Genomic DNA, 56,832 nt, shown 5'->3' on the forward strand with positions numbered 1-56,832 from the left:
GATTTTCTCGACCAATATCCGATGCTCATCTTCGCGCTCGAAGCCTTCGTAGCGCTCGCCTTGCTGATCTTCATCGTCGTGTGGACGTCGTCGGGCAGAAAGAAGCACACCCGCAAGCCGCGCTAATACCCTGACGCACTCCGCACGCTCAATGCAGCGTGCGCGGCATGTGCAGTGCGAACTCGTCGACCGGCGCCTCGAAACGCTCGCCGTCCTCCGCCACGCAGAAGTACGCGCCACGCATCGTGCCGACCGGTGTCGCGATCACGGCCCAGCTCGTGTACTCGAAGTGCTCGCCCGGCTGCAGCAGCGGCTGGTGCCCGACGACGCCGAGCCCCTTCACTTCCTGCACGTGGTTCTCGCTGTCCGTGATGATCCAGTGACGCGCGATCAGCTGCGCCGCGACCTGTCCCGTGTTGCGGATCGTCAGCGTGTACGCGAATGCGTATTGACGGCGATCGGGGTCGGATTGTTCCGGCAAGTAGCTGGTTTTCACCGAAACGGTGAATTGATACTGACTCATGGTGTTTCCGCTGGAAGATGACCGCCCGTGCCGGCATGGGCAACGGGGCCGCGGGCGCGCCGCATTGGTTCGGCATTCTATGCGCAATCCGGCCTCGACCGCACGGCCTGCCGCCGCGCACCGGGTCGGCGGACGGTAGAATGGCGGTTTTGCGCCGCAACGTCCCCGCTCCCCTGCCATGACCCAATTCCGCATCGCTCCCAGCATCCTGTCGGCCGATTTCGCACGGCTCGGCGAAGAAGTCCGCAACGTGGTCGCCGCCGGCGCCGACTGGATCCACTTCGACGTGATGGACAACCATTACGTGCCGAACCTGACCATCGGCCCGCTCGTATGCGAAGCGATCCGCCCGCACGTACAGGTGCCGATCGACGTGCACCTGATGGTGCGCCCGGTCGACCGGATCGTGCCCGATTTTGCGAAGGCCGGTGCCAACCTGATCAGCTTCCACCCGGAAGGCTCCGATCACATCGACCGCACGCTGTCGCTGATCCGCGACCACGGCTGCAAGGCCGGCCTCGTGTTCAACCCGGCCACGCCGCTGAACTACCTCGACCACGTGATGGACCGCCTCGACTTCGTGCTGCTGATGTCGGTCAACCCGGGCTTCGGCGGCCAGTCGTTCATTCCGGAAACGCTGAACAAGCTGCGCGAAGCACGCGCACGCATCGACGCGTACACCGAGCGCACCGGCCGCGAGATCCTGCTCGAGGTCGACGGTGGCGTGAAGACCGACAACATCGCGGAAATCGCGGCGGCCGGCGCCGACACCTTCGTTGCGGGTTCGGCGATCTTCGGCAAGCCCGACTACCGCAAGGTGATCGACGAGATGCGCGCCGCGCTCGCTACCGTCGAGCGGAGCTGACGCCGTGGCCGACTCGTCGCTCGCCGGCCATGCGCCGGCCGGAGCCGCGCCGCAAGCCGCCCCGATCCGCTTCGCCACGTCGCGCATCGACGCGGCGCTGATCGATCTCGATGGCACCATGGTCGATACGGCCGACGATTTCACGGCCGGCCTGAACGGGATGCTCGCGCAGCTCGGCGCGCCGGCCACGTCGCGCGACGAGGTGATCGGCTACGTCGGCAAGGGCTCCGAACACCTGATCCAGAGCGTGCTGAAGCCGCGCTTCGCGGCCGACGAGGCGCACGCCCGCTTCGACGACGCGCTGGCGATCTACCAGACCGAGTACGCGAAGATCAACGGCCGCCACACACGCCTCTACCCGGACGTGGCCGCGGGCCTCGACGCGCTGCGCGCAGCCGGCATCCGGCTCGCATGCGTGACGAACAAGCCGCATCGCTTCGCGGTCGAGCTGCTCGAGCAATACGGGCTGGCCGATTGCTTCGGCATCGTGCTCGGCGGCGACAGCGTCGCGCGCAAGAAGCCCGATCCGCTGCCGATGCTGACGGCCTGCAACGCGCTCGGCGTCGCACCGGATGCGGCAGTCGCGATCGGCGACTCGGAAAACGACGCGCTGGCAGGCCGCGCGGCCGGGATGGCGACGCTGACGGTGCCGTACGGCTACAACCATGGCAAAGCTATACAAACGATAAATTCGGATGGTATAGTCGATTCGTTGCTGGTCGCGGCTCGCGCAATCTCCGCGCACAACGCCGGCCGGCCAACCCTCTGATTATTTCTTCCATCTGCATGTTTCTGAATAAAAAACGGAGTCTGAGCAGCATCGACCGGGGAGCCTGGCCCTGGCGTCGCTGGTCGCGCTAACCTCTTCGATGAGGTACGCTGAAGCACGTCTTCAGCGCCGTTTTTTATCTCGCTGCGCATCCGCGCGCCGATCGTCGCACCACCTCGAGTTCTACCGCGTCCGAACGCTTGCGTTCCGGCTCGGCCGCAGGCTCGCGACGTTCACGCCCGGAGTGCCGGCCGGCAACAGGCACTTCTCGATCGACCGCCCTTTCGCCGACGGCAACCTGCACAGCGTCAAGTGATCCCTGGCGCACGCGCCGCTCGTCCCGAACAGGACCGGAACATGACCGAACTCGAATTTCAATCGCTCGCGAACGAAGGCTACAACCGCATCCCGCTGATCGCGGAAGCCCTCGCCGATCTCGAAACGCCGCTGTCCCTCTACCTGAAGCTGGCCCAGCCCGAACGCTCGGGCGCCAACTCGTTCCTGCTCGAATCGGTGGTCGGCGGCGAACGCTTCGGCCGCTATTCGTTCATCGGCCTGCCGGCCCGTACGCTCGTGCGGACCCGCAACGGCGTATCGGAAGTCGTGCGCGACGGCCAGGTCGTCGAGACGCATGACGGCGACCCGTTCCAGTTCATCGAATCGTTCCAGGCGCGCTTCAAGGTGGCGCAGCGCCCGGGCCTGCCACGCTTTTGCGGCGGTCTCGCCGGCTACTTCGGCTACGACGCGGTACGCTACATCGAGAAGAAGCTCGCAAACACCGCACCGCGCGACGATCTCGGCCTGCCCGACATCCAGTTGCTGCTGACCGAGGAAGTCGCGGTCATCGACAACCTCGCCGGCAAGCTGTACCTGATCATCTACGCGGACCCGAGCCAGGCCGAAGCCTATACGAAGGCGAAACAGCGCCTGCGCGAACTCAAGCAGCGCCTGCGCACGACCGTGCAGCCGCCCGTTACGTCGGCGAGCGTGCGCACCGAGACGTTCCGCGAATTCAAGAAGGACGACTACCTGGCCGCCGTGCGCCAGGCGAAGGAATACATCGCGGCCGGCGAGCTGATGCAGATCCAGGTCGGCCAGCGCCTGACGAAACCGTACCGCGACAATCCGCTGTCGCTGTATCGCGCGCTGCGTTCGCTGAATCCGTCGCCGTACATGTACTACTACAACTTCGGCGATTTCCACGTGGTCGGCGCATCGCCGGAAATCCTCGTACGCCAGGAAAAGCGCGGCGAAGACCAGATCGTCACGATCCGCCCGCTCGCTGGCACGCGACCGCGCGGCAACACGCCCGAACGCGACGCGGAACTCGCGACCGAGTTGCTCAACGATCCGAAGGAGATCGCCGAGCACGTGATGCTGATCGACCTCGCACGCAACGACGTCGGCCGCATCGCGGAAATCGGCTCGGTGCACGTGACCGACCAGATGGTCATCGAGAAATACTCGCACGTGCAGCACATCGTCAGCTCGGTCGAAGGCAAGCTGAAGCCCGGCATGACGAACTACGACGTGCTGCGCGCGACGTTCCCGGCCGGCACGCTGTCCGGCGCGCCGAAGGTCCGTGCGATGGAACTGATCGACGAGCTCGAGCCGGTCAAGCGCGGGCTGTACGGCGGCGCCGTCGGCTACCTGTCGTTCTCGGGCGAGATGGATCTCGCGATCGCGATCCGCACGGGCCTGATCCACAACGGCAACCTGTACGTGCAAGCGGCGGCCGGCGTCGTCGCGGATTCGGTGCCCGAATCCGAATGGCAAGAGACCGAGAACAAGGCGCGCGCGGTGCTGCGTGCGGCCGAACAGGTCCAGGACGGCCTCGATAGCGACTTCTGACCGGAGACTGACCATGCTGCTCATGATCGACAACTACGACTCGTTTACCTACAACCTGGTCCAGTACTTCGGCGAACTCGGCGAGGACGTGCGCACCTACCGCAACGACGAAATCACGCTCGACGAAATCGCGAGTCTGAATCCCGATGCGATCTGCCTGTCGCCCGGCCCGAGCAACCCGCAACACGCGGGCATCACGCTCGCCGTGCTGAAGGAATTCGCGGGCAAGAAGCCGATCCTCGGCGTGTGCCTCGGCCATCAGGCGATCGGCGAGGCCTTCGGCGGCCGCGTCGTGCGCGCGAAGACCATCATGCACGGCAAGGTGAGCAAGATCGAAACCGACTGCCGCGGCGTGTTCGCCGACCTGCCGAAGCACTTCGACGTCACGCGCTATCACTCGCTTGCGATCGAGCGCGAATCGCTGCCCGACTGCCTCGAGGTGTCCGCCTGGACCGACGACGGCGAAATCATGGGCGTGCGCCACAAGACGCTGCCGATCGAAGGCGTGCAGTTCCACCCGGAATCGATCCTGTCCGAGCATGGCCACGCGCTGCTCGAGAATTTCCTGAAACAGGCGCGCGCCGCGGCCGCGCAAGCCGCCTGACGGGAGCCTCACGATGACGATTACCCCGCAGGAAGCGCTGCAGCGCACGATCGAACACCGCGAAATCTTCCACGACGAGATGCTGCACCTGATGCGGCTCATCATGCGCGGCGACATGTCGCCCGTGATGGCGGCCGCGATCATCACCGGGCTGCGCGTGAAGAAGGAGACGATCGGCGAGATCGCTGCCGCCGCAACCGTGATGCGCGAATTCGCGAACCACGTCGAGGTGCAGGACAACTCGAACTTCGTCGACATCGTCGGCACCGGCGGCGACGGCTCGCACACGTTCAACATCTCGACCGCGTCGATGTTCGTCACGGCCGCGGCCGGCGCGAAAGTCGCGAAGCACGGCAACCGCGGCGTATCGAGCAAGTCCGGCAGCGCCGACGTGCTCGAGGCGCTCGGCGTGAACATCGACCTGCAGTCCGACCAGGTTGCCGCGTCGATCGCCGAAACGGGCATGGGCTTCATGTTCGCGCCGAACCATCACCCGGCGATGAAGAACATCGCGGCCGTGCGCCGCGAGCTCGGCGTGCGCACGATCTTCAACATCCTCGGCCCGCTGACCAACCCGGCCGGCGCGCCGAACCAGCTGATGGGCGTGTTCCACCCCGACCTCGTCGGCATCCAGGTGCGCGTGATGCAGCGCCTGGGCGCGCAGCACGTGCTGGTCGTGTACGGCAAGGACGGGATGGACGAGGTATCGCTCGGCGCGGCAACGCTCGTCGGCGAGCTGCGCGACGGCAAGGTGCACGAATACGAGATCCATCCGGAAGACTTCGGCCTGCAGATGGTGTCGAACCGCACGCTGAAGGTGGAAAATTCCGACGAATCGCGCACGATGCTGCTCGGCGCGCTGGACAACCAGCCGGGCGTCGCGCGTGAGATCGTCACGCTGAACGCCGGCACCGCGCTCTATGCGGCGAACGTCGCCGAGTCGATCGCGGACGGCATCCAGCTGGCCCGCGAAGCGATCGCGAGCGGCAAGGCCCGTGCGAAAGTCGACGAACTCGTGCGCTTCACGCAGCAGTTCAAGCGCTGACTCCCCTTACGAATCAAGCAGGAATCCACATGAGCGACATTCTCGACCGAATCATCGCCGTCAAGCGCGAAGAAGTCGCGGCGGCCATGCGCAGCGCACCGCTCGAGGCACTGAAACTGGAAGCGTCCGCGCGCGACCTGCGCGACTTCGTCGGCGCATTGCGCGCGAAGCATGCGGCCGGCCACGCGGCCGTGATTTCCGAAATCAAGAAGGCCAGCCCGTCGAAGGGCGTGCTGCGTGAGCATTTCGTGCCGGCCGACATCGCGCGTTCGTATGCAGCGCACGGCGCCGCGTGCCTGTCGGTGCTGACCGACGAGCAGTTCTTCCAGGGCAGCGCCCGCTATCTCGAACAAGCGCGCGCGGCCTGCGAACTGCCGGTGCTGCGCAAGGACTTCATCGTCGACGCGTACCAGATCATCGAAGCGCGCGCGATGGGTGCCGACGCGATCCTGCTGATCGCCGCCGCGCTCGACACGCCGCTGATGCAGGATCTCGAAGCGTATGCGCACTCGCTCGGCCTCGCGGTGCTGGTCGAAGTACACGACCGCAACGAGATGGAACAGGCGCTGACGCTCAAGACGCCGCTGCTCGGCATCAACAACCGCAACCTGCGCACGTTCGAGACGTCGATCCAGAACACACTCGACATGCTCGACATGATTCCGGCGGACCGCATCGTCGTGACCGAGTCGGGCATCCTGTCGCGCACCGACGTCGACACGATGCGTGCGGCGAACGTGAACACGTTCCTCGTCGGCGAGGCGTTCATGCGCGCCGAGCAGCCGGGCGAGGAACTCGCACGGATGTTCTTCTGATGGCAATCGAAAAGGAAATCAAGCTCGCGCTGCCGGCCGGCCAGGCCGACGCCGCGCGACGCTTCTTCGAGACGCTGACCGGCGAACCCGGTCGCGACATCACGCTCGCAAACGTCTATTACGATACGCCCGATCTCGCGCTGGCCCGCTCGAAGAGCGCGGTGCGCGTGCGCCGCACGCCGCAAGGCTGGCTGCAGACATTCAAGACGGTCGGTAGCGCGGAAGGCGGCCTGCATCGCCGCCACGAGTGGGAGCTGCCGGTCGCCGGCGATGCGCTCGAGATCGACGCGCTCGTCGCCGCCTGCGACGTGCCGGAAGCCGCCGCCGCGTTGAATGACGCGGCCGGCACGCTGTCGGCGCTGTTCCGCACGGATTTTTCGCGTACGCTGTGGCGCATCGCAATCGGCGGCGCAACGGTCGAGGCCGCGGTGGACCTCGGCGAGATCGTCGTCCAGGCGGAACACGAAACGCGCCGCGAACCGATCAGCGAAATCGAACTCGAACTGATCGACGGCCCGGAGGCAGCACTCGCAACGCTCGCCGCCGAATTGCAGCAAGCGCTGCCGGGCCTCGTTCCCGAAAACATCAGCAAGGCGCAGCGCGGCTACCGGCTGCGCGCGCAATAACCCGCATCACGCATGGCAACCCGCAAGACTTCCCGCGCGCCGCAACAGGCGTCGCTGTTCGATGATCCCGTGCCGGAAACGGCACCGGCCGATATTCCGCCGCCGGCGCCCGAAGCGCCCACGGCCGGGCGCAAGCCCGCAAAGAAAACCGCGGCTCCGGCTGCGGCCCCGACGGCGCCGCAGCCCGCTGCCGCCGACGTCCCGCACCTCGCCGCGCAATTCGACGCGCTGCCGCCAGTCTGGCGCGACGTGCTGAAACCCTTTACCGACAGCGACGCGTATGCGCCGCTGTGCCGCTTCGTCGATGACGAGCGTGCGGCCGGCAAGACGGTCTACCCGACCGACGTGTTCCGCGCGCTGCGCCTGACGAGCCCGGACGACGTAAAAGTCGTGATCCTCGGCCAGGATCCGTACCACGGTGACGATCGCGGCACGCCGCAAGCGCACGGGCTCGCGTTCTCGGTGCCGCCGGCCGTGCGCACCCCGCCGTCGCTGCGCAACATCTTCAAGGAAATCGCCGCGAACTTCGGCCACGACACGCCGCGCCATGGCTGCCTCGACACCTGGGCGCGCCAGGGCGTGCTGCTGCTCAACACGGTGCTGACGGTCGAGCGCGGGGCCGCCGCGAGCCATGCGAAGCGCGGCTGGGAGCAGTGCACGGACACGCTGATCCGCGAACTCGCCGGCCGCCATCAGGGGCTCGTCTTCATGCTGTGGGGCGCCCACGCGCAGGCGAAGCGCGCGCTGTTCGACGCCAGCGCGCACTGCGTGCTCGAGGCGCCGCATCCGTCGCCGCTGTCCGCGCACCGCGGCTTCCTCGGCTGCCGCCATTTCGCGCTCGCGAACGACTATCTGGTCGAGGCAGGTCGCGAACCGATCGACTGGCGCCTGCCTGAAGTGGCGGAAACGCTCGCGTAACCGCCGCGCCGCCGTTCGTTCGCCACGCCAGCCGGCGTGCAAAAACGCCGCGCCCCTTTCGGGTCGCGGCGTTTTTTTATCGGGCGATGCGGCGGGTGCGGCGCACCCGCATCGACCTTACGCGGCGGCGATCGCTTCGCGTGCGCCAGCCAGCGCCGCGCTTTGCGCCTCCGCGCCGAGGTTCAGGCCTTCCGCGAAGATGAAGTTCACGTCGGTCATGCCGACGAAGCCGAGGAACGTACGCAGGTACGGGGTCTGGCTGTCGTTCGGCGTACCGGCGTACTTGCCGCCACGGGCCGTCACCACGTGAACCTTCTTGCCCTTGATCAGACCTTCCGGACCGTTCTCGGTGTAGCGGAACGTGACGCCTGCACGTGCGATCCAGTCGAAGTACGTCTTCAGTTGCGACGAGATGCCGAAGTTGTACATCGGTGCGCCGATCACGATGATGTCGGCAGCTTGCAGTTCGGCGATCAGTGCATCGCTCTTCGCGACGATCGCATTCTGTTCCGCGGTGCGCTTGTCGGCCGGCGTGAAGAACGCGCCGAGCACCGATTCGTCGAGATGCGGCAGCGCGTCGGCCAGCAGGTCGCGAACCACGACGTTCGCGCCGGGGTTCGATTGTTGCAGCTTTGCCGTCAGTTCGTTGGCCAGCAGCGTGGATTGCGCACCTTGCGAACGCGCGGCGGAATTGATTTGCAGAATGGTCGTCATGTCAGGCTCCAGTAGGGTTGCGCTTTGGTAGCGCGAGTGACGCCATTGTGCGTGGCCGCATGACCGCGAAAAAGCGGGTTCAGGGCGACGGATTGTTGCAGCAGCAGAACAATCGTTGATCGCGCCCCGATACCCGCTTCAGACCGCTCAACCCTTCAGCCAGGCCTCCCGGGCCTTCGAAACCGCAGCCGGCTTCGCGGCCGCCGTCAGCCGGTAGCGCGTGACTTCCGGGCCGTCGAGCTTCAGTTTCGCGGTGCGCAGCTCGTCGCGGCGGAAGGCGTGAACCTCGACCTTGTCACCGGGCCGGTAGCGCGCGAGCAGTGCGTCGAGGTTGGTGCCCGTGACGCGCAGCCCGTCGACCGCGATCAGCGTGTCGCCGGCCGACAGCCCCGCGCGATGTGCGGCGCCGCCTTCGTAGACGGCCGCGAACGTGCAGTCCGCGCCGCCGCGCAGGCGCGCGCCGATCGTCGGCTTCGCGATCGCGCCGTTCGCGACATCGGGCGCAAGCGTCACGCCGAACGGTGCGAGCAGTTCGGCGAGCGGCAGGTCGCGCGTGCCGTGCACGGCATCGGCGAACAGGCGGCCGAGCGCGACGCCCGTCGCCGCTTCGATCAGCGCCTCGACTTCGTTCTCCTCGACGCCCACTTGCTTGCCGCGGTAGAAATCGCGGCCGTGGCGCTGCCACAGCAGGCGCATCACGTCGTCGAGCGACTTCTTGTTGCGCGTCTGCGCGCGGATCGCGAGATCGAAGGCGAGCGCGACGAGCGAACCCTTCGTGTAGTAGCTGACGATTGCGTTGGTCGCGTTCTCGTCCTGGCGGTAGTACTTGATCCACGCGTCGAACGAGCTTTCGGCGACGCTCTGCTTCAGGCGCCCCGTGCCGCGCAGCACGCCGCCGACCGTACGGCCGAGCGCCGCGAAATATTCGTCCTGCGACATCAGCCCGCTGCGCACCAGCATCAGGTCGTCGTAATACGACGTGAAGCCTTCGAACAGCCACAGCAGCGACGTGTAGTTTTCCTTCGACAGGTCGTACGGCACGAACGCCGCCGGCTTGATGCGCTTCACGTTCCACGTATGGAAGTACTCGTGGCTGCAGAGCCCGAGATACGTGCGATAGCCTTCCGTCGTTTCGGGGCGCCCCTTCACCGGCAGGTCGGTGCGGTTGCAGATCAGCGCGGTCGACGCGCGATGCTCGAGGCCGCCGTAGCCGTCGCTGACCGCCAGCGTCATGAACACGTAGCGGTCCATCGGCGCTTTCTTCGATTTCGGCTCGAACAGCGCGATCTGCGCTTCGCACACACGCTTCAGGTCGGTGCGCAGACGCTCCAGGTCGAGCTGCGTCACGCGCCCCGCGATCACGATGTCGTGCGGCACGCCGTGCGCGTCGAACGTCGCGAGCGCGAATTCGCCGATCGTCACCGGATGGTCGGAGAGCTCGTCGTAGTTCGCTGCGCGATAGGCGCCGAACCCGTAACGCTTGGTGCCGCGCGCCTCGGGCAGCGACGTGCCGACGCGCCATGCGCGGAACGCCGCGCCGGCCGGCTTCGCGATGTCGACTTCACATGGCGCGTCCTCGTGGCCCGCAACGCTCAGGAACACGGCCGTCGCGTTGAAGAAGCCGCCCGATTCGTCGAGATACGCGGAGCGCACCGACAGGTCCCACGCATACACGTCGTAGCGCAGCGTCAGCGTGCCGCTCACGGGGGCGGCCTGCCACGTGTGCTTGTCGGTCTTCGCGATCCGCACCTTCCGGCCCGCGTCGTTGAATGCGCCGAGCGTCACGATGTTGCGCGCGAACTCGCGCACGAGATAGCTGCCCGGAATCCACACCGGTAACGAAAAGCGCTGGCCTTCGGGGTCGGGATCGGCGACCGTCACCGTCACTTCGAACAGGTGCGCGGCAAGATCTTTCGGAACAATCGAATAGCGGATCGGCTGGGTCATCGTGGCAATCGGTCGGTCGAATACGGCGGCGGAAACGAAGAGAGGCGCCGGCAGATGCGGGCGCCCCTCGCTGGCCGGGCCATGCGGCCCGGCGTGTGTCGGTTACTTGCTCGAGGCGAGCGCCTGGTTGAGCTGGTCGGCCGACACGGCGCCCGGCAGGCGGCGGCCGTCCGGCAGGAAGATCGTCGGCGTGCCCGTGACGTTCATCCCGCGGCCGAGCGCGAGGTTCTTGTCGAGCGCGGTCGTATCGCAGGTACCGGCACCGGACGGCGCGCGGTGGTCGAGCATCCAGCCCTCCCACGTTTTTGCGCGGTCGGTCGCACACCAGATCGCCTTCGACTTCGCGGTCGAATCCGGCGACAGCACCGGGTACAGGAACGTGTAGACGGTCACGTTGTCGACCGACTGCAGCGTCGTCTCGAGCTTCTTGCAATACGGGCAGTTCGGATCGGAGAACACGGCGATCTTGCGGGCGCCGTTGCCCTTGACGACCTTGATCGCATTCGCGAACGGCAGGCTCGCGAAGTCGATCTTGTTGATTTCGGACAGGCGCGCGTCGGTCAGGTTCTTGTGCGTCTTGGTGTCGACGAGATCGCCGAGCAGCACGTAATCGCCTGCCGCATCGCTATAAATGATCTGCGAGCCGAGGTTGACTTCGTAAAGGCCGGCGACCGGCGCTTTCGACACGCTCTTGATCGGCGCGTCGCTGCCGAGGCGGGCCTGCAGCGTTGCTTTCAGCTTGTCGGTGGTCTGGTCGGCCTGCGCGGTGCAGCCAAGCGTCGCCATCGTGACGGCCAGCGCCAGCGATGCGATGCGGATCGTTTTTTTCATTGAAATCTTCCTTCAGCTCAATCGGAGTGCACGGCACAGTGTACGCCGTAACAGAACCGTGTCCGACCGGCGAAGCGGCCGAAGGTTCGATCGATCAGCCGAGCGCGGCCGACACGAGCCAGCGCTTCACGAGCGGCTGCGCGCCGACGAAGGCCATGCCCGCGTTGCGCACGGCCTTCGCGAGCGAGCCCGGCACCGCGAACAGCCGCTGCAGCCCGTCGGTCGCGACCATCAGCGCGCGGATGTCTTCGCGGCGCGAACGCTCGTAGCGACGCAGCAGCACCGTATCGCCGAGGTTGCGGAAGCTTTCCTTGCCCGCGATCGCGTCGGCAAGCGCCGCGACGTCGCGCAGGCCGAGGTTCATCCCCTGCCCCGCGAGCGGGTGGATCAGGTGCGCGGCATCGCCGACGAGCGCGACGCGCGGCGCGATCAGCTTGTCGACCGTCTGCAGCGCCAGCGGGAAGCCGGCAGCCGGCGTCACGCAGTCGAGCGTGCCGACCTGGCCATGCGACACGCGCTCGACTTCGGCCGCGAGCTGCGCCGGATCGAGTGCGAGCAATTCGTCCGCATGCGCGGTGTGCGCAGACCAGACGAGCGATACATGGCCGTCCGGCAACGGTAGCAGCGCGACAATCTCGCCTTCGTGGAACCACTGGTAGGCGGTCTCGCGATGTGGCAGCGACGCCTTGAAGTTCGCGACGACGCCGGTTTGCCGGTAGTCACGCCGCTCGACTTTGGCCCCCATTTGCGAGCGCACCCACGAATGCGCGCCGTCCGCGCCGACGACGAGGTCCGCTTCCAGCACCTGCCCCGACGACAGCGTGAGCACGGCCGCGTCGTCGCGCACGTCGAAGCCCCGTGCGCGCGCATCGAACCACGTGAGGTTCGGCTGGAACCGCAGCGCGGCGTCGAGCGACGCCTCGACCAGCGACGATTCGGCGATCCACGCGAGTTGCGGCACGGACGCCTGGTACGCGGAGAAATGCAGTTCCGCGTGCGCGTCGCCGTACACGCGCATGTCGTAGACCGGCGCAAGCCGGCTGTGATCGAGCGCCTGCCAGACGCGCAGCCGCTCGAGCAGCGCCTGCGAACTGGAGGACAGCGCGTAGACGCGCGTGTCGAAGGCGAGATCGGCGGGGCGCAGCGTGGCCGGCTGGGCGAGCAAGGCTGTCTTGTAGCCGGACTGGGTCAGCGCGAGCGCGGCCGTCTTGCCGACGAGCCCGCCGCCGACCACGGCGACGTCGAAGGTGTGGTGGGCAGTCATGGCGGGCATTATAGCCGCGGGGCCAAACCCTTACGCGGCCGGACTTTGCGGGAAATCAGCAGAATTGCAGGCCGATGCGGCGGCGCGGCGGCCCGCCGCATCGGCCGTTCGGCGCCCGCCCGGAATCCGGGGCGTCGGCACGGTACAATAGCGTCTTTGACCGTCGGCCCGCCGCGCCCCAAGCGCCGGCCGCCCTTTTTTCCAGCGCCGCCGTGCCCTGTCCGGCCGCGCCGCCTTACCCGTCCGAAGGATTCCATGAGTCTCAAATGCGGCATCGTCGGCTTGCCCAACGTCGGCAAGTCCACTCTGTTCAATGCGCTGACCAAGGCCGGCATCGCCGCCGAGAACTACCCGTTCTGCACGATCGAGCCGAACGTCGGCATCGTCGAAGTACCCGATACGCGCCTGAAGGCGCTCTCCGAGATCGTCAAGCCGGAGCGTGTCGTGCCGGCCGTCGTCGAATTCGTCGACATCGCGGGCCTCGTCGCGGGCGCGAGCAAGGGTGAAGGCCTCGGCAACCAGTTCCTCGCGAACATCCGCGAAACCGACGCGATCACGCACGTCGTGCGCTGCTTCGAGGACGAGAACGTCATTCACGTCGCCGGCAAGGTCAGCCCGATCGACGACATCGAAGTGATCAACACCGAACTCGCGCTCGCCGACCTCGGCACCGTCGAGAAGGCGCTCACGCGCTATTCGAAGGCGGCGAAGTCGGGCAACGACAAGGAAGCGGCAAAGCTCGTCGCGGTGCTCGAAAAAGTGCGCGCTCAGCTCGACCAGGGCAAGGCCGTGCGCGGCCTCGAACTGTCGGACGACGAAGCGGCGCTGATCAAGCCGTTCTGCCTGATCACCGCGAAGCCGGCGATGTACGTGGCCAACGTGAAGGACGACGGTTTCGAGAACAACCCGCATCTCGACGCGGTCCGCAAGTACGCGGAAAGCGAAAATGCGCCGGTCGTGGCCGTGTGTGCGGCGATCGAGGCGGAAATCGCCGATCTCGACGATGCGGACAAGGAAGCGTTCCTCGCCGACATGGGCATGGAAGAGCCGGGCCTCGACCGCGTGATCCGCGCGGGCTTCAAGCTGCTCGGTCTGCAGACGTACTTCACCGCGGGCGTGAAGGAAGTGCGCGCATGGACGATCCATATCGGCGACACGGCGCCGCAGGCAGCCGGCGTGATCCACACCGACTTCGAGCGCGGCTTTATCCGTGCGCAGACGATCGCGTTCGACGATTTCGTCACGTACAAGGGTGAGCAAGGCGCGAAGGAAGCCGGCAAGATGCGGGCGGAAGGGAAGGAATATGTCGTGCACGACGGCGACGTGATGAACTTCCTGTTCAACGTCTGACAGCTGCATTGGCCGATGCCATGCGATATGCATGGCATCGCGCAACGCGTGCTCCTGCACGAAAAACAAATGGCCCGACCGGCAAACGCCGATCGGGCCATTTTTCATGACGCAGGCTTTCCGCCCGCCATCACTTCACCCACTCAAGTCGCCGACACGCGCCGCCCTTCACTCGCCTGCGCATCGCGGCCACGCTTGTTCAGCCACGACGCCAGCAGCACGATCAGCGCCAGCACGGCCGTCGCACCCACTTCCATCCGGTGATCCTCGCTCACGAGCATCACGGTCAGCGTGCCGCAGATGAACAGGATCACGGCCCACGTGAGCCACGGGAACAACCACATCCGCAGCGTCAGGTCCGCACCGGTCGATTCGAGCGTCTTGCGCATCCGCAGCTGCGAGATCGCGATCACGAGATACACGAGCAGCGCGATCGCGCCCGACGTTGCCAGCAGGAAGCCGAAAACCTGCTCCGGCATCAGGTAGTTCGCGATCACGGTCAGAAAACCGAACGCGGTCGACGCGAGCACGGCCGCGCGCGGCGTGCCGGTCGAATCGGTGCGGTGCAGGAACGCGGGCGCATCCTTGCGCTTGGACAGCGAGAACAGCATCCGCGACGCGGTATACAGCGCCGAATTCAGGCAGCTCGCGACCGACACGAGCACGATCACGTCGATGATCGCCTTCGCGTTCGGGACACCGATCAGCTCCATCGCGCGCTGATACGAGCCGTGCTTCGGCAGCAGCGGGTCGTTCCACGGCACGATGGCCGCGACGACGAGAATCGAGCCGAGATAGAACAGCGTGATACGCCAGATCACCGAGTTGGTCGCGCGCACGATCTGGCGTTGCGGGTTGTCCGATTCGGCGGCCGCGATCGTCACGATCTCGGTGCCGAGGAACGAGAACATCGTCGTCAGCATCGCCGCGAGCACGGCGCCGGCGCCGTGTGGCATGAAGCCGTCATGCGCGAACAGGTTCGACACGCCCGATACGGCCGGCGCCGGAATGATGCCGACGATCGCCGCACCGCCGATGCACAGGAACACGACGATCGCGACGACCTTGATCAGCGCAAACCAGAATTCGAATTCGCCGTAGTTCTTGACCGAGAAGAGGTTGGTCACCGTCAGCACCAGCGTGATGCCGAGCGCGAAGACCCAGGTTGCAACGCCAGGAAACCATGCATTGAGAATGGTCGCGGCGGCGGTCGCCTCGATCGGGATCACGAGCACCCAGAACCACCAGTACAGCCAGCCGATCGAGAAACCGGCCCAGTGGCCGATCGCGCGATCGGCATAGGTGGAGAACGAACCGCTGTCCGGATGGGCGACTGCCATTTCGCCGAGCATGCGCATCACCAGCACGACCAGCACCCCTGCGATTGCATACGCAAGGATCGACGCCGGGCCGGCTTCGGCGATGGCGTGGCCGGAGCCGACGAACAGGCCCGCGCCGATCACGCCGGCAATCGACATCATCGTCACGTGCCGCTGCTTCAGGCCCGTACCGAGGCCTGTGTTGCTTCCACTCATCTGTCTCTCTCCAAAAAACGGTTCCGGTATGGCCGGGTATCGCGTGAAGGCAGCACGGGGGATTGTGGTTCTTGAGCCGTACCGGATGCGGCGCCTGCACGGGATGCAGGCGCGCAGCCGGATCGGGGGCCGTTCCGGAACGGGTCGCGACGCAGTCTGCGAAGCTGCGGGTGCGATGCGGCACGCAGGGCGCCGGCGCATCGCGTGCGCCCTTTCCGTCGGCTTTCGTCAGCTGCCTTCGAAGCGAAGGAGTGTAAGCATCAAACGGTTCTTCACTAAGAACCAATTGAAGAATTTCGATGGAACCACTTGTTGCATCGATATCGATCGATGCAACGCTTGTACCGTCCGTGGCGGCTCGCGAGCGCGCCGAAAGCGCCCGGCGACATCGGGTCAGTCAGTCGCAACCGGCGGCGCGTCAGCGCGTGCCGTTCGCCATCTCGTCGCGCCATTTGGCGGGGACCACGGCTTGCCATTCTCGCAGAAGCAGGTTTTTCACGGCGTCCGGATGGGCCGCCGACAGCCGCACCAGCACGATCGGCCAGCCGACGTAGTGATCCGTCACGTAATACACGTCCGGTTCCGATTCGATCAGCCACGCGCGCTCGTCGGGGCCGACGCCTTTCACGACGAGCGTGTCGCCGTCCTCGCGCAGCCGCGCGAGCATCTTGCCCTTCACCTTGAGTGCGGGCGTGCCGTATGACGTGCCTTCCTCGACGCCGCACCACGCCAGCGCGATCTGCCGGACTTCGTCGAATGTCATGGAGCCTCCCGGCTGGGTGCCTTCGGTTCACGATCCGGCCACCCTACCGGAATTCGCGAAGCCGTGCCGTGGGCAGTGCGCTTATCCGCGCGCCGCACGCGCGGCCGTCGACGCGCGCCCCGTCGTCGCGACGATCGCAAACGCGATCGCGTTCGCGGCGGCGCTGGCCAGGATCGGTACGAGATAGCCGCCGCCCGCGTCGTAGATGAAGCCGGCCGCGGTCGGCCCGATCAGCGTGCCGAATGCGACGCTCGTATAAAGCACGCCGATGATCCCGCTCACGTTGCGGCCGCCGAAATAGTCCATCACCACCGCCGGCAGCACCGCGACCCAGCCCCCGTAGAACACGCCGAACCCGAGTGCGAACGCGGCAAGCGTGGGGACGGTGCCGGCGCCGGCCCACGCAACGAGCGCGACGGCCATGCCCGCGAACATCGCGAGCAGCGATGTGCGGCGGCCGAAGCGGTCGGCGAGGCCGCCGAGGAAGAAGCGGCCGGCCGTGCTGCCGACGCCGATCGCGCCGAGCAGCAGCACGGCCGTCGATGACGAGACGCCATGATCGAGCGCGTACGGCACGATATGAACGAACGGGACGAACACGCCGAACGAGCAGATGAGGCATGCCGCGTAGAGGGTTGCGAACGAGCGCGACGTGACCGCTTCACGCACCGTCGCGCCGGCAGCCGGCTTGCGACTCGCGGCCGCACCGGACACCGAAGGCCCCGCATTGCGCGCGGTGGCTTTCGCGCCGCCGCCCTCGACGGGCTCATGCGCCGCCTCCCCGTCCGGCAGCAGCCCCCGTCCGCGCGGATCGTTCTCAATCAGCAACGCCATCCCCGCACCGATCACGACCGCGATCACGGCCAGTGTGAAATACGCACCGCGCCAGCCGACGTGCGCGATCAGCGCGGACGCGAGCGGCGGCATCACCAGCGTGCCGACGCCGATCCCGGCGACCGCGAGCCCCGACGCGAAGCCGCGCCGGCGCACGAACCAGCGCTGCACGGCGCCGACAGCCGGTACGTATGCGCAGCCGACGCCGAGACCGACACCGAGCCCGTACGCGACGTAGACCTGCACCAGCGTATGCGCGGCGCCCGCAGCCGCGAGCCCGATGCCCGTCAGCAGCATCCCGGCGACGGCGAGCCGCCGCGAGCCGAAGCGGTCGGCCAGCGGCCCGCTGACGATGCCGAAACCGAAATACAGGAAGCCGGCGAGCGAAAACACGAGCGAGATCTGTCCGCGCGACGCGGCGAAATCCCGCTGCAGCGACTCGACGAAGGCGCTGAACGTGTATGCGCTGCCGAAACCGACGAACGTGACGGCAAACGCGGCCGCCACCACGTACCAGCCGTAGAAAACGCGCGATGCGCCCGGGCGGTTCATGACGATGCTCCTCTCAGGTTCCCCCGGCCGCCGGGCGGCGCCCGGATTGCCTCGCGGATATAGATGAACTATGTTGATCGCACCGGCCGCCGACAGGCAGTCGCGAAGCATGCGATCCGATGCGTCAACGGTACTCGCGCGTACGCATCGTCTCAAACGATATTTCGTCGGACTTTCGATTTAGAAAAACTGAATGAATCGTTCCCGCTTGCCGCCTCTCAACCCGCTGCGCGCATTCGAAGCAGCCGCCCGCCACCTGTCGGTGAAGGCGGCTGCAGAAGAGCTGTCGGTCACGCCCGGCGCGGTAAGCCAGATGATCCGCACGCTCGAGACGCACCTCGGCGTACAGCTGTTCGAGCGCGTCAACCGCGGCATCCTGCTCACGGCCGCCGGCCGCGACTACCTGCCGCCGGTACGCAACGCGTTCCGGCAGATCGCCGATGCGTCGCAGCGCGTGTCAGGCGCCGCCGACACCGGCGTACTGACGGTGAGCGTCACGCCGTTCTTCGCATCCGCGTGGCTCGTCCCGCGCCTCGCGCAGTTTCGGGACGCTTGCCCGGACGTCGACCTGCAGGTCGTCACGAGCCACGCACTGGCGGATTTCTCGCGCGACGGTGTAGACGTCGCGATCCGTCATGGCCTCGGGCGCTACATCGGGCTGTGCAGCGAGCGCCTGCTGACGGTAGAGATCGTCGCGCTCGCGTCGCCCGAACTCGTCGCGCGGCTCGGCATGCCGGCGACGCCGGCCGAGCTCGTCGGCTGGCCGCAGTTGCACGACGCCGAGCGCAAGGGCTGGCACATCTGGTTCGGCGCGCAGCGGATCGACGATTTCGGCCCGCCGCGCGGCCCCGCGTTCGACGACTCGGGCCTGTTGCTGCAGGCGATCGTCGCCGGCCAGGGCGCCGGGCTGCTGCCGGCCGCGATGGTGCGCGGCGAGCTGGCAAGCGGCCGGCTCGTCCAGCTCGCCGACGTCGCGTGGCTCGACGATTTCGCGTACTACCTCGTCTATCCGCCGCATCATGCGGAACGGCCAAAGGTTGCCGCCTTTCGCCGATGGATCCTCGACGCCGCACTGGCCGACGGCGCGGCATCGATGTCCGGCGCGGCGTAGCGCCCTTCCTCACGGCGCGCCTCTTCTGCCGATCGGCTAACATGCGGGCCGGCACCGATAACAACAGACCGAGAGAGACCATGCCCGCCCTGCTCCGCCGCGCGACACGCATTGCGACGCTGTCCGCCGCATTTTTCGTCGCGTGCGCCGTGCTGCCCGTTCCGGCCCACGCGTACCGCGCACCGACCGGCTACGGCAACGAAGCCGATCTCGATCGACACGACACGTATCGCAACCGCGACGGCGAAACCGTGCACGCCCCCGCGCATTCGAAATCGGGCCGCGTGCCCGACGGCGCGAGCGCGCGCTGTCGCGACGGCACGTACAGCTTCAGCCGCCACCGGCGCGGCACGTGCTCGGGGCACGGCGGCGTTGCCGCGTGGCTGTAGCCTCGGCCGAACGGCCAATCCGCACCGCTGCAGCCACCCGCCGCTGTCAGCGACACTCGGCGGCGAAGTACAATAGCCGCTCGCGCCGCCCACACGCGACGCCGCCGCCGCGCCTTGCGCGGCACGCTCCGTACCGAATCACCCGACGCCGCCACGCCCGCGCGCTGCGCGGCAGTCTCAACCACTTCTGAATTTCACACCGAAATGGCCCAATACGTTTTCACGATGAACCGGGTCGGCAAGATCGTGCCGCCCAAGCGCCAGATCCTGAAGGACATCTCGCTGTCGTTCTTTCCCGGCGCGAAGATCGGCGTGCTCGGCCTGAACGGCTCGGGCAAGTCGACGCTGATCCGCATCATGGCGGGCGTCGACAAGGACATCGAAGGCGAAGCCACGCCGATGCCGAACCTGAACATCGGCTACCTGCCCCAGGAACCGCAGCTCGACCCGACGAAGACGGTGCGCGAAGCCGTCGAGGAAGGCCTCGGCGACCTGTTCCAGGCCAACAAGAAGCTCGAGGAAATCTACGCGGCGTACGCTGAGCCGGACGCCGACTTCGACGCGCTCGCGGCCGAGCAGGCGAAGTACGAAGCGATCCTCGCGTCGAGCGACGGCGGCAGCCCCGAGCAGCAGCTCGAAGTGGCCGCCGACGCCCTGCGCCTGCCGCCGTGGGACGCCAGGATCGAACACCTGTCGGGCGGCGAAAAGCGCCGTGTCGCGCTGTGCAAGCTGCTGCTCGAAAAACCCGACATGCTGCTGCTCGACGAACCGACCAACCACCTCGACGCCGAATCGGTCGACTGGCTCGAGCAGTTCCTGGTGCGCTTCCCGGGCACCGTCGTCGCGGTCACCCACGATCGCTACTTCCTCGACAACGCAGCCGAGTGGATTCTCGAACTCGACCGCGGCCACGGCATTCCGTGGAAGGGCAACTACAGCAGCTGGCTCGACCAGAAGGAAGAGCGCCTGAAGCAGGAAGAAGCGTCGGAATCGGCGCGCCAGAAGGCGATCAAGAAGGAACTGGAGTGGGTGCGCCAGAACCCGAAGGGCCGCCAGGCAAAGTCGAAGGCGCGTATCGCGCGCTTCGAGGAGCTGAGCAGCCAGGAATACCAGAAGCGTAACGAAACGCAGGAAATCTTCATTCCGGCCGGCGAACGCCTCGGCAATGAAGTGATCGAGTTCAAGAACGTCAGCAAGTCGTTCGGCGATCGCCTGCTGATCGACAATCTGAGCTTCAAGATCCCGGCCGGTGCGATCGTCGGCATCATCGGCCCGAACGGCGCCGGCAAGTCGACGCTGTTCAAGATGCTGACCGGCAAGGAACAGCCGGATTCGGGCGAAGTCGTGATGGGCCCGACCGTGAAGCTCGCTTACGTCGACCAGAGCCGCGACGCGCTCGACGGGTCGAAGACGGTGTTCGAGGAAATCTCGGGCGGCGCCGACGTGCTGACGGTGGGCAAGTACGAAACGCCGTCGCGTGCGTACATCGGCCGCTTCAACTTCAAGGGCGGCGACCAGCAGAAGATCGTCGGCAACCTGTCCGGCGGTGAACGCGGCCGCCTGCACCTCGCGAAGACGCTGATCTCGGGCGGCAACGTGCTGCTGCTGGACGAACCGTCGAACGATCTCGACGTCGAAACGCTGCGCGCGCTGGAAGACGCGCTGCTCGAATTCGCGGGCTCGGTGATGGTGATCTCGCACGATCGCTGGTTCCTCGACCGGATCGCGACGCACATCCTCGCGTTCGAAGGCGATTCGCAGGTCACGTTCTTCGACGGCAACTACCAGGAATACGAAGCCGACAAGCGTGCCCGCCTCGGCGAGGAAGCCGCGAAGCCGAAGCGCCTGCGCTACAAGCCGATCAGCCGCTGACCGGCTCGGCCCGGATGCCCGGCGCCGCGGCAACGCGGGGCCGGTCGCCGAGGGTGGCCGCTTCAGGAAGCGTCACGACAAAAAAGCGGGCCGCTGGCCTAATGCCGTTCAGTTAAGACCTGAACGGCATTTTTGTTTTCGGGGTTTGGAGTTGTAAACGGGGCGGCAAGCTGTTAACTTTGGTCGCGATGCTAAGCGACCACCTGACCTTCCTGTTGGATGCAGCGCCCGCCGACCTAAGTCGGCTGGGCGAGCATCTGCCGCAGGAGTGGATCGAGCAAGCCATTGATGCCACGGGCACGGCCAGCATTCGTCGCCGACGCTTACCGGCCGAACAAGTCGTGTGGTTGGTCATCGCGCTGGCGATCTACCGCCACTGGTCCATCAGTGAGGTGGTCGATAGCCTGGATCTGGTGTTGCCCAACGAAGCGACGTTCGTCAGCAAGAGCGCCATCGCTCAGGCTCGGCAGCGATTGGGTGATGCGCCCATGGCGTGGTTGTTCGAGCGAACCGCGCAAGCCTGGTGCCAGCAAGACGCGGCACGCCACGCCTTCAAGGGGTTGAGCTTGTGGGCCATGGATGGCACCACGTTACGCACGCCAGACAGTCCGGCCAATCGCGAACACTTCGGCGCTCAGGGCTATGCCAGCGGCAAGGTGGCGAGCTATCCGCAGGTGCGAGCCGTGACCCTGACCTCGCTTCCGACTCACCTCGTTGCAAACATTGCGTTTGGTCGCTACGACACGAATGAGATGCTGTATGCCAAGCAATTGCTGGAACAGATTCCGGATCATTCGCTGACGGTCTTCGACAAGGGCTTTCTATCCGCCGAGATCCTGTGCGGCCTGAGCGCAGGCGAACGTAATCGCCACTTCCTGATTCCCGCCAAATCCAATACGCGCTGGGAAGTCGTGTCTGGCAAATCCGAGGATGCCTTGGTGCGAATGCGTGTTTCACCGCAGGCGCGGCAGAAGTGCCCGGAGTTGCCTGAATGGTGGATGGCTCGCGCGATTCGCGTGCTTGATGCGGCGGGCCGTGAGCGGGTGCTGCTGACTTCGCTGACCGATCGACGTCGATTCAAGGTGGCGGATTTGAATGCCTGCTACGAACGTCGCTGGCAGGTTGAAACCAGCTATCGCGAGCTCAAGCAATCCATGCTTGGCAGCGCACTGACGCTACGCAGCCGGACTGTCGAAGGCCTTTATCAGGAAATCTGGGGCGCTTTGATCGCCTACAACCTGATCCGTCGCGAAATGGCCTGCGCTGCCTTCGAGGCCAAGTGCGAGCCAACCGAACTCAGTTTCGTGCGCTCCTTCCACCTTATCCAGCACGAGATGATGTGGGCCGCGCGTACGCCAGCATTGGCAAAGCTCCCCGCCGTTCTGAAACGACTACGTGAGCACCTCAAACTGCTCATCAACGTAAAACGGCCCGATCGTAAATGCGATCGGGCCGTCAAATCCCTTCCGGCTCGTTATGCCGTTCGATATCTTCGGAAAGACCTTAACTGAACGGCATTAGGGCCGCTGGCCCGCTTTTTCTATTCGATGGCGGGCTGCTCGCCCGCCGCTTACGCGAGCGCGCCCAGTTCGCGCAGCCGCGCCTCGGTCGTCGCCGCACTCGTGTGATGAATGCCGTGCCAGCCGAGCGCCGTCGCGGCCGCGGCGTTCTTCGCGTTGTCGTCGATGAATACGAGTTCGTGCGGCGCGACGCCCGGCAGGTGCGGTTCGATCCGCGCATGCATCTCGCGGTAGATTGCCGGATCGGGCTTCACGAGCTTCACTCGGCCCGACACGACGATCTCCTTGAAACGCCGCAGCACCGGGAAGTTGTCCCACGCATACGGGAATGTCTGCGCGGACCAGTTCGTCAGCCCGAACAGCGGCATCCCCTGCGCTTCAAGTCGATCGACGAGCGCGGCGCCTTCGTCGAGCACACCGCCGATCATTTCGTGCCAGCGCGCGTAGAACGCGCGGATCAGCGCCTCGTGCTCCGGAAACTTCGCGACGAGCTCGGCCGTGCCTTCCTCGATCGTTTGCCCGCCGTCCTGACGGATCACCCAGTCCATCGCGCACACATGCGTGAGAAACCAGCGACGCTGCGCGTCGTCGGGAATCAGCTCCCGGTAAAGGTACTCCGGGCTCCAGTCGATCAGCACGCCGCCGAAATCGAACACCACGGCCTTGATCGTCATGCGAACTCCGTCGAAAGGACGTCCGCGAGCGGCCGCGGCGTCACCGGGTTGCCCGACAGCGAATTGTTTTGCCATACGAAGTGATGGTGCGCGACGATCTGCGCGGCCGACAGGTGCGTGCGCTCGTTCGTCGTGTGCAGATCGGACACGACCGTCGTCCTGTAGCCGAGCAGCGCCGCGCGGCGCGCGGCCGAATCGACGCAGAACTCGGTCGCATAACCGCAGATCAGCACCGAACGGATGCCGTGGCGGTCGAGTTGCGCCGCAAGCGGCGTGTCGTGAAACGAATCGCTCACCTGCTTGCGCACACGCCAGTCGTCGTTCCCGACGACCAGCCCCGCATGCAGCTCCCAGCCCGGCGTGCCGGGCACGATGTCGTCGTCCGCATCGCCGTCGTGCTGCACGAAGCACACGGGCGCGTTCGCCGCGCGCGCCGCCGCCGTCAGCCGGTTGATGCCCGATACCACGTCGTCGAGCCGGTAAGCGGGCTTCGCCCGCTCCACCAGCCCGCGCTGCATGTCGACCACGATCACTGCGGTGTCCGCCATTGCCTGCCCTCGGTTGTGTCGTTCGGCCGTTGTCCGGCCGTGATCGCGTGTTGTGTCAGATCGGCTGCGTGCGCGCGACGAGCCACGCCTTCGCATCGCCGCTCAGGTGCCGGCCGACACGCTCGCGCACCGTCGCGTGATACGTGTTCAGCCATGCGCGCTCGTCGTCGTGCAGCATCTCGATCAGCACGCAGCGCGTGTCGATCGGGCACAGCGTCAGCGTCTCGAATGCGAGGAAATCGCCGAATTCCGTTTGCCCGGCCGCGCGGTTCACGACCAGGTTCTCGATCCGGATACCCCACTGGCCGGGACGATAGACGCCCGGCTCGATCGACGTGATCATCCCCTCTTCCATCGCCGTGTGCGGCTCGGCCGGCGCGTAGTGCGAGATCACCTGCGGGCCTTCGTGAACGTTCAGGAAGTAGCCGACGCCATGCCCCGTGCCGTGGCCGTAGTCGAGCCCGGCCGCCCACATCGGTGCGCGCGCGATCGCGTCGAGCATCGGCGAGCGGATGCCGCGCGGGAAGCGGGCGCGCGACAGCGCCATCATCGACTTCAGCACGATCGTGAAATCGCGCCGCTGCAGGTCGCTGACGGTGCCGACCGGCACGACACGCGTGATGTCGGTCGTGCCCGTCACGTACTGGCCGCCCGAATCGATCAGCAGCAGGCCGTCGCCGGCGATCGTCGCGTGGGAGGCCGGCGTCGCATGGTAGTGCGGCATCGCGCCGTTCGCGTTGAAGCCCGCAATCGTCGCGAAGCTTGCCGACACGTAGCCGGGGCGCCGGGCGCGGGCGGCCGTGAGCTTTTCCTCGATCGTCAGCTCGGTGATCGTCTCGCGGTTCACCGCCTGCTCGAACCACGTGAAGAACTCCGCGAGCGCGGCGCCGTCGTGTTCCATCGTCACGCGCACGTGCTCGATCTCGGCGGACGTCTTGCGCGACTTCGCGAACGTCGACGGATTCACGGCCTCGACGAGCTTCACGCCGGCCGGCACGGCCTCGAGCGTGCCGAACGTCACGCGGCGCGGGTCGATCAGCAGCGTCGCGCCGTCCGGCAGCGACGCGAGCGCGGCGCGCGCGGCGTCGTAGGCGCGAACGTCGACACCATCCTTCGCGAGCGACGCGGCCAGCGCCGGCGACACCTTGCCGTCGGCGACGAACAACGTCGCGCGAGCAGTGCCGATCATTGCGTGCGCAACGAATACGGGATTGAAGTTGACGTCGGCGCCGCGCAGGTTGAACAGCCACGCGAGATCGTCGAGCGTCGAGACGAAATGCCATTGCGCACCCTGCGCGCACATCGCGCGGCGCACCTCGGCCAGCTTGCTCGCGCGCGTCGTGTCGGCCTGCGGCGCCGCGTGCTCGAACACCGCGTCGCCGGGCAGGCCCGGCCGCTCGGGCCAGATTGCATCGAGCAGGTCGAGATCGGTACGTAGCGCGATGCCGCGCGCATTCAGCGCGCCCGTCAGCCCGCGTGCGGCCGCGACGCCCAGCACGGCGCCGTCGACGCCGACCGTCGCACCGGCCGCCACGTTCTGCGCGAGCCAGTCGACGTGTGGCGCGCTCTGCTGCCCGCCCGTCATCTTCATCAGTTGCACGCCCGTGCCGGCCAGTTCGGCCTCGGCCTGCACCCAGTAGCGGCTGTCGACCCATAGCCCCGCGAAATCCGCGGTCACGACCAGCGTGCCGACCGAGCCCGTGAAGCCGGACAGCCAGCGGCGGGCCTGCCAGCGCTCCGGCAGATACTCGGACAGATGGGGATCGGCGGACGGCACGAGATAGGCGGCCAGGTCCTCGCGGGCCATGGCGCCACGCAGCAGCGCGAGGCGGGCCGGCACCGGCAAGACTTCGGGAAGACGGGCATTCATGATTTCACCTGAGAACATTCAGCGACGGGCCGACAGCGTAACCGTCACGGCTACGACGAGGAACGCGACACCGGTGCAGACCGGCCATTCGAGCGTCTCGCCATCGTAAAACAGTCCCGAGAGATTGCCGGCCATGCGGGCCGCGCCCGCGCCGACGATGCCGGCGAGCACCGCGATCCACCATGCCGGCCGGCCCGTGCGCCGCATCGGATGCAGCCATCGGCCGAACAGCCCGACGGCCGCTCCCAGGACAAGGATTCCAAACCAGTTCATTCGACGCCTTCTATAAATTCAGATTCGTCCCATAGGCGTGAACGTTGCCAGCGGCTAGCATCGATTCATCCATCGAACCCGAGACCAGCCGGGTGCCGCCAACATTCGAGTGTAGGGGCCGACTCGACGTTATGGCAAGCGCGCGCCGGCTGCCGTATTGAAGAAATTCTCATGCGAATCGCTCTGATCGATCCGGACGCGCGCCATGCCGCGCTCCTGAACCGCCTGCTCTTTGCGGGCGGTCATGTGTGCCATGCGTTTCCGTCCAGCGCGGCGTTGTTCGAGTGGCTCGCCACCGACAATACCTGCGACATGCTGATCACCGGCCACTGGGCCGGCGACCAGCCGGCCGAGGAAGTCATCCCGCGTGCGCAGACGGTCCTGCCGGGGCTGCCGGCCATCGCCGTGATGCTGCTGCCGCGCGAAAGCGAAATCGTATCGTGCCTGCACGCGGGCGCCGACGATTGCCTCGTACGCCCCGTGAGCGGGCCCGAGCTGCTTGCGCGCGTGAACGCGCTGAGCCGGCGCGCCGGCGTGCGCCGGCCACCCAACCGCTCGCGCGAAATGTATGGCGAATACGCGTTCGACGCCACGCACTGCCTCGTTCGCTTCGACGACGCAATCGTTTCACTCACGCCGAAGGAGTTCCGGTTCGCGCAGTTGCTGTTCACGAACCTGTCGCGGCCGGTGTCGCGCGCCCATATCCTCGAAACGGTGTGGGCGCGCCGCCGCGACATGAAGTCGCGCACGCTCGATACCCATGCGTCCCGGCTGCGCAGCAAACTACGGCTGCTTCCGGAGCGCGGCTACCGGCTACTGCCGCTCTACGGCTACGGCTATCAGCTCGACCGCGTGCCGATCGAGCCCCCAAATTCCCGGCCCCGCCACGCTGATGCTCGGTATGCAGCGAGTGAGGAAATCGCTGAAACGCTATAATATGGGGCTAAACGATAGCCCTCGATATGCAACTCCTCACGATCGGAATCAATCACCACACTGCGCCTGTCGCCTTGCGCGAACGCGTGGCGTTTCCGCTCGAGCAGATCAAGCCGGCTCTCGTCACGTTCAAGAACGTGTTTCTCGGCCCCCAGGCGCCCAATACGCCCGAAGCGGCGATCCTCTCCACCTGCAACCGCACCGAACTGTATTGCGCGACCGACGATCGCGCGGCACGCGAAGGCGCGATCCGCTGGCTGTCGGAGTATCACCGGATCCCGGTCGACGAACTCGCGCCGCACGTCTATGCGCTGCCGCAGTCGGAAGCGGTCCGGCACGCGTTTCGCGTCGCATCCGGCCTCGATTCGATGGTGCTCGGCGAAACGCAGATTCTGGGCCAGATGAAGGATGCCGTCCGCACCGCGACGGAAGCCGGCGCACTCGGCACCTATCTGAACCAGCTGTTCCAGCGCACCTTCGCGGTCGCGAAGGAAGTGCGCGGCACGACCGAAATCGGCACGCAGTCGGTGTCGATGGCCGCCGCCGCGGTGCGCCTCGCGCAACGGATCTTCGAAAAGGTGTCAGATCAGCGCGTGCTGTTCATCGGCGCCGGCGAAATGATCGAGCTGTGCGCGACGCACTTCGCCGCACAAGGCCCGCGCGAACTCGTCGTCGCGAACCGCACGGCCGAACGCGGCCAGCGGCTCGCCGAACGCTTCAACGGCCGTGCGATGCCGCTCGCGGATCTGCCGAGCCGCATGCACGAATTCGACATCATCGTGTCGTGCACGGCGTCGACGCTGCCGATCATCGGCCTCGGCGCAGTCGAGCGCGCGGTGAAGGCACGGCGCCACCGGCCGATCTTCATGGTCGACCTCGCGGTGCCGCGCGACATCGAGCCCGAAGTCGGCAAGCTGAAGGACGTGTTCCTCTACACCGTCGACGATCTCGGCGCGATCGTGCGCGAAGGCAATGCATCGCGCCAGGCCGCGGTCGCGCAGGCCGAAACGATCATCGAAACGCGCGTGCAGAATTTCATGCAATGGCTCGACACGCGCAGCGTCGTGCCGGTGATCCGTCACATGCACACGCAGGCCGACGCACTGCGCCGGGCCGAAGTCGACAAGGCGCAGAAGCTGCTCGCGCGCGGCGACGATCCGGCCGCCGTGCTCGAAGCGCTGTCGCAGGCGCTGACCAACAAGCTGATCCACGGCCCGACGAGCGCGCTCAACCGCGTGAACGGCGCCGATCGCGATTCGCTGATCGACCTGATGCGCGGCTTCTACCAGCACGCCCCGCGCTCGAACGACCAGTCCGGCCACTAGCGCCGGCCGATCGCCCTGCCGCCGGCCGCACGCCGGCCTATCCTTTCCGAATACCCCTTGCCCGGGAGCGCCGCTCCACACCATGAAGACGAGCATGCAACGCAAGCTCGACCAGCTGTCCACACGGCTGGCCGAACTGAACGACCTGCTGAGCCGCGAAAACGTCACGGCCGACCTCGACCAGTACCGCAAGCTCACGCGTGAACATGCGGAACTCGGCCCGGTGGTCGAACAGTACGCGCTGTGGCGCCAGTCGCGCAGCGACGAGACGGCTGCACAGGAACTGCTCGGCGATCTGTCGATGCGCGACTTCGCGGAAGACGAAATCCGCAGCGCGCGAGAAAGCATGGCCCGCCTCGAGACCGAGCTGCAGAAGATGCTGCTGCCAAAGGACCCGAACGACGACCGCAACATCTTCCTCGAAATCCGTGCGGGCACGGGCGGCGACGAATCGGCGCTGTTCGCGGGCGACCTGCTGCGCATGTACCTGCGCTTCGCGGAACGCCAGCGCTGGCAGGTCGAAATGATGTCGGAGAGCGCGTCAGATCTCGGCGGCTACAAGGAAGTGATCGTGCGGATCGCTGGCCAGGGTGCGTATTCGCGCCTGAAGTTCGAATCGGGCGGCCATCGCGTGCAGCGCGTGCCGGCCACCGAAACGCAGGGGCGCATCCACACGTCCGCGTGCACGGTCGCGGTGATGCCGGAAGCCGACGAAATCGGCGAGGTCGAGATCAATCCGGCCGACCTGCGGATCGACACGTTCCGCGCATCCGGCGCGGGCGGCCAGCACATCAACAAGACCGATTCGGCGGTGCGCGTCACGCACATCCCGACCGGGATCGTCGTCGAGTGCCAGGACGACCGCTCGCAGCACAAGAACAAGGATCGCGCGCTGAAGGTGCTCGCCGCGCGCATCAAGGACAAGCAGTATCACGAGCAGCACGCGAAGGAAGCCGCGACGCGCAAGAGTCTGATCGGCTCCGGTGACCGCTCGGAGCGGATCCGCACGTACAACTTCCCGCAGGGCCGGATGACCGACCACCGGATCAACCTGACGCTGTACCGGCTCGAGGCGCTCATGGACGGCGACCTCGACGAACTGATCAGCGCACTGGTCAGCGAACACCAGGCCGAACTGCTCGCGTCGCTCGGCGATGCCGACTGAGGCCGCGATGCCCGACACTTCCGCCGACGAACTGCTGCGCGCGTCGCCGCTCGACGCGGTCGATGCGCGCGTGTTGCTCGCGCACGCGCTCGGCTGGACCCGCACGCAATTGATCACGCGCGGCGACGCGCCGCTCGACGCGGCCGCGGTCGAACGCTACCGCGCGCTCGAGGCGCGCCGCCTGGCCGGCGAGCCGGTCGCGCAGCTCGTCGGGATGCGCGAATTCTTCGGCCGGCCGTTCGACGTGACGCCCGACGTGCTGATTCCACGCCCTGAAACCGAACTGCTCGTCGAAGCCGCACTCGATGCGATCGACGGGCTGCCGCATCCAGCCGTGCTCGATCTCGGTACGGGCAGCGGCGCGATCGCCGTCTCGATCGCCGCCGAGCGTCCCGATGCGCGCGTGTGGGCGCTCGATCGCTCGCCGGCCGCCCTTGAGGTCGCACAGCGCAACGCCGGCAAGCTGCTCGACGCGCGCCGCCCCGGCGGCCCGCTGCACTGGCTGCAGAGCGACTGGTACGCGGCGCTCGATCCGGCACTCGCATTCGACGCGATCGTCAGCAACCCGCCGTACATCGCGCAGCACGATCCGCACCTCGAGCAAGGCGACCTGCGTTTCGAGCCGCGCGGCGCGCTCACGGACGATGCCGACGGCCTCAGCGCGATCCGCACGATCGTCGCGGGCGCCGGCACCTACCTGAAACCGGGCGGCACGCTCTGGATCGAGCATGGCTACGACCAGGCCGAGGCCGTGCGCGCGGTGCTCGCCTCGCACGGCTTCGTCGCGGTCGAATCGCTTGCCGATCTGGCCGCCATCGAACGCACGACGGGCGGCCGCCTGCCGGGCTGATGCCCGGCCCGCCCGGTTGAAATCCGCTATCATTTCGATCTAACGCCCCGCAAACGCAAGGTCAGTCATGGACACCCAACAACGCATCAAGCAAATCGTCGACGAAAACCAGGTCGTGCTCTTCATGAAGGGCAACGCGCAATTCCCGATGTGCGGCTTTTCGGGCCGCGCCGTCCAGGTGCTGAAAGCCTGCGGCGTCGACCAGTTCAAGACGGTCAACGTCCTCGAAGACGACGAGATCCGCCAGGGCATCAAGGCATTCTCGAACTGGCCGACCATCCCGCAGCTCTACGTGAAGGGCGAATTCATCGGCGGCTCGGACATCATGATGGAGATGTACCAGTCGGGCGAACTGCAGCAACTGTTCGCCGCCGCGTAATACGCCCCGCCTTTCGATGGCATCTCCCAGCGCGCCGCCACGCCGGCTGATCGTCGCGATCACCGGCGCCACCGGCGCGATCTACGGCGTACGGCTGCTCGACCTGCTGCGCGCCGCCGGCGGCGTCGAAACGCACCTGCTGATTTCGAACGCCGGCTGGCTCAACATCCAGCACGAACTGAAGCTGTCGAAGGCCGATGTCGAAAGCCGTGCGGACGTCGTGCATTCGGTGCGCGACGTCGGCGCGACGATCGCATCGGGGTCGTTCGCGACCGACGGCATGGTGATCGCGCCCTGCTCGATGAAGACGCTCGCGAGCGTCGCACACGGGCTGTCGGACAACCTGATCACGCGCGCAGCCGACGTCACGTTGAAGGAACGCCGCCGCCTCGTGCTGATGGTGCGCGAAACGCCGTTCAACCTCGCGCATCTGCGCAACATGACGGCCGTCACCGAAATGGGCGGCATCGTCTTCCCGCCGCTGCCCGCGTTCTACGCGATGCCGAAGACGATCGAGGAACTCGTCGACCAGACCGTCACGCGCGTGCTCGACCTGTTCGCGCTCAGCGCACCGCTGACGACGCCTTGGGCCGGTATCCGGCACGCGCAGTAAGCGAGCACCCACGATCCATTCGTCGCACATCTGCGCCGATTTTCACTGAAATTCATTCAATTTCGCGCATACAGCGTCCAGCTGCCGTGAAACGCACGGCACTGCCCGGATTATCAACCCACAAGCGTCAATCAAATTCGCAATCGCGGATTTATCAATATCCGGTGCGCGCCTATAGTCACAGGCAAATCCCTTTGCAGGCCACCACCATGAACCGCTTGCCTTCGCTCTACCTGTCCCACGGCGCCCCGACGCTGCCGATCGACCCGACGCTGCCGTCCGGCGCGTTCACGCACCTGGCGGCCGAATTGCCGCGCCCGCGCGCGGTGCTGATGCTGTCCGCGCACTGGGGCACGCAGCGCCCCGTCGCCAGCACTGCCGCGTATCCGGAAACGATCCACGATTTCTACGGCTTTCCGCAGGCGCTGTACGACATCCGCTACCCGGCGCCCGGCGCGCCCGACGTCGCTGAGCGCGCGGCCGGGCTGCTGAATGCGGCCGGCATCGAGACCGCGACGACCGAGCACGGCCTCGACCACGGCGCGTGGGTGCCGATGCTGCTGATGTTCCCGGAAGCCGACGTGCCGGTGGCGCAGTTGTCGATCCAGCCGCGCGCGGATGCCGCCCACCACTTCGCGCTCGGCCGCGCGCTGCGACCGCTGCGCGACGAAGGCGTGATGGTGATCGGCTCCGGCCAGATCACGCACAACCTGCGCGCCGCCGATTTCGGTGCGGCACCGGAGGATGCGGATCCGCGCGTCACGGAATTCACCGACTGGTTCGAGGCGAAGCTGGCCGCGCGCGACGTCGACGCGCTGCTCGACTACCGCCGGCAGGCGCCGCACGCGGCGCTGATGCATCCGACCGACGAGCACCTGCTGCCGGTATTCACGGCGCTCGGCGCGGCGGACGACGACTACCAGCTCGGCATCCAGTCGCTCGGCACCTACCAGCGCGTGCTTGCGATGACGAACTACGTGTTCGCCGGCGCAGCCGCCTGAGCGGTCGCGCGGCCGCTGCCGGCCGCCCAACAAAAAACCCGCCCGAGCATCGCCCGGGCGGGTTTTTTTACGCTGCTTGCTGCCGCCGCCGAATCCGGCGACAGGTCACGCGTCAGGCACCGACCCCCTCGAGGATCTCGTCGTGCGATTCACGCTCGTCGAGATACTTGGTCCGGTAGCCGGTATTCACGCCCCAGAAGTAGAACACCAGTGAGATCGCCGCGACGACCAGCATGTCCCAGCCGTACGGCAGCACGCCGTGGCCGCCGAACTCCTTGCTGCCGATCAGCGACAGCACGGCCATCGTCGGCAGGTACGCGACCAGCCACCAGGCGGCCTTCAGGTCGTCACCCCAGCCGGTCCAGCCCGACTTCGCCTGGAAGTAGAAGTACACCGGCAGCGCGACGATCATCAGCAGGATGATCTCGCCCGTCAGCGGCCACTTCGCCCAGTACAGGATCAGCGACGCGCAGACGAATGCGAACGGGGCGATCAGCTTCATCAGCGGAATCGACAGCGGACGCTCGATGTCGGTCGCCGAACGGCGCAGTGCCATCAGGCTGATCGGGCCGGTCAGGTACGAAATCACCGTCGCCACCGAGATCACGGCCGCGAGCGAGCTCCAGCCGCGGAAGAAGAACAGGAAGACGAACGAGACCAGCAGGTTGAACCACATCGCCTGGCGCGGCACGCCGTAGATCGGGTGCACGTTGCCGAACATCTTCGGCATCGTGTTGTTGCGCTCCATCGCGTAGATCATGCGGGTGGTCGTCGCCATGTAGGTCGTACCGGTGCCGCTCGGGCTGATGAACGCGTCGACATACAGCAGGATCGCGAGCCAGTTCAGGTTCAGCGCGATCGCCAGTTCCGCGAACGGCGACGAGAAGTTGAAGTGCGCCCAGCCCTTCGCGACGTCGGCCGGATTCACCGAGCCGATATATGCCATTTGCAGCAACACGTAGATGACGAGTGCGAGCAGGATCGACGTGATCACCGCGAACGGCACGCTGCGCGACGGGTTGCGCGCTTCACCCGCCAGGTTCACCGGGCTCTGGAAGCCGTTGAACGCGAACACGATACCGCTCGTCGCGACTGCGGTCAGCACGGCCGACCAGCCGTACGGCGCGAAGCTCGCATTCGATGCGACGCCCAGGTTCTCCGAGTGGAAGCTCGTCAGCATCAGGCCGAGGATCGTGAGGCCGGGGATCAGGAACTTGAAGATCGTGATCGCGGTGTTCGCCCGCGCAAAGGCCTTGACGCCCCAGTAGTTCAGCATGAAGTAGACGACGACCAGCACGGCCGACAGCAGCAGGCCGAGCGTCTGTAATTCGCCGTTCACGAACAGTGCGTGCGCCCACGGATACGGCCACGTGCTCATGTACTGGATCGATGCTTCAGCCTCGATCGGAATCACGGATACGATCGCGATCCAGTTCGCCCACGCACTGATGAAACCGACCAGCGAGCCGTGCGAATAGCGCGCGTAGCGCACCATGCCGCCCGACTCGGGGAACATCGCGCCCAATTCCGCGTAAGTCAGTGCAATGGCGAGAATCACGACAGCGCCGATGATCCAGGCGCAGATCGCCGCCGGACCGGCAATCTTCGCGGCCTTCCAGGCGCCGAACAGCCAGCCCGAGCCGATAATCGAACCCAGCCCCGTCAGCATCAATGCAAACGGGCCGATGTTCCGTTGAATAGAACTCTTCACATCCTCTCCTGTGTCTCAAAAAGCATGGTCGGCTCGCCGTCCGGGATCGGCTCGGACAGCACCGCGCACGCAATTTTGGGGGGGCGTGTCACCCGATCGGGGCAACCCGTCCACGCGGCGCGTAGTTTAACGGTTGCACCTCAAACGTGGCGCCAAAATCGTTCGGCCCCTACAAAAAATTCGCATCGTTTGCAAGCTTTGTAAACCTGATCTCCGCAATAACCCTGAGTCCATGGAAATACGGTTGACCACGCGCTGGATAAGCCGTATAAAGGACTTCGCAGGATTTCAAGTGGCGAGTGAATTGGTTCTTTCGTAGTTCGCCCATCAACGGTACTCCGGTTGGTCCTATTACCCCTTCCTTGATTTTCCGCACCCCATGGGCCTCGGCCCCGTTTTATCTTTTTAGGAACAAGTAACATGGCAACCGGTACCGTCAAGTGGTTCAATGACGCAAAGGGCTTCGGCTTCATCACCCCGGAAGGCGGCGGCGACGATCTGTTCGCGCACTTCTCGGAAATCCGCGTCGAAGGCTTCAAGACGCTGCAAGAAAACCAGAAGGTTGAATTCGAAGTGAAGACGGGCCCGAAGGGTCTGCAAGCTGCGAACATCCGTCCGGTCTAAGCTTGGCGCGATAATTCGTGAAAAAAAGCCCCGCTTCGGCGGGGCTTTTTGTTTTTCGGCGCCGGTCAAACGGCATGGCGGCCTTTCAGCCGCCCGCATTCAACCGAACAATCGCTGCGCGTGAATGCCGAGACCCGTCGCGACACTCGCGAGGCGGTCGCCGAATACCGGCTGCGCATCCGGGAATGCACCCGCGAGCGCGCCCGACAGGAACGCGAGCCCCGTCGAGCCGCCGGTGAAGTACAGGGCGCCGACATCGCGCGGCGCCACGCCCGCCAGCCGCACCGTCTCGCGCGCGGCGTCGACGATGCGTGCGGTGTCGTCGCGGCTCGCGTCGACGAGCCGGTCGGCATCGAATGCGATCTGCAGATCCTCTTCCACGTCGTTCAGGTCGATCATCGTCTCCCCACCCGCCGCGACGCCGATCTTCGCTTCTTCCGCACGCGCCATCAGCGCATGCCCGAGCCGCTGCTCGACCACGCTCGTGAGCCGGTCGTACTGCTGCACGTCCCGGTACAGGTGCTTCATCAGCTTCAGCTCGCCGAGCCGCTTCGGCGTGTAGACCGTGTTGATCAAGTGCCAGGTGGCGAGATCGAAGTAGATCTTGTTCGGCAGCTCGCGCCCTTCGGGGTCGAGCGAACGGTAGCCGAATGCGGGCAGGATCGCCGCCAGCTCGACACGCCGGTCGTAATCGGTGCCCGCGACGTGCACGCCGTGGTGGGCCAGCACGTCGTCCTTGCGTTCGAGCCGCGCCATCCGGTCGGGCCCGACGCGCACCAGCGAGAAGTCGGACGTGCCGCCGCCGATGTCGGCGACGAGCACGAGGCGCTCCGCCTGCTGGCGCGACTCGTAGTCGAACGCGGCCGCGATCGGTTCGTACTGGAATTGCACGTCCGTGAAGCCGACAGATCGCGCGGCGGCCTCGAGCTGGTCCTGGGCGAGGCGGTCGGCGCGCGGATCGTCGTCGACGAAGAACACCGGCCGGCCGAGCACCGCACGGCCGATCGGCGCGCCCGCGCGGGCTTCGGCCTTGCGCTTCAGGTGCGTCAGGAAGCGCGCGATGATTTCGGTGTACGCGATCGCGCTCCCGTCGCCGAGATCGGTCGTCGTTTCCGCGAGCGGCGAGCCGAGGATGCTCTTCATCGAGCGCATCAGCCGGCCGTCGAAACCGTCGATATAGGAAGCCAGCGCCGCACGGCCGTATTCGACCGTCTCTTCGTCGTTGTTGAAGAAGATCGCGGTGGGCAGCGTCAGGTGGTCGCCCTCGACGGGCGCGAGGCGCATGCCGTCGCCGTCGGGCAGCGCCACGGCGGAATTGGACGTGCCGAAATCGATCGCGCAGTAAGTCATGGGAAGTTGCCGCAGCAGGGCCGGCGCGAAAACGGAAAGGACGGGCTTTTTAACATGAAGCCCGCGGGATCACAACCGGGGCCGGCCACCAGTCCCGCGCAACGGGCCCGGCTGGCGGCGGCGCGCAACCTGGCGCGCCGGGGAGAGATGCGGGCGGGATGCGCGACGCAGCCCGTCCGCCACGCAGGTCAGGCTGCCGCGTCGAAGCCCTTCTTCCACGCGCCCGCATAGACGACCTCGCCGATCGCATGGCGCGTGCGCGGCGCCTTCTCGCGATCGCGCAGCACCGGATCGAGCTTGTCGACGTTGCCGTAGTGACCGAGCGAGATGATTGCCGGAATCGCGACGTCGGCCGGAATCGCGAACGCATCGCGGAACGCCTTCGCGTCGAAGCCGCTCATCTGGTGGGCGGCCAGGCCCAGTGCGTGCGCCTGCAGCACCAGCGACATCGCGGCGGCGCCCGCGTCGTACAGCGCGGTGGGTGCCGGTTCGCCCTTCGGCGTGAGCGTGTGCGCGGTCACCGCGATCAGCACGGGCGCCGGCGCATTCCAGCCCTGGTTGAACGGCACCAGCGTCGCGAAGGCGCGCTTGAATGCGTCTTCGTCCTGCGTGCGGTCGAATACGATGAAGCGCCACGGCTGTGCGTTGTAGGCAGACGGCGCCCAGCGGGCGGCTTCGAGCACCGCGTGCAGATCGCCGGCGCTGACGGCTTCATCCGAATACGCGCGCGGGCTCCAGCGGCCCGCGATCAGATCGTGAATCGAAACAGTGGTGGGAGCAGGTTTGACGGACATGCGGTTCCTCGCTGACATCGATGAAGGGGCGCGAACGCCTCGCGAACCGAAAGCATACCCGCTTGAGCCGATGCGCGCCCGATCCTCCCTCGCTATGCAAATCTCCGTGCGTGTATTGCCCGGCCATCCGTCGCGCGGCCGGCCGGGCCATCGGCTTGCCGCGCTCAGGCCGCCTGCGCGGCTGCCCGCGACGGGCCGCGGTTGATCCGCAGCACGATCAGCGCGCCGACGATGCACAGCCCGCCCGAGATCATCGACGCGATCGTGTAGGTGCCGAGGCTCGCGCGCAGCAGCCCCGCGCCGAGCGCCGCGAACGCCGCGCCGAGCTGGTGGCCGGCGACGATCCAGCCGAACACGACGGGCGCCGCGGCCTTGCCGAACACGTCGGTCGCGAGACGTACGGTCGGCGGCACGGTCGCGATCCAGTCGAGCCCGTAGAACATCGCGAACAGCGGCAACCCGAAGAAATCGATCCCGAACGCGTGCGGCAGGTAGATCAGCGACAACCCGCGCAACCCGTAGTACCAGAACAACAGCATGCGATTGTCGTAGCGGTCGGACAGCCAGCCCGACAGCGTCGTGCCGAACAGGTCGAACACGCCCATCGCCGCGAGCAGCGACGCACCCTGCACTTCCGTCATCCCGTAGTCGCTGCACATCGCGATCAGGTGCGTGCCGACGTAACCGTTGGTGCTCGCGCCGCAGATGAAGAAGCTGAAGAACAGCAGCCAGAAATCACGCGAACGGCTCGCCGTCAGCAGCGTGCGGAACGCGACCGTGAGCGGGTTCTCCTTCGCCCCCTCGGGCGCGGCCGGCGCATCGGCCGGCTCGCCGTACGGGCGAAGCTGCACGTCGGCCGGGCGCTCGGGCAACAGGAATGCAACCAGCGGAATCACGATCGCGGCCGCGACCGCGACGACCAGCACGACCGGCCGCCAGCCATGGCGCTGCGCGATCGCCGCGAGCATCGGCAGGAACACGAGCTGGCCGGTGGCCGTGCTCGCGGTCAGGATCCCCATCACGAGGCCGCGCCGCGCATGGAACCAGCGCGTGACGAAGGTCGCGGACAGCGTCAGCGCGACGACGCCCGTCGAGCAGCCGACCATCAGGCCCCAGATCACGACCATCTGCCAGCTCTGCGTCATCATCGACGACAGCGCGACGCCCGCGCTCATCGTCACGAGCGCGGTGAGAATGGTCGGACGCAGCCCGAAGCGCTGCATCGCGGCGGCCGCGAACGGGCCCGTCAGTCCGTACAGCGCGATGTTCACCGAGATCGCCAGCGAAATCGCCGCGCGGCTCCAGCCGAGTTCGCGCTCGAGCGGCACCATCAGCACGCTCGGCGTCGCGCGCGTGCCGGCCGCCGCCAGCAGGATCAGGAATACCACCGCCGCCGCGAGCCATCCGTAGTGGAAGCGCCCGCCGATTCGTGTCACCGCCCAGTTCATCTTCGCGTTCTCCAGTTGGCGGCTCCGGTGCCTCCGCACCCGCGCCGCCCGCCCTGCCAGGCCACCTCCGCCGCACACTGCATCGGCTGACCCGGGCCGACGCTTGGCATTTGTCTGTCGACCCGGGCGGCGTTGTTACCGACCGGTCACAAGTGTGTTGCGATCGTAGTGACCAATCGGTAACATGTCAAGCAATCCAATATGCTGTCGAGGGTCATCATGTCGGGCATCGAGATCGCCAAACCGCTGCCGCGCCGCACGCGCCGGCCGATCGACGGCGCCACCGCGCAGGAGCACCTGCTACGCGCCGCCGAGGAGCTGTTTTACAGGGAAGGCGTTCGGACGGTGGGTGTCGAGGCGGTCGTGGAGCGCGCGGGCGTCAACAAGATGAGCCTGTATCGCCAGTTCTCGTCGAAGGACGAGCTGATCCTCGCGTATCTGGAGCGGATGGATGCGTGCTTCTTCGACCGCTTCAACACGAGCGTCGCGAAGCACCCGGGCCAGCCGAAAGCGCAGCTGATCCAGTATTTCGTCGATCTCGCCGAGCGCGCGACGCAGCAGGATTACCGCGGCTGCCCGTTCGTCAACGTCGCGGCCGAGTTCCCGGATGCGTCGCACCCGGCGCGCGAGCGCGTCGCGCAGAACAAGGAACAGCTGATGAAGCGGCTCGTCGCGCTATGCGAAGCCGCCGGCGCGCGGCAGCCGCAGGCGCTCGCCGACTCGCTCGCGCTGGTGATCGAAGGCATCTACGCGGCAAGCCAGACCTACCGGCACGGCGAAACGCCGATCGGCGTCGCGCCCGCGCTCGTCACACAGTTGATCGAGGCCGCCTGCGCGTGACGGCGCGCCCGCTACAATGCGGCCCTCGCCGCCCTTCCGCCCGACTGGTTTCACGATGACCGACACTCGCCCCGAATCGCACGACGACATCCTCGCCGCCACGCGGCACTGGCTCGCGCGCGCGGTGATCGGGCTCAATCTGTGCCCGTTCGCGAAAAGCGTCTATGTGAAGGAACAGGTGCGCTACGCGATCAGCGAAGCGACGACGCTGGAAGACGCGCTCGCCGAACTCGAAACCGAGCTGCGCGCGCTTGACGCGGCGGACCCGCAGCAGGTCGACACGACGCTCGTGATCTTCCCGCATGCGTTCGCCGATTTCATCGACTACAACGATGCGCTGTTCTTTGCCGACCGGCTGGTGCGGCAACTGCGGCTCGACGGCGTGCTGCAGATCGCGAGCTTCCATCCGGACTACCGGTTCGAGGGCAGCGAGCCCGACGACATCGAGAACTACACGAACCGCGCGCCGTACCCGATCCTGCACCTGCTGCGCGAGGACAGCATCGCGCGCGCGGTCGACGCGTTCCCGGACGCGTCCGCGATCTACGAAAAGAATCAGGAAACGCTGCGGCGCCTCGGCCATGACGGCTGGCGCGAATGGATGCGCCGGCCGGGCGACGACGTCTGACACGGCGTGTAACGTGCGACGTGCAACGGGGGGCGTGTAACGGGCGACGAGCAACGGGCGCCACGCGACGCGCCCGCCCACGCGCAGGTCAGCCGGCGGCCGGTTCGGCGACCTCGCCGCCCGCGGCCGCGGCTTCCGGCACGAAGAAGCGTGCGTTCAGCTCGGCCAGCCCGAACATCCCGAGGATCTCGTTCAACCGCTCGCCGGGCCGCCGGCGCGGCAGGTTCTTGTACTGCGCGATGATCAGCTCGTTCTTCATCGAATGCTCCCAGCCGACCAGCTCGGTCACGCTGACCTGGTAGCCGTGCGCTTCGAGCTGCAGGCAGCGCAGCACGTTGGTGATCTGGCTGCCGAATTCGCGCGTATGCAGCGGATGCCGCCACACTTCCGTCAGCGCGTTCGCGAGCGACTTGCCCTTGTTCTTGCGCAGCACGCCCGCGACTTCCGCCTGGCAGCACGGCACCAGCACGATGTGCTGCGCGCGCTTCGCGAGCGCGAAGCGGATCGCGTCGTCGGTCGCCGTGTCGCACGCGTGCAGCGCGGTGACGACGTCGACCGTTTCAGGCAGTTTCGGCGACGTGATCGAATCGGCAACCGACAGGTTCAGGAACGACATGCCGCCGAACCCGAGCCGCGCGGCGAGCTCGGCCGAACGCGTGACGAGCTCTTCGCGGGTCTCGATCCCGTACACGTGCGACGCGAACGCCGGCGTGCCGTGTCCCGGCTGCTGCTTGAAGAACAGGTCGTACAGGATGAAGCCGAGATACGACTTGCCGGCGCCGTGATCGACGAGCGTCACGCTGCCACGCTCGGCCTGCACGCCGGCAAGCAGCGGCTCGATGAACTGGAACAGGTGATAGACCTGCTTCAGCTTGCGGCGGCTGTCCTGGTTCAGCTTCCCGTCGCGGGTGAGGATGTGCAGTTCCTTCAGCAGCTCGACGGACTGCTCCGGGCGGATTTCGTGGGTCTTGTTCGACATCGTGATGCGGCGCCGGGCCACGGTCGGTCGACCACGGCCCGGCGGCGGGAATTCGTGAGGAATGGCGACAGTTTACCGAAAATGCGCGGTCAGGCTCGTGCGCCGAGCCGCCAGAGCGACGTGACCTCGGCCTGGCGTGCCGCGTGCAGCGGATCGTCGGCATCCATCGCCTTCGGGTGCGCGGGGCGGATATCGTCGCGGCCGAGCACGACGAGGCCGGCTTCGTCGATCCATTGCAGCAGCGTGTCGCGCGGCCGCAGGCCGAGATGCTCGGCGAAATCGGACAGGATCAGCCAGCCTTCGCCGCCCGGCTCGAGGTGCGCGGCGAGCCCCGCGAGGAAACCGCGCAGCATGCGGCTGTCCGGATCGTAGACCGCGTATTCGATCGGCGCGCTCGGCCGGGCCGGCACCCACGGCGGGTTGCAGACCACGAGCGGCGCACGGCCGGCCGGAAACAGATCCGCCTCGACGACTTCGACGCGATCCGCATGGCCCAGCCGCTCGATGTTCTCGCGCGCACAGGCGAGCGCCCGCGGATCCTGGTCGGTCGCGACGACGCGCTCGACACCGCGCGACGCCAGCACGGCCGCCAGCACGCCGGTGCCGGTGCCGATGTCGAACGCGAGCGAGGTTGCCGGCAGCGGCGCGCGCGCGACGAGTTCGACGTACTCGCCGCGCACCGGCGAGAACACGCCGTAGTGCGGGTGGATCGGCGCACCGCCGAGCGCCGGGATCGGCACCCCTTTCTTGCGCCATTCGTGCGCGCCGACGAGGCCGAGCAGTTCGCGCAGCGACACGACCGATGGCGCGCCGCCGGGCCCGTACGCCTCTTCGCATGCGGCGCGCACGTCGGGCGCACGGCGCAGCGCAATCGTGTAGTCGGCCTCGAGCGGGATCAGCAGCATGCCGAGCGTGCGGGCGCGCTGCGACTGCGCGAGACGATGCAGGTTGAACGCGTCGACGCCGGCCGCGGCTTTCGCCTTCTTCGGCTTGCGCTCGACACGGCGCGCCATCGCCTGCACGAGCTGGCGCGCATTCTGGAAATCGCCCTGCCAGACGAGCGCGGTGCCCTCGCAGGCGAGACGGTAGGCCGCGTCGGCGGTGAGGCGGTCGTCGGCGGGCACCGCGCGCTTCGGCGGTTGCACGCCGGCTTCGGAGCGCCAGCGTACGGCATGATCGGCGCCGTCGGCGTCGGTCCAGTGGAAAACGGGGAAATCGGTCACGCGAACTCGGTTACGGTTGGCTTCAACGGGCGGCGCGACGGTAATGCGGGCGCCGCGCGGCTCACACCATACCGCGCTTTGCCCGCGCGGCAAAGCGCGGGGGCCGGCCCGCGCCGCGCGCCGCCGGGTTCGCCGGGTTCGCCGGGTTCAGCCGCCCCACCCCGGCATCGCGGGCAGGCGCAGCGTGCCGGCATCGTTGAAGTGCACGGTGCCGAGCACGCCGCCCGCGAGCCGGCCGCGCAGCGCATACGGCAGCTCGCCGTTCGCGGCCGCGCCGGGCAGGTTCCACGCCTGCCGCGCAGCCGCGAAGGCCGACACGGAAACCGGCACGTCGAGCACGGCCTCGCCGAAGCGCGGCACGGTGCCCGTGCGATCGCTGACGCCGCTCGCGAACGGCGTGCCGTTCAGGTCGAGCGCGACCGAGATGCCGTCGTAGTCGATCGGCGTGTCGTTCGGGTTCTGCACGCGCAGCTTCAGGCTGAAACGCATCTCGAGGCCCTGCCCGACGAGCGGGTCGAGCCCGGCGACCGTCACGCGCACCGGGTCGCGCGTCAGCCCCGCGCAGCCACCGAGCAGGAGCACGGCGGCGAACAGCAGCAGCACGGCGCGCAGCGGCGCGATACGGAACAGGGGTCGTGGCATGGGAGAACCTCCTCGCGGCAATCGGTGAGCTTGTCGTCGCTGCATTGTACCGAGCACGCCCCGGCACGCCGGGTTTCGTAGTTTTCGCAGTCCCGCGAGATCGTTAATAGATTAAAACTACGAAAATAAATGCCGAATGGAATGCGCATTAACGCTTCCCAGCATTCAATGAAGCACGGTGAATTCAATCGATGCAATTTCTAAATTTTTCGTTTCCTTTACCTAAAACCATCAAGTATATTTACGCATCCTTCGAGCAAGCCGACAAACCTTGATGCCGCATGACGGTGATTTTACGGAACGGCGACATGCCTTCCTGCCATCTTGCGACGAGGCCCGGCCAGCCCCGTAGGTCGTCTGTTCAAAGGGGACAGCGCGCCCGCCCAGGGCGTGCGGCTCCGTGTCGTGCGCGCGCAATCAATTCAGTACAACACGCGCCCGGCCATTTTGAACCGGCAAGTTAACCGACATCCGGAAATCCAGAGGGGGCAGTAAACCATGATTACCTTCACGTAGTCGGCCGCCGTCTTTTCGAATAATCCGTCATTGGCACTTTCATCGCTGTTGATTAACGGCGAGGGGATTGTTTTTGCCGGCGTTTTCGCAGCACTGAACGATTCTTTCAACAATCGAGGTTTCAGTCATGTCGATCAACATTCGCAAGATGCGTTATCTGCCGATCGTCGCCGCGCTCGCGCTAGCCGGGTGCGGCGGCGACGACGGCGGCGCGGGCTCGGCGTCCGCGCTCAGCTCCGCCGGCGCGCCGCACTCGGGCTCGTCGCCCACCGTCACCGCGCCGCCGAGCGCATCCAATGTCGACAAGAGCGTCTCGCCTGTCGAGTTGCCGGACACCGTGGTACCCGTGAACTACCGGCTGTGGTTCCGCCCGAACGACGCGCTGAACGCGTTCGACGGCCGCGCCGACGTCGAGATCAAGGTGCTGAAGCCGGTCAACAACATCGTGATCGCCGGCCACCGGATCAAGTTCACGAACGGCCGCATCACGCTGCAGCCGGGCAACATCCAGCTGATCGCGACACCGCAGGACAAGGGCGACTTCTACCAGCTGCGCCCGGTGAGCGGCACGATCTCGCCGGGTAACTATTCGCTGCACATGGAGTGGTCGGGCATCATCAACTTCAAGTCGTATGACGATCCGGTCGCGAAGACCGGCGGCAGCTGCGGCGACGATCCGTATCCGGGCTGCTCGGCGGCGGAAGGCATCTTCCGCGTCGACCTGAAGGGCACCGACGGCAAGACGAGCGGCGCGATCCTCACGCAAGGCGAAACCAACCTGTCGCGCCAGTGGTTCCCCGGCTGGGACGAGCCGGCATTCCGCCCGACCTATGAAGTGACGGCCGAAGTGCCGCAAAGCTGGCGGGTCGTGTCGAACGCGGCCGAGAAGCCGTCGACCAACGTCGGCGGCGGCTACAAGCTCGTGCAGTTCGAGAAGACCCCGCCGATGCCGTCGTACCTGCTGTTCTTCGGCGGCGGCCTGTTCGACACCTACGAGGACGACTTCACGAGCCCGCTGCCGGGCGGCAAGGGCGGCCTGCACCTGCGCGTGTTCACGCCGCCGGGCATGAGCGACTGGGCGAAGCCGGCGATGGACCGCACCAAGCAGGCGCTCGACTTCTACTACCGCTACACGGGCATCGCGCTGCCGCTGACGAAGTTCGACACGGTGGCCGCGAACGACGCGTTCAAGGATCAGAAGGACCTGAACTTCGGCGGGATGGAGAACTGGGGATCGATCCTCGAGTTCGCCGACGACATCCTGCCGCAGCCGGGCCAGCCGATGTCGCACTACGGCAACGAGGTGCTGACGCACGAAGTCGCGCACCAGTGGTTCGGCGACCTGGTCACGACCGACTGGTGGGACAACGTGTGGCTCAACGAGTCGTTCGCGACGTTCTTCGAGACGAAGACGACGATCCAGTTCTTCCCCAACGAGTTCAGCTGGCTCGATCAGGTGAAGAACAAGTACCGCGTGATCAATCGTGACATCGGCCCGAACGCGTTCCCGGTCGCACCGAACTTCAACGGCTGGGCGTCGAACGACTTCGTGCTGAGCGCCAGCGCGTTCACGTACGACAAGGGCGGCCACGTGCTGAAGACGCTCGAGAACTATCTCGGCGAACAGACGCTGCGCAAGGGTCTGCAGCAGTACCTGGTCGACTACTCGTTCGGCAACGGTACGCCGAAGCGTCTGTGGGATGCGCTGTCGAAGGAAAGCGGCCAGGCGATCGGCGCGATCGGCGACAGCTACGTCCGCCAGACCGGCGTGCCGCTGATCTCGCTCGACACGCAGTGCGACCTGACGAAGAACCAGACGGTCATCACGCTGAAACAGCAGCCGTTCCCGAACAAGAACGCGTATCCGGGCCTGCAATGGACGGTGCCGATCACGCTCGCGTACGGCCAGGGTCTCGCGAAACGCACGACGCTCGCGCTGAAGGACACGCAGACGCAAACGCGCGTCGACGGCTGCACGGGCGTGGTCGCCGACCCGAGCGGGCTCGACTACTACGTCGTGAACTACAGCGACGCCGCCTGGAGCGGGCTGCTCACGCAGGTCAACAGCTCGACCGATCCGGTCCTGCTCGCGAACCTGAAGAGCGAGGCCGCACTGCTCGTCGCGAACAACCTCGCGCCGGCCTCGCGCTCGACGTCGATCGGCTCGGTCGCTTCGCCGGCCGCGATGAAGCTGCGCCAGACGCCGACCTTCGGCGGCCTCGAGCCGGTGACGAAGGAACGCCCGGCGCTGCAATACCAGGGCATCTTCAAGCCGCGCAAGGTAGTGACGCAGTAACGGTGCGCGTCCGGCCGGCGCCGCGCAGCCTGCGGCTGCCGGCCGGCGTACCGGTTTCTCCGACCTTTGACGGGCCTCGCATGCGAGGCCCTTTTTTCTTTCGGCACGGGCTGCCGCCGGCCGTCATGCCCACGCGGCGTCCCACGCCGGCTGCGCGAACCACGTCGCGAGAAACGCAACGAGCCGCGACGCGCGTGCGGTGCCGCGCGCCTGCTGGCGCAACACGTGGATCGTCGCCGGCTCGGGCGCCGCCGCGAACTGCGGCAGCACCGCACGCAAGCGTCCGTCGCGCAGCGCGTCGCCCGCGAGCCAGGTCGGCAGGTGCGCCAGGCCGAGCCCGTCGATCGCGGCTTCGAGCAACGCTTCCGAATGATTGCTGCGAAACCGCGGCTGCGCCGGCACGTGGCGGCGCTCGCCGAAGCGCCATGCGCCCGGCGGCGGCGCACCGTGCCAGGCGAGGCAGTCGTGGCCGGCGAGCGCGTCGGGCGACTCGGGCTCGCCGCGCCGCGCGAGATACGCCGCGCTCGCGCACAGCACGCGCCGCTGCGGCGCCAGCACGGTCGCGACGAAGCGCGTGTCCTCGAGCGGGCCGATGCGCACCGCGAGATCGACGTCGGAGCCGAGCCGCGCGCCTTGCAGGTCGACCATGCTGTCGGTCAGCACCAGGTCGACCTGCAGCGCCGGATGGCGCTGCATGAAGGCAGCCAGCGCGGCCATCAGGTGCCGGCGGCCGAACGGCGCCGGGCAGTCGACGCGCAGCAGCCCGCTCGGCTCGTCGTGCTGGCTGTGCAGGTCTTCCTGCAGGCCGCGCAGCTCGGCCAGCATCCGCGTCGCGCGTTCGTACAGCAACTGGCCTGCCTCGGTCGGCCGCAGCGCATGCGTGGTGCGATGCAGGAGGCGGATGCCGAGCTGCGTCTCGAGCCGGTCGATGCGCCGTGTGACCGACGACGCGGCGACGCCCAGCCGGCGCGCGGCCGCCGAGAAGCTCTGCTGGTCGACCACGTCGACAAACAACGCCAGATGCGGGGAAAGAAAGTCGTCCATTCGGTGCCTTCCGATTTGGCTATGCGTTTAACGCAAAGCAATCATCCGCCTTTGCACGTTTCCGCGTCAAACCGTGCCGACTAGACTGCAGGCATCCTTTTCACCCGCTGCGCGCCCCGCCCCATCGGGCCGCGCGCCAGCCATCCGCTACGGAGATCATCATGCGCAGCATCCGCTTCGACGCCCCCGCCGCCGACATCGAGTCGCTCGACGCTCGCGTCAGGGAAATCGACCCGCCCGTCCCCGCCGACGGCCAGATGCTGATCGAGGTGCGCGCGGCCGGCGTGAACCCGAGCGACGTGAAGGCCGCGCTCGGCCGCATGCCGCACGCGGTGTGGCCGCGCACGCCCGGGCGCGACTGGGCCGGTATCGTGCGCAGCGGCCCGGACGGCTGGATCGGCGCGCCGGTGTGGGGCTCGGGCGGCGATCTCGGCGTGCATCGCGACGGCTCGCATGCGGAGTGGCTCGTGCTCGATGCGCCGCTGGTGCGCCGCAAGCCCGCCGTGCTCACGCTCGACGAAGCGGCCGGCGTCGGCGTGCCGTTCGTCACCGCTTATGAGGGCTTGCGCCGCGCCGGCATGCCGACGACCGGCGACGTCGTGCTCGTGTTCGGCGCGAACGGCAAGGTCGGCCAGGCGGCGATCCAGCTCGCGACCGCGCACGGCGCGACCGTGATCGGCGTCGAGCGCAGCGCCGGCGGCTATCGCGGCCACGCATCGGGCGACGTGCACATGATCGACGCGTCGAAAGAACCGGTGGCCGACGCGGTGCGCGCGGCGACCGGCGGCCACGGCGCGGACATCGTCTACAACACGGTGGGCAGCCCGTACTTCGAAGCGGCGAACGCGTCGATGGCGATCGGCGCGCGGCAGATCTTCATCTCGACGATCGAGCGCAGCGTGCCGTTCGACATCTTCGCGTTCTATCGCGGCCAGCACACGTTCGTGGGCGTCGATTCGCTGCAGCTCGGCGGCGCCACGGTCGCGCAGATCCTGGACACGCTCGCGCCCGGCTTCGGCAACGGCACGCTGCGCCCGTTCCCGATCGGCGACGACTACGTGTACCCGCTCGAGCGCGCACACGACGCGTATCGCGCAGTGCTGGCCGGTGCGCGCGAGCGCGTCATCCTCAAGCCCTGACGCCGGACCACACGGGAGACTGCCATGATGGATTACGTGACTTCGCTCGCGGTGGGCCTTGGCGTCGGCGTGCTGTACGCGCTGCTGCACGTGCGCTCGCCGGCCCCGCCGCTCGTCGCGCTCGTGGGCCTGCTCGGGATGGTGATCGGCGAACGCGCGATCGCGCTGTTGCGCTGACGCGTCGATGCGGCGATGCGGCGCCGGCGGTGCTAGCGGTCGTCGCGCCGGCGGAACGCCCACCACGCGGCGAGCGCCGTGAAACCCGCGACGAGCAGCACCATCAGCCAGAAGCCGTGCTTGTTCTCCGAGAACGGCACGCCGCCGACGTTCATCCCGAAGAAGCCGGCGACGATGTTGATCGGCAGCGCGATCACGGTCACGAGCGTCAGCGTGAACAGCGTCCGGTTGTTCTGCTCGTCGAGACGCGAACCGATCTCTTCCTGCAACAGCTTGATCCGCTCGTTGAGCCCCGCCAGGTCGGCCAGCACCAGCGAGAACTCTTCGGTCGATTCGCGCAGTTCCTGCACGTCTTCCAGATGCAACCACGCTGGCGGTTTCGCGAGCAGCCGGAAGATCGACCCGGGCTCGGGCGCGAGCATGCGCTGCAGGCGCGTCAGCGTGCGGCGCATCGCGCCGAGCTCGATGCGGCTCGACGTGAGCCGCTGCGACAGGAAGCGATCCTCGATGCGGTCGACGTCGACGCTCGTGCGTCGCATGATCTGGATCAGCAGGTCGGCCTGGTCGCGCAGCAGGTGGACGAGCAGTTCCGCGGGCGACCTGAACTGCTCGCCGTCGCGCACGCACGCGCGCAGCGTGTCGACCGAGCGCAGCGGCTTGAGCCGCGCGGTGACCATGATGCGCCGCTCGACGTGGACGAACAGCGTCGCGATCTCCGACGGCGTCAGTTCGAGGTTGAACATCACGTCGTTGACGATCGCGCGCAGCGCGCCGTCTTCCTGCTCGATGCGCGTCGAGCGCGAGCCTTCGTGGAGGAATGCGAAGAAGCTGTCGGGCAGCCCGAGATGCGTGCGCATCCAGCGCTCGCTCGCGCCATGCGCGAGATTGAAGTGCAGCCAGACGAAATCGCCCGACGCGGCATCGTGCTCGCGGCACGTGCGCAGCCACCCGGCGGCCGTGTCCGCATCGAGCGTCGCGCCGGAGCCGCCGGGAACGAAGCGGAATCCGCACACCATGCCGGACGTATCGGCGCCGTAAGTCTGTACGATCAGGTCCATCGTGTCGAAGGTCGTGCGGCGCACGGCGCGCCGCGCATAGCGGGTCGCGCACCCGCGCCGGAAAAGGAAAGGAGACGTATGCCCGACGGGCGTGACGCGCCGGTGACAGCGTCACGCCGCATCATACCGTCCGGTTCCGCGGCCCCAAAAGCAACGCGCCGCCCAACGGGCGGCGCAGGTGCGGCGGGTCGACACGCGCGGGACGCGTTACTGCCGCGTCTCCGACTGCGCGGCGCTCGGGCACGCGGGGTCCTTGCCCCAGTGACCATCGCAGACGCGCCAGCGGCACAGTTGATCCTCGAAGAAACCGCGCTCCGAACACTCCTTCACGCGCGACGCCAGCGAGCCGGTCGTCGCGGCCGTCTTGGTCGGCACGGCCTGCGCCTTCTGCGCGGCGAGCTTCTTGTCGGCCGGCTTCGTGCGCGCGACGAGCGCTGCGAGCAGGTCCGCATCCGGATCGTCCTTCCCGGCAGCCTTCGCGGTACGGGCTGGCGTCGCGTCGCGATGCTTCTTCGCCTGCGCGAGCTCGGCCTGCTGTTCCTTGTGACGCTTGCGGGCCTCGGCTTTCGTGTCGGCCTTCGTATCGGTCTTGCCGTGCGCGGCGACCTTCGCGCCCTTCGCGGCGTCGGCCTTCGCGGTTTTGGTCGTCGCGGCAGCGGCGGCGGCGGCCGCACCGGCCGTGGCCGCACCCGACACGTCGTCGGCGCCGTTGGCGAGTGCACGCGACAGGCGGCTGTTGTCCGCGGCGGACGCGGACGATGCGGATGCAACGGTTCGGGAAGCTGCGTCGTCGTTGACGATCGTGGCCGGCTGTACGGCGGATGCGGCGGACGCGGCATTCTGCGCGACCTGCACGGCGGCATCGCTGGCCGCCGCGGCCTTCGCCGGCGCGGCGGCTGCCGGCGCAGCCTCGGCCGTGACGGCGGGGGCCTGCCCGCCCGCATGCTGCATGCGCCATGCGCCCCAGCCACCCACGGCGACCACCAGGGCCACGACGGCGGCGATCGGCGCCTTCAGCGAACGGCGCGGCGGCTCGGCCGGCGGCGTGACACGTCCTTCCAGATTCGCGAGAATGCGCGACTGCTGAGCTCCGTCGCCTGCCGGTTTGGTATCGGACAGCAGGCTGGGCGGAGATTTCGAATTTGAATTTTCCGGCGCACTCATTCAGCGTCTCATTGAATCCTGGTTTAATTCACCGCGATAATATAGCCCGGCCTCTCGAAGCAGCCTGATTCTAAGAGCAAGCATTGCAAAACACAATCAATTCCAATTTCCGGGGATTTCTTTGATTGCCGTCGCACTCGTCGCCTATTTCGCCCTTGCCGTCGCGGTTGCGGCACTGTTGCTTTTACCGGGTATCCGCGCGACCGTATTCGAATCCGTCGCCCAGTTTCACGGCCGTCTAACGCGCCGCGCGAACGATCGCGCCTCGCGTACGCGAAGTCAGATTGTTAAATCGGCAAGCGCTACGCGCGGTGCTTTAAACGACGTGCAAAATTTACTGGTTCGCCGGCGCTTGATGATTATGGTATCGGCAGGTATTCTTGCGACGCCGCCATTGGTCGCCATTGCGTTACGCGGCCGGCAATTGTTCCAGTACGACGACACGGCGCGCGTGCCCGACGAGAAGATCGCCGCGCTGCTGCAGGGCGAACAACTCGTGCCGCCCCCGCCGCTGCCGCCGGAGGTCTTCGCCACCAAGGAAGTCGAACAGGTGCGCCCGGCGCTGAAGGATGCGAGCCGCGACTGGAACCTGCTGGATCCGGATTTCCGTACGCGTTTGCTGCTGGTCTACAAGATCATGCACGAACAATATGGTTATGAAATGGCGTTGCTGGAAGGTTACCGGAGCCCGGAACGGCAGAACCGGCTGGCGCAGATGGGTACCAACGTGACCAATGCGGCCGCCTTCCAGAGTTATCACCAATTCGGGCTGGCGGCCGACAACGCATTCCTGCGCGACGGCAAGCTGGTCATCTCCGAGAAAGATCCGTGGGCGATGCGCGGCTACCAGTTGTATGGCCAGGTCGCCGAACAGGTTGGCCTGACCTGGGGGGGCCGCTGGAAAATGATGGATCTCGGGCACGTGGAATACCATAAACCCGGTTTTAAACTGGGACGCGGCAGCTAGCCAGGGCTGCCGGACAGGAAATAATGAGGGCGGCATGGGGCTTTTTAATATCCCGGCAGGAAACGATATGGGCGGCGCAAAAAATCATGCATTCCGGTGCGCGATTTTTTCCGGCCGCCGCTTCCGTTTTAAATCTCACAGCGTCCTTTCGTTAATGCGCGCGCCTTCTCCGATGCCGCGGGCGCATTGATGCCAGCCCCCTTCATCCCGTTTGACAGCATGGCGACACATCGCGGCGCCACCCTTGCCGCTCGGCGCGCCTGCGTCGCCTCATCGAATCGCACCGGAACCTGAACGTCCTATGCAACGCATCCTCAACGTGCTGACTCATCCGCGTACGCTCTCGATCGTCGGGATCGTCGCGCTAGCGGCCATTCTGTTCATCGTCGCCGACATGCTGCAGTTGCCGCTCCTGTGGGCGGCGATCGCCTTCGCGGCGATCCTCGCGCTGTGGCTCGTCGTCGCGCTGTGGCGCCGCTGGCGCGTGAAGCGCGCGAACCAGCAGCTCGGCCAGGTACTGGAAGAGCAGGCGGAAACCGGCAAGATCGCCGCGCCCGCCGCCGCCGCGCTCGCCCCCGACGCGAAGACGGCCGACCTCGACGTGCTGCGCACGCGCCTGTCGGATGCGGTGAAGACGATCAAGACGTCGAAGATCGGCCAGGTGTCGGGCGGCTCCGCGCTGTACGAACTGCCGTGGTACATCGTGATCGGCAACCCGGCCGCGGGCAAGAGCAGCGCCGTGCTCAATTCCGGCCTGCAATTCCCGTTCGCGGACAAGAACAGCGCCGTGATCCACGGCATCGGCGGTACGCGTAACTGCGACTGGTTCTTCACGACCGAGGGGATCCTGCTCGATACGGCCGGCCGCTATTCGGTGCACGAGGAAGACCGCAGCGAGTGGCTCGGCTTCCTCGGCCTGCTCAAGCGCTACCGCCCGAAGGCGCCGATCAACGGCATCATCGTCACCGCGAGCATCGCCGAACTCACCGGCAACCGCCCCGAATTCGCGATCAACCTCGCGAAAAACCTCCGCCAGCGCGTTCAGGAGCTGACGGAGAAGCTCGAAGTGTTCGCGCCGGTCTACGTGATGTTCACGAAGGCCGACCTGATCACCGGCTTCACCGAATTCTTCAGCAGCAGCGACAAGCACGAGTACGACCGCGTGTGGGGCGCCACCCTGCCCTACGAACCCGACGACAAGCGTGACGTCGTCGCGCAGTTCGACACGCACTTCGAGGAACTCTACGAAGGGCTGAAGGAGATCAGCGTCGCGCAGCTGTCGCTGTCGCGCGGCAACCAGCTGTCGCCGGGCCAGCTGAGCTTCCCGCTCGAATTCTCGACGATCAAGCCGTCGCTGCGCGCATTCCTCGCGACGCTGTTCGAGAACAACCCGTTCCAGTACAAGCCGATCTTCCGCGGCTTCTACTTCACCAGCGCGCTGCAGGAAGGCGAAACCAACAGCGCGGCCGCGCAGCGCATCGCGCATCGCTTCGGCCTCGACGGCGCCGCGCTGCCGAAGCCGCACAGCGCATTCTCGAAGAACGGCTTCTTCCTGCGCGACCTGTTCTCGAAGGTGATCTTCGCGGACCGCCAGACGGTGCGGCAGTTCGCGAGCCCGACCAAGACGCGGCTGCGCTACGCGACCTTCTTCGGCTTCGTCGCGGCGCTCGCGCTCGCGCTGGGCGGCTGGACCTGGTCGACGATCGGCAACCAGCAGCTCGTCGCGAACGTGCAGGCCGACCTCGACAACGTCACGCGCCTGCAGCAGGGCCGCAACGACCTGCAGTCGCGCCTGCAGGCGATGGACATCCTCGAGGACCGGATCGAGCAGCTCGAGCAGTTCCGCCGCGACAAGCCGATTTCGGTGTCGCTCGGCCTGTACCAGGGCGACCGTCTCGAGCAGCACCTGCTGACCGAGTACTACAACGGCGTGCGCCAGATCCTGCTCGCCCCGGTGTCGCAGAACCTCGCGTCGTTCATGAAGGACGTGAACGCGCACCCCGAACAGCTCGTGCCGATGACGCGCCCGCCCGAATCGGGCGCCGTGCAGGGCGGCACGATGCCGGTCTCGACGAACGCGGCGGGCGCCGCGCCGCAGGCCGGTGCCGCACTGGCCGCGTCCGGCGCCGCGCCGGCAGCACCGCAGCAGCCGGCCGCACCGCAGGGCGGCCTCTACAGCGACGCGTCGCCGACCAACGTGCAGGACGCGTACAACGCGCTCAAGACGTACCTGATGCTGTCCGACAAGCGTCACGTCGAGCAGGCGCACCTGACCGACCAGCTCGCGCGCTTCTGGCGCGGCTGGCTCGAGACGAATCGCGGCAACATGCCGCGTGACGAGATGATCAAGAGCGCAGAGCGCATGATCTCGTTCTACCTGGCCCGCGTGAACGACGACAACTGGCCGATGATCGACGCGAACCTCGCGCTCGTCGACCAGACCCGCGAGAACCTGCGCCACGTCGTGCGCGGGATGCCGGCCCGCCAGCGCGTCTATGAGGAAATCAAGGCACGCGCGTCGACCCGCTTCGCGCCGATGACCATCGCGCGCATCGTCGGCGACGGCAACCAGGGGCTCGTGGCAGGCAGCTACGCGATTCCGGGCACGTTCACGCGTGAAGCGTGGTTCGACTACGTGCAGCCGGCGATCCGCGACGCGGCGACCAAGGAACTGCAGGCGAAGGACTGGGTGCTGAACACGTCGACTCAGGACGACCTGACGCTCGAGGGCAGCCCCGAGCAGATCCAGAAGACGCTGGTCGGCATGTACAAGACCGAGTACGCGCAGCACTGGCAGAAGTTCATGCAGGGCATCGCGGTGCAGGGCTTCAGCAGCTTCGGCCAGGCCGTCGACGGGATGAACCGCCTCGGCGACCCGCAGGATTCGCCGATCCGCAAGATCCTCGAGACTGCGTACGACCAGACTTCGTGGGACAACCCGTCGCTCGCGAACGTGACGATCAAGAAGGCGCAGACGGGCGTCGTGAACTGGGTCAAGCAACTGTTCTCGCGCTCGCCGGCCGGCCAGGTGGCGGCTGCCAACATCGACATCAACGGCAATCCGGCCGAGGTGCCGATGGGTCCGATCGGCCAGGAGTTCATCGGGCTCGCGCGGATCGTCGCGACGCATGACGGCACGTCGATGCTCAAGAGCTACATGGATTCGCTGTCGAAGGTCCGTACGCGCTTCAACGTGATCAAGAACCAGGGCGACCCGGGCCCGGGCGCACGCCAGCTGATGCAGCAGACGCTCGACGGCAACGGTTCGGAACTCGCCGATTCGCTGAAGCTCGTCGACGAGCAAATGCTGACGGGCCTCACCGATTCGCAACGCAAGTCGCTGCGTCCGCTGCTGGTGCGGCCGCTGATGCAGGCGTTCGCGGTCGTGATCCAGCCGGCCAGCGCCGAAGTCAACAAGGTGTGGAACGCGCAGGTCTACCAGCCGTTCCAGAACTCGCTCGCGACGAAGTACCCGTTCGCGGCGAGCGCGAAGGTCGAGGCCGGCGCCGGTGAAATCGCGCAGGTGTTCGGTCCGGACGGCTCGATCGCGAAGTTCGTCGGCACGACGCTCGGGCCGCTCGCGGTGCGCCGCGGCGACACCCTCGCCGCCCGCACGTGGGGCGACATGGGCATCGGCCTCACGCCGGACTTCACGAACGGCTTCGCACGCTGGGTCGCGCCGCTTGCCGGCGGTGCGGCAGGCAGCGCCGCCGCGTCGTCCGAGCCGCAGACCGTGTTCCAGATCCTGCCGCAGCCGAGCACGGGCACGACGGAATACACGATCGCGATCGACGGCCAGCAGCTGCGCTACCGCAACACGCCGCCGCAGTGGACCAACTTCGTGTGGCCGAACCCGCAGGGCTCGCCGGGCGCGACGCTGTCCGCGACGACCTTCGACGGCCGCACGGTGCAGCTCGTCAACGAGCCGGGCCGCTACGGTCTCGAGAAGCTGATCAACTCGGCGCAGCGCAAGCGCCGTCCGGACGGCACCTTCGACCTGACGTGGGCGCAGGGCAGCGTGAACGTGTCGGTGACGATGCGCATCATCAGCACGTCGCAACCGTCCGGCGGTGGCGGTGACCAGCCGCAGCAGCAGAGCCTGCGCGGCCTGCAGCTGCCGTCGTCGGTCGCCGACGCCAGCGCGGGCGCCGCGCAGAACGCAACCCAGACCGCCGGCACGGGCACGCCGGCCGCAGCGCCGGCCGTCGCGGCCGCCAACGCAACGCATGCCCAGGGGGCGCAATGACGCAAACCGTACAGGCGCAGATCGCCTACTTCGGCAAGATCCCGTCGCGCGGCGACTTCGTGAAGAGCCCGCACAACCCGCAGTTGCTGCAGACGCTCGACCGCTGGATCGCGCAGGCGCTCGAACTGCTCGCGGAAGATCCGCGCTGGAAGCTCGTCTACGAGGATGCGAAGCCGATGCATTTCGCGTTCCTCGGCTCGCGCAGCAAGCTCGCGATCGCGGGCCACATGGTCGCGAGCCACGACGTGTCGATGCGCCGCTTCCCGTTCCTCGGCGCGACCGCGCTCGAGGTCGACCGGCCGCTCGCGTTCCTCGCGCGCAGCCCGCTCGCGTTCGCGCGGCTGTGGTCGCGCGTCGCCGCGCAGATCCCGCCGCTGCTCGGCAAGGACGAGCCGCCCGGCGCGCTGCAGGCGCTCGGCGACACGCAGGTGCCGATCGACATCGGCGGCCCCGGCACGTCGCATGACGGCACCTTCAACGATTTCGTCGAGCACCAGACGCTGCACGGCCTCCAGGAGATGCTGCTCGAAAGCGGTCATCCGGTGCGGCTGCGCGGCGCGATGCTCGCGCTCGGCTCGCTGCTGCGGCCGGTAATGCAGAGCGGCTCGTCGCACATCGAGCGCGGCCTCACGCTGCCGCTGCCGGTCGATCCGTTCTACCGCAGCCTCGTCGCCGCGTTCTGGCTCGAACTGATCGCGCCGTTCGTCGCACAGGCCGACTTCGAGCTCGCGATCTTCATCGGCACGATCGCCGAGCGCGAACGGCTCATCATCGGCTTCAACGGCGCGTCGGCGAAGACGCTGCTGAGCGTCGTCGACCCGCAGACCTACGCCGCCCACAACATCGACATCGACGATCCCGAGTGGATCGACGCCCATGCGCAAAACGATCACCAGATCAGCAAGCTCGTCAGCTATCTCGACCAACCGCAACTCTCGCTGCGTGTCGCCATCGACGCGTTCCGCGAAGCGTTCATCGGAGGCTGACGGGATGCATCGCACGATTCAAGCCCGGCGCGCGCGCTTTTCGGCCGCGCGCTCGCCCGCCGTCGCCGCCCTCCTCGCTGCCGGGCTCTTCGCCAGCGGCGCGGCCCTCGCGCAGAACACCGGCGCGACCGTCACACCGGTCGGCAACGGCACGGTCGCGACCACCGCGCTGTCCGCGAACCCCGGCGCCGCGCCGGGGACGGCGTCCGGCGCCGTCGTGCACGGCACGGCCGGCACCGCGAACACCGTCACGCCGCCGCCCGCGACCGCGACGCCCGGCCAGGTGGTCGTCGGCGGCAAGGTGCCCGACGAGGCGACCAAGGCCGCCGTGCTGCAGAAGCTGCGCGATACCTACGGCGCGACGAACGTCGTCGACCAGATCGAAGTGGGCGATGTCGCCACGCCGCCGAACTGGAGCGCGAACGTGCAGAAGCTGCTCGGCACGCAGCTCAAGCAGATCAGCAAGGGGCAGCTGAAGATCAACGGCACGCAGATCGAGATGAAGGGCGAGGTGCACAACGAGGCGCAACGCCAGCAGCTCGCGAGCGACATGGCGAACACGCTGAACCCGACGTATACGATCAAGAACGGGCTGCGCGTGTCGGCGTCCGAACAGGGCGTGCTCGACCAGACGCTCGCGAACCGGACGATCGAGTTCGAGACGGGCA

Annotated in this window: 53 protein-coding genes (2 of these 53 cut by a window edge); 31 read left to right on the forward strand and 22 right to left on the reverse strand. The window is 66.9% G+C overall.

Annotated elements, in window-relative coordinates; genetic code table 11:
- A protein-coding gene (locus tag CFB34_RS39075; RefSeq protein ID WP_256940834.1) for a hypothetical protein crosses the window boundary here: on the forward strand, positions 1–126 show its 3' portion. 6 nt of this gene lie to the left of the window's left edge; 126 of the gene's 132 nt are visible here — the last part of the coding sequence; the start codon falls outside the window, past its left edge; it ends in the stop codon at positions 124–126.
- A 22-nt stretch (positions 127–148) separates the two neighbouring features.
- Here the strand turns inward: CFB34_RS39075 and apaG are convergent, their stop codons facing one another.
- The gene (apaG, locus tag CFB34_RS21800) at positions 149–523 is read right to left on the reverse strand and encodes a Co2+/Mg2+ efflux protein ApaG (RefSeq protein WP_011350820.1); all 375 of its coding nucleotides are present in this window, start codon (positions 521–523) and stop codon (positions 149–151) included.
- 178 nt (positions 524–701) lie between these two features.
- Here apaG and rpe point away from each other — a divergent pair, with 178 nt between their 5' ends.
- The 8 genes from rpe to CFB34_RS21840 all read left to right on the forward strand — a co-directional run bounded on the left by rpe (position 702) and on the right by CFB34_RS21840 (position 8,016).
- The gene (gene rpe, locus CFB34_RS21805) at positions 702–1,388 is read left to right on the forward strand and encodes a ribulose-phosphate 3-epimerase (protein ID WP_011883156.1); all 687 of its coding nucleotides are present in this window, start codon (positions 702–704) and stop codon (positions 1,386–1,388) included.
- 4 nt (positions 1,389–1,392) lie between these two features.
- Positions 1,393–2,157, forward strand: coding sequence for a phosphoglycolate phosphatase (locus CFB34_RS21810; protein ID WP_089439140.1), 765 nt, complete (start codon positions 1,393–1,395; stop codon positions 2,155–2,157).
- Between the two features lie 357 nt (positions 2,158–2,514).
- The gene (gene trpE, locus CFB34_RS21815) at positions 2,515–4,008 is read left to right on the forward strand and encodes an anthranilate synthase component I (RefSeq protein WP_039362349.1); all 1,494 of its coding nucleotides are present in this window, start codon (positions 2,515–2,517) and stop codon (positions 4,006–4,008) included.
- Between the two features lie 13 nt (positions 4,009–4,021).
- The gene (locus tag CFB34_RS21820) at positions 4,022–4,612 is read left to right on the forward strand and encodes an aminodeoxychorismate/anthranilate synthase component II (protein ID WP_089439139.1); all 591 of its coding nucleotides are present in this window, start codon (positions 4,022–4,024) and stop codon (positions 4,610–4,612) included.
- Between the two features lie 13 nt (positions 4,613–4,625).
- The gene (gene trpD, locus CFB34_RS21825) at positions 4,626–5,657 is read left to right on the forward strand and encodes an anthranilate phosphoribosyltransferase (protein ID WP_089439138.1); all 1,032 of its coding nucleotides are present in this window, start codon (positions 4,626–4,628) and stop codon (positions 5,655–5,657) included.
- Positions 5,658–5,686: 29 nt separating this feature from the next.
- Complete coding sequence (gene trpC, locus CFB34_RS21830) at positions 5,687–6,472, forward strand: indole-3-glycerol phosphate synthase TrpC (protein ID WP_089439137.1); 786 nt, start codon at positions 5,687–5,689, stop codon at positions 6,470–6,472.
- Positions 6,472–7,098 carry a CYTH domain-containing protein gene (locus tag CFB34_RS21835; protein ID WP_089439136.1) on the forward strand — a complete coding sequence of 209 codons (627 nt, stop codon included), beginning with the start codon at positions 6,472–6,474 and terminating at the stop codon, positions 7,096–7,098. Before trpC ends, CFB34_RS21835 begins: the two co-directional genes overlap by 1 nt.
- A 12-nt stretch (positions 7,099–7,110) precedes the next feature.
- Positions 7,111–8,016 carry a uracil-DNA glycosylase gene (locus tag CFB34_RS21840; protein WP_089439135.1) on the forward strand — a complete coding sequence of 302 codons (906 nt, stop codon included), beginning with the start codon at positions 7,111–7,113 and terminating at the stop codon, positions 8,014–8,016.
- 117 nt (positions 8,017–8,133) lie between these two features.
- On the opposite strand, the gene CFB34_RS21845 is transcribed toward CFB34_RS21840, so the two are convergent.
- The 4 genes from CFB34_RS21845 to CFB34_RS21860 form a co-directional block, all read right to left on the reverse strand.
- Entirely contained in the window at positions 8,134–8,730 is a 597-nt protein-coding gene (locus CFB34_RS21845; protein ID WP_089439134.1) for an NAD(P)H-dependent oxidoreductase, read from the reverse strand.
- Positions 8,731–8,877: 147 nt separating this feature from the next.
- Positions 8,878–10,677: a PDZ domain-containing protein gene (locus CFB34_RS21850; RefSeq protein ID WP_089439133.1), complete on the reverse strand. Its 1,800-nt coding sequence runs from the start codon at positions 10,675–10,677 to the stop codon at positions 8,878–8,880.
- Positions 10,678–10,779: 102 nt separating this feature from the next.
- Positions 10,780–11,508, reverse strand: a complete 729-nt coding sequence (locus CFB34_RS21855; protein WP_039362328.1) for a DsbC family protein — start codon at positions 11,506–11,508, stop codon at positions 10,780–10,782.
- A gap of 94 nt (positions 11,509–11,602) precedes the next feature.
- Complete coding sequence (locus CFB34_RS21860) at positions 11,603–12,781, reverse strand: UbiH/UbiF family hydroxylase (protein WP_089439132.1); 1,179 nt, start codon at positions 12,779–12,781, stop codon at positions 11,603–11,605.
- Between the two features lie 246 nt (positions 12,782–13,027).
- On the opposite strand from CFB34_RS21860, the gene ychF reads away from it, so the two are divergent.
- Entirely contained in the window at positions 13,028–14,122 is a 1,095-nt protein-coding gene (gene ychF / locus CFB34_RS21865) for a redox-regulated ATPase YchF (RefSeq protein WP_089439131.1), read from the forward strand.
- Between the two features lie 143 nt (positions 14,123–14,265).
- Here the strand turns inward: ychF and gabP are convergent, their stop codons facing one another.
- The 3 genes from gabP to CFB34_RS21880 all read right to left on the reverse strand — a co-directional run bounded on the left by gabP (position 14,266) and on the right by CFB34_RS21880 (position 17,806).
- Positions 14,266–15,657 (reverse strand): GABA permease, encoded by a 1,392-nt coding sequence (gabP, locus tag CFB34_RS21870; protein WP_089439130.1) that lies wholly within the window; start codon positions 15,655–15,657, stop codon positions 14,266–14,268.
- A 418-nt stretch (positions 15,658–16,075) separates the two neighbouring features.
- Positions 16,076–16,420 carry an MmcQ/YjbR family DNA-binding protein gene (locus tag CFB34_RS21875; RefSeq protein WP_089439129.1) on the reverse strand — a complete coding sequence of 115 codons (345 nt, stop codon included), beginning with the start codon at positions 16,418–16,420 and terminating at the stop codon, positions 16,076–16,078.
- An 81-nt stretch (positions 16,421–16,501) separates the two neighbouring features.
- Complete coding sequence (locus CFB34_RS21880) at positions 16,502–17,806, reverse strand: MFS transporter (protein ID WP_089439128.1); 1,305 nt, start codon at positions 17,804–17,806, stop codon at positions 16,502–16,504.
- Positions 17,807–17,999: 193 nt separating this feature from the next.
- On the opposite strand from CFB34_RS21880, the gene gcvA reads away from it, so the two are divergent.
- The 4 genes from gcvA (at position 18,000) to CFB34_RS21900 (ending at position 22,689) form a co-directional block, all read left to right on the forward strand.
- The gene (gene gcvA, locus CFB34_RS21885; protein ID WP_089439127.1) at positions 18,000–18,917 is read left to right on the forward strand and encodes a transcriptional regulator GcvA; all 918 of its coding nucleotides are present in this window, start codon (positions 18,000–18,002) and stop codon (positions 18,915–18,917) included.
- An 80-nt stretch (positions 18,918–18,997) separates the two neighbouring features.
- Entirely contained in the window at positions 18,998–19,306 is a 309-nt protein-coding gene (locus CFB34_RS21890) for a DUF3761 domain-containing protein (protein ID WP_089439126.1), read from the forward strand.
- A 204-nt stretch (positions 19,307–19,510) separates the two neighbouring features.
- Complete coding sequence (ettA, locus tag CFB34_RS21895) at positions 19,511–21,178, forward strand: energy-dependent translational throttle protein EttA (protein WP_089439125.1); 1,668 nt, start codon at positions 19,511–19,513, stop codon at positions 21,176–21,178.
- Between the two features lie 188 nt (positions 21,179–21,366).
- Positions 21,367–22,689: an IS4 family transposase gene (locus CFB34_RS21900; protein WP_242808691.1), complete on the forward strand. Its 1,323-nt coding sequence runs from the start codon at positions 21,367–21,369 to the stop codon at positions 22,687–22,689.
- A 59-nt stretch (positions 22,690–22,748) separates the two neighbouring features.
- Here CFB34_RS21900 and CFB34_RS21905 read toward each other — a convergent pair whose 3' ends face one another.
- The 4 genes from CFB34_RS21905 to CFB34_RS21920 are packed head-to-tail and all read right to left on the reverse strand — an operon-like array spanning position 22,749 to position 26,063.
- The gene (locus tag CFB34_RS21905) at positions 22,749–23,372 is read right to left on the reverse strand and encodes an HAD-IA family hydrolase (RefSeq protein WP_089439124.1); all 624 of its coding nucleotides are present in this window, start codon (positions 23,370–23,372) and stop codon (positions 22,749–22,751) included.
- On the reverse strand, positions 23,369–23,920 hold the full coding sequence (locus CFB34_RS21910; RefSeq protein WP_089439123.1) for a cysteine hydrolase family protein: 552 nt from the start codon (positions 23,918–23,920) through the stop codon (positions 23,369–23,371). The genes CFB34_RS21905 and CFB34_RS21910 overlap by 4 nt, the downstream gene beginning before the upstream one ends.
- Before the next feature lie 55 nt (positions 23,921–23,975).
- Positions 23,976–25,790, reverse strand: a complete 1,815-nt coding sequence (locus CFB34_RS21915; protein ID WP_089439122.1) for an aminopeptidase P family protein — start codon at positions 25,788–25,790, stop codon at positions 23,976–23,978.
- A gap of 18 nt (positions 25,791–25,808) precedes the next feature.
- Complete coding sequence (locus tag CFB34_RS21920) at positions 25,809–26,063, reverse strand: hypothetical protein (protein ID WP_039352130.1); 255 nt, start codon at positions 26,061–26,063, stop codon at positions 25,809–25,811.
- 171 nt (positions 26,064–26,234) lie between these two features.
- Between CFB34_RS21920 and CFB34_RS21925 the strand changes: the two genes are divergently transcribed.
- From CFB34_RS21925 to CFB34_RS21955, 7 genes are all read left to right on the forward strand, one after another.
- Positions 26,235–26,999, forward strand: a complete 765-nt coding sequence (locus tag CFB34_RS21925) for a response regulator transcription factor (protein WP_089430538.1) — start codon at positions 26,235–26,237, stop codon at positions 26,997–26,999.
- 26 nt (positions 27,000–27,025) lie between these two features.
- Entirely contained in the window at positions 27,026–28,324 is a 1,299-nt protein-coding gene (hemA, locus tag CFB34_RS21930; RefSeq protein WP_089439121.1) for a glutamyl-tRNA reductase, read from the forward strand.
- 82 nt (positions 28,325–28,406) lie between these two features.
- The gene (prfA, locus tag CFB34_RS21935; protein ID WP_039352121.1) at positions 28,407–29,489 is read left to right on the forward strand and encodes a peptide chain release factor 1; all 1,083 of its coding nucleotides are present in this window, start codon (positions 28,407–28,409) and stop codon (positions 29,487–29,489) included.
- 7 nt (positions 29,490–29,496) lie between these two features.
- Positions 29,497–30,339 (forward strand): peptide chain release factor N(5)-glutamine methyltransferase, encoded by an 843-nt coding sequence (prmC, locus tag CFB34_RS21940; RefSeq protein ID WP_089439120.1) that lies wholly within the window; start codon positions 29,497–29,499, stop codon positions 30,337–30,339.
- 67 nt (positions 30,340–30,406) lie between these two features.
- Positions 30,407–30,718 carry a Grx4 family monothiol glutaredoxin gene (gene grxD / locus CFB34_RS21945; RefSeq protein ID WP_006477066.1) on the forward strand — a complete coding sequence of 104 codons (312 nt, stop codon included), beginning with the start codon at positions 30,407–30,409 and terminating at the stop codon, positions 30,716–30,718.
- A gap of 16 nt (positions 30,719–30,734) precedes the next feature.
- Positions 30,735–31,331: a UbiX family flavin prenyltransferase gene (locus CFB34_RS21950; RefSeq protein ID WP_048251007.1), complete on the forward strand. Its 597-nt coding sequence runs from the start codon at positions 30,735–30,737 to the stop codon at positions 31,329–31,331.
- 209 nt (positions 31,332–31,540) lie between these two features.
- Entirely contained in the window at positions 31,541–32,332 is a 792-nt protein-coding gene (locus tag CFB34_RS21955; protein WP_089439119.1) for a class III extradiol ring-cleavage dioxygenase, read from the forward strand.
- Positions 32,333–32,444: 112 nt separating this feature from the next.
- Here CFB34_RS21955 and CFB34_RS21960 read toward each other — a convergent pair whose 3' ends face one another.
- Positions 32,445–34,043, reverse strand: coding sequence for an APC family permease (locus tag CFB34_RS21960; protein ID WP_089439118.1), 1,599 nt, complete (start codon positions 34,041–34,043; stop codon positions 32,445–32,447).
- A gap of 420 nt (positions 34,044–34,463) precedes the next feature.
- Here CFB34_RS21960 and CFB34_RS21965 point away from each other — a divergent pair, with 420 nt between their 5' ends.
- Positions 34,464–34,667, forward strand: coding sequence for a cold-shock protein (locus CFB34_RS21965; protein ID WP_006477070.1), 204 nt, complete (start codon positions 34,464–34,466; stop codon positions 34,665–34,667).
- 99 nt (positions 34,668–34,766) lie between these two features.
- Here the strand turns inward: CFB34_RS21965 and CFB34_RS21970 are convergent, their stop codons facing one another.
- The 3 genes from CFB34_RS21970 to CFB34_RS21980 all read right to left on the reverse strand — a co-directional run bounded on the left by CFB34_RS21970 (position 34,767) and on the right by CFB34_RS21980 (position 38,259).
- Positions 34,767–36,017 (reverse strand): Hsp70 family protein, encoded by a 1,251-nt coding sequence (locus CFB34_RS21970; RefSeq protein WP_089439117.1) that lies wholly within the window; start codon positions 36,015–36,017, stop codon positions 34,767–34,769.
- 188 nt (positions 36,018–36,205) lie between these two features.
- Positions 36,206–36,811, reverse strand: a complete 606-nt coding sequence (locus CFB34_RS21975; RefSeq protein WP_089439116.1) for a nitroreductase family protein — start codon at positions 36,809–36,811, stop codon at positions 36,206–36,208.
- Between the two features lie 164 nt (positions 36,812–36,975).
- Positions 36,976–38,259 (reverse strand): MFS transporter, encoded by a 1,284-nt coding sequence (locus tag CFB34_RS21980; RefSeq protein WP_089439115.1) that lies wholly within the window; start codon positions 38,257–38,259, stop codon positions 36,976–36,978.
- A gap of 219 nt (positions 38,260–38,478) precedes the next feature.
- Here CFB34_RS21980 and CFB34_RS21985 point away from each other — a divergent pair, with 219 nt between their 5' ends.
- A complete protein-coding gene (locus CFB34_RS21985) occupies positions 38,479–39,099 on the forward strand; it encodes a TetR/AcrR family transcriptional regulator (RefSeq protein WP_089439114.1) in 621 nt (206 codons plus the stop codon).
- A 55-nt stretch (positions 39,100–39,154) separates the two neighbouring features.
- Positions 39,155–39,727, forward strand: coding sequence for a DUF1415 domain-containing protein (locus CFB34_RS21990; protein WP_041492730.1), 573 nt, complete (start codon positions 39,155–39,157; stop codon positions 39,725–39,727).
- An 88-nt stretch (positions 39,728–39,815) separates the two neighbouring features.
- Here the strand turns inward: CFB34_RS21990 and CFB34_RS21995 are convergent, their stop codons facing one another.
- From CFB34_RS21995 to CFB34_RS22005, 3 genes are all read right to left on the reverse strand, one after another.
- Entirely contained in the window at positions 39,816–40,706 is an 891-nt protein-coding gene (locus tag CFB34_RS21995; RefSeq protein ID WP_089439153.1) for an SAM-dependent methyltransferase, read from the reverse strand.
- Between the two features lie 89 nt (positions 40,707–40,795).
- Complete coding sequence (locus tag CFB34_RS22000) at positions 40,796–41,929, reverse strand: class I SAM-dependent methyltransferase (protein WP_089439113.1); 1,134 nt, start codon at positions 41,927–41,929, stop codon at positions 40,796–40,798.
- 147 nt (positions 41,930–42,076) lie between these two features.
- Positions 42,077–42,571, reverse strand: coding sequence for an LEA type 2 family protein (locus CFB34_RS22005; RefSeq protein ID WP_089439112.1), 495 nt, complete (start codon positions 42,569–42,571; stop codon positions 42,077–42,079).
- A 643-nt stretch (positions 42,572–43,214) separates the two neighbouring features.
- On the opposite strand from CFB34_RS22005, the gene CFB34_RS22010 reads away from it, so the two are divergent.
- Positions 43,215–45,383, forward strand: a complete 2,169-nt coding sequence (locus tag CFB34_RS22010) for a M1 family metallopeptidase (RefSeq protein ID WP_089439111.1) — start codon at positions 43,215–43,217, stop codon at positions 45,381–45,383.
- 123 nt (positions 45,384–45,506) lie between these two features.
- Here the strand turns inward: CFB34_RS22010 and CFB34_RS22015 are convergent, their stop codons facing one another.
- Positions 45,507–46,427, reverse strand: coding sequence for a LysR family transcriptional regulator (locus CFB34_RS22015; protein WP_089439110.1), 921 nt, complete (start codon positions 46,425–46,427; stop codon positions 45,507–45,509).
- 161 nt (positions 46,428–46,588) lie between these two features.
- Between CFB34_RS22015 and CFB34_RS22020 the strand changes: the two genes are divergently transcribed.
- Both CFB34_RS22020 and CFB34_RS22025 read left to right on the forward strand, forming a co-directional pair.
- On the forward strand, positions 46,589–47,566 hold the full coding sequence (locus CFB34_RS22020; protein WP_089439109.1) for a zinc-binding alcohol dehydrogenase family protein: 978 nt from the start codon (positions 46,589–46,591) through the stop codon (positions 47,564–47,566).
- 27 nt (positions 47,567–47,593) lie between these two features.
- The gene (locus CFB34_RS22025; RefSeq protein WP_242808692.1) at positions 47,594–47,743 is read left to right on the forward strand and encodes a DUF1427 family protein; all 150 of its coding nucleotides are present in this window, start codon (positions 47,594–47,596) and stop codon (positions 47,741–47,743) included.
- Between the two features lie 32 nt (positions 47,744–47,775).
- Here CFB34_RS22025 and CFB34_RS22030 read toward each other — a convergent pair whose 3' ends face one another.
- On the reverse strand, positions 47,776–48,801 hold the full coding sequence (locus CFB34_RS22030; RefSeq protein ID WP_089439108.1) for a transporter: 1,026 nt from the start codon (positions 48,799–48,801) through the stop codon (positions 47,776–47,778).
- 207 nt (positions 48,802–49,008) lie between these two features.
- Positions 49,009–49,965: a phage tail protein gene (locus CFB34_RS22035; RefSeq protein ID WP_089439107.1), complete on the reverse strand. Its 957-nt coding sequence runs from the start codon at positions 49,963–49,965 to the stop codon at positions 49,009–49,011.
- 121 nt (positions 49,966–50,086) lie between these two features.
- On the opposite strand from CFB34_RS22035, the gene CFB34_RS22040 reads away from it, so the two are divergent.
- From CFB34_RS22040 to CFB34_RS22055, 4 genes are all read left to right on the forward strand, one after another.
- Positions 50,087–50,932 (forward strand): M15 family metallopeptidase, encoded by an 846-nt coding sequence (locus CFB34_RS22040; protein WP_069247001.1) that lies wholly within the window; start codon positions 50,087–50,089, stop codon positions 50,930–50,932.
- Positions 50,933–51,233: 301 nt separating this feature from the next.
- Entirely contained in the window at positions 51,234–55,178 is a 3,945-nt protein-coding gene (gene tssM, locus CFB34_RS22045; RefSeq protein WP_089439106.1) for a type VI secretion system membrane subunit TssM, read from the forward strand.
- Positions 55,175–56,164, forward strand: coding sequence for a type VI secretion system-associated protein TagF (gene tagF / locus CFB34_RS22050; RefSeq protein ID WP_089439105.1), 990 nt, complete (start codon positions 55,175–55,177; stop codon positions 56,162–56,164). The genes tssM and tagF overlap by 4 nt, the downstream gene beginning before the upstream one ends.
- Before the next feature lie 4 nt (positions 56,165–56,168).
- Positions 56,169–56,832: the 5' portion of an OmpA family protein gene (locus CFB34_RS22055; RefSeq protein ID WP_179243604.1), read on the forward strand. Its footprint extends 299 nt past the window's final position; the window shows 664 of its 963 coding nt (coding positions 1–664); its start codon is at positions 56,169–56,171; its stop codon lies beyond the right edge, outside the window.

This window comes from Burkholderia sp. HI4860 (genome assembly GCF_002223045.2).
Taxonomy (GTDB): Bacteria; Pseudomonadota; Gammaproteobacteria; order Burkholderiales; family Burkholderiaceae; genus Burkholderia.

Coding starts and splice junctions, on each gene's coding strand:
- trpC (WP_089439137.1), top strand. CDS start 5,687: ATGAGCGACATTCTCGACCGAATCATCGCCGTCAAGCGCGAAGAAGTC.
- CFB34_RS21965 (WP_006477070.1), top strand. CDS start 34,464: ATGGCAACCGGTACCGTCAAGTGGTTCAATGACGCAAAGGGCTTCGGC.
- CFB34_RS21840 (WP_089439135.1), top strand. CDS start 7,111: ATGGCAACCCGCAAGACTTCCCGCGCGCCGCAACAGGCGTCGCTGTTC.
- CFB34_RS21835 (WP_089439136.1), top strand. CDS start 6,472: ATGGCAATCGAAAAGGAAATCAAGCTCGCGCTGCCGGCCGGCCAGGCC.
- CFB34_RS21820 (WP_089439139.1), top strand. CDS start 4,022: ATGCTGCTCATGATCGACAACTACGACTCGTTTACCTACAACCTGGTC.
- CFB34_RS21910 (WP_089439123.1), bottom strand. CDS start 23,920: ATGGCGGACACCGCAGTGATCGTGGTCGACATGCAGCGCGGGCTGGTG.
- trpD (WP_089439138.1), top strand. CDS start 4,626: ATGACGATTACCCCGCAGGAAGCGCTGCAGCGCACGATCGAACACCGC.
- rpe (WP_011883156.1), top strand. CDS start 702: ATGACCCAATTCCGCATCGCTCCCAGCATCCTGTCGGCCGATTTCGCA.
- grxD (WP_006477066.1), top strand. CDS start 30,407: ATGGACACCCAACAACGCATCAAGCAAATCGTCGACGAAAACCAGGTC.
- CFB34_RS22035 (WP_089439107.1), bottom strand. CDS start 49,965: ATGAGTGCGCCGGAAAATTCAAATTCGAAATCTCCGCCCAGCCTGCTG.
- CFB34_RS21995 (WP_089439153.1), bottom strand. CDS start 40,706: ATGTCGAACAAGACCCACGAAATCCGCCCGGAGCAGTCCGTCGAGCTG.
- CFB34_RS21985 (WP_089439114.1), top strand. CDS start 38,479: ATGTCGGGCATCGAGATCGCCAAACCGCTGCCGCGCCGCACGCGCCGG.
- CFB34_RS21950 (WP_048251007.1), top strand. CDS start 30,735: ATGGCATCTCCCAGCGCGCCGCCACGCCGGCTGATCGTCGCGATCACC.
- CFB34_RS21970 (WP_089439117.1), bottom strand. CDS start 36,017: ATGACTTACTGCGCGATCGATTTCGGCACGTCCAATTCCGCCGTGGCG.
- tssM (WP_089439106.1), top strand. CDS start 51,234: ATGCAACGCATCCTCAACGTGCTGACTCATCCGCGTACGCTCTCGATC.
- CFB34_RS21915 (WP_089439122.1), bottom strand. CDS start 25,790: ATGAATGCCCGTCTTCCCGAAGTCTTGCCGGTGCCGGCCCGCCTCGCG.
- CFB34_RS22010 (WP_089439111.1), top strand. CDS start 43,215: ATGTCGATCAACATTCGCAAGATGCGTTATCTGCCGATCGTCGCCGCG.
- CFB34_RS21905 (WP_089439124.1), bottom strand. CDS start 23,372: ATGACGATCAAGGCCGTGGTGTTCGATTTCGGCGGCGTGCTGATCGAC.
- CFB34_RS21880 (WP_089439128.1), bottom strand. CDS start 17,806: ATGAACCGCCCGGGCGCATCGCGCGTTTTCTACGGCTGGTACGTGGTG.
- CFB34_RS21890 (WP_089439126.1), top strand. CDS start 18,998: ATGCCCGCCCTGCTCCGCCGCGCGACACGCATTGCGACGCTGTCCGCC.
- CFB34_RS21925 (WP_089430538.1), top strand. CDS start 26,235: ATGCGAATCGCTCTGATCGATCCGGACGCGCGCCATGCCGCGCTCCTG.
- hemA (WP_089439121.1), top strand. CDS start 27,026: ATGCAACTCCTCACGATCGGAATCAATCACCACACTGCGCCTGTCGCC.
- CFB34_RS22005 (WP_089439112.1), bottom strand. CDS start 42,571: ATGCCACGACCCCTGTTCCGTATCGCGCCGCTGCGCGCCGTGCTGCTG.
- CFB34_RS21975 (WP_089439116.1), bottom strand. CDS start 36,811: ATGTCCGTCAAACCTGCTCCCACCACTGTTTCGATTCACGATCTGATC.
- gcvA (WP_089439127.1), top strand. CDS start 18,000: ATGAATCGTTCCCGCTTGCCGCCTCTCAACCCGCTGCGCGCATTCGAA.
- CFB34_RS21855 (WP_039362328.1), bottom strand. CDS start 11,508: ATGAAAAAAACGATCCGCATCGCATCGCTGGCGCTGGCCGTCACGATG.
- CFB34_RS21845 (WP_089439134.1), bottom strand. CDS start 8,730: ATGACGACCATTCTGCAAATCAATTCCGCCGCGCGTTCGCAAGGTGCG.
- tagF (WP_089439105.1), top strand. CDS start 55,175: ATGACGCAAACCGTACAGGCGCAGATCGCCTACTTCGGCAAGATCCCG.
- prfA (WP_039352121.1), top strand. CDS start 28,407: ATGAAGACGAGCATGCAACGCAAGCTCGACCAGCTGTCCACACGGCTG.
- ychF (WP_089439131.1), top strand. CDS start 13,028: ATGAGTCTCAAATGCGGCATCGTCGGCTTGCCCAACGTCGGCAAGTCC.
- CFB34_RS21920 (WP_039352130.1), bottom strand. CDS start 26,063: ATGAACTGGTTTGGAATCCTTGTCCTGGGAGCGGCCGTCGGGCTGTTC.
- prmC (WP_089439120.1), top strand. CDS start 29,497: ATGCCCGACACTTCCGCCGACGAACTGCTGCGCGCGTCGCCGCTCGAC.
- CFB34_RS21900 (WP_242808691.1), top strand. CDS start 21,367: ATGCTAAGCGACCACCTGACCTTCCTGTTGGATGCAGCGCCCGCCGAC.
- apaG (WP_011350820.1), bottom strand. CDS start 523: ATGAGTCAGTATCAATTCACCGTTTCGGTGAAAACCAGCTACTTGCCG.
- CFB34_RS22030 (WP_089439108.1), bottom strand. CDS start 48,801: ATGGACCTGATCGTACAGACTTACGGCGCCGATACGTCCGGCATGGTG.
- CFB34_RS21875 (WP_089439129.1), bottom strand. CDS start 16,420: ATGACATTCGACGAAGTCCGGCAGATCGCGCTGGCGTGGTGCGGCGTC.
- CFB34_RS21980 (WP_089439115.1), bottom strand. CDS start 38,259: ATGAACTGGGCGGTGACACGAATCGGCGGGCGCTTCCACTACGGATGG.
- CFB34_RS21955 (WP_089439119.1), top strand. CDS start 31,541: ATGAACCGCTTGCCTTCGCTCTACCTGTCCCACGGCGCCCCGACGCTG.
- CFB34_RS22015 (WP_089439110.1), bottom strand. CDS start 46,427: ATGGACGACTTTCTTTCCCCGCATCTGGCGTTGTTTGTCGACGTGGTC.
- gabP (WP_089439130.1), bottom strand. CDS start 15,657: ATGAGTGGAAGCAACACAGGCCTCGGTACGGGCCTGAAGCAGCGGCAC.
- CFB34_RS21990 (WP_041492730.1), top strand. CDS start 39,155: ATGACCGACACTCGCCCCGAATCGCACGACGACATCCTCGCCGCCACG.
- CFB34_RS21850 (WP_089439133.1), bottom strand. CDS start 10,677: ATGACCCAGCCGATCCGCTATTCGATTGTTCCGAAAGATCTTGCCGCG.
- ettA (WP_089439125.1), top strand. CDS start 19,511: ATGGCCCAATACGTTTTCACGATGAACCGGGTCGGCAAGATCGTGCCG.
- trpE (WP_039362349.1), top strand. CDS start 2,515: ATGACCGAACTCGAATTTCAATCGCTCGCGAACGAAGGCTACAACCGC.
- CFB34_RS22020 (WP_089439109.1), top strand. CDS start 46,589: ATGCGCAGCATCCGCTTCGACGCCCCCGCCGCCGACATCGAGTCGCTC.
- CFB34_RS21860 (WP_089439132.1), bottom strand. CDS start 12,781: ATGCCCGCCATGACTGCCCACCACACCTTCGACGTCGCCGTGGTCGGC.
- CFB34_RS22025 (WP_242808692.1), top strand. CDS start 47,594: ATGGATTACGTGACTTCGCTCGCGGTGGGCCTTGGCGTCGGCGTGCTG.